This window comes from Rahnella sp. GSA61A (assembly GCF_019969905.1).
Classification (GTDB): Bacteria; Pseudomonadota; Gammaproteobacteria; order Enterobacterales; family Enterobacteriaceae; genus Rahnella; species Rahnella aceris.
This window is the reverse complement of the sequence record NZ_JAHXYO010000003.1, coordinates 287453-342669: the sequence shown is the minus strand read 5'-3', so window position 1 is coordinate 342669 and position 55217 is coordinate 287453. Positions and strand designations below refer to the sequence as shown.

The 55217-nt window shown below is 50.6% G+C and carries 68 protein-coding genes and 1 other annotated feature (2 of these 69 running past the window's edge); of the genes, 47 read left to right on the top strand and 21 right to left on the bottom strand.

Annotated elements, in window-relative coordinates; translation table 11 throughout:
* From LC431_RS05910 to gndA, 4 genes are all read left to right on the top strand, one after another.
* Window positions 1-4297: the 3' portion of a rhamnan synthesis F family protein gene (locus tag LC431_RS05910; RefSeq protein ID WP_153375906.1), read on the top strand. The gene continues 740 nt to the left of window position 1, outside the view; only the last 4297 of its 5037 coding nucleotides appear in the window; the start codon falls outside the window, past its left edge; its stop codon occupies window positions 4295-4297.
* A 76-nt stretch (window positions 4298-4373) separates the two neighbouring features.
* Entirely contained in the window at window positions 4374-5294 is a 921-nt protein-coding gene (locus LC431_RS05905; protein WP_134706176.1) for a glycosyltransferase family 2 protein, read from the top strand.
* 14 nt (window positions 5295-5308) lie between these two features.
* Entirely contained in the window at window positions 5309-6127 is an 819-nt protein-coding gene (locus tag LC431_RS05900) for a glycosyltransferase (protein ID WP_112151822.1), read from the top strand.
* A gap of 274 nt (window positions 6128-6401) precedes the next feature.
* Entirely contained in the window at window positions 6402-7811 is a 1410-nt protein-coding gene (gndA, locus tag LC431_RS05895) for an NADP-dependent phosphogluconate dehydrogenase (protein WP_013575079.1), read from the top strand.
* A 119-nt stretch (window positions 7812-7930) separates the two neighbouring features.
* Here the strand turns inward: gndA and hisIE are convergent, their stop codons facing one another.
* The 8 genes from hisIE to hisG are packed head-to-tail and all read right to left on the bottom strand — an operon-like array spanning window position 7931 to window position 15085.
* A complete protein-coding gene (hisIE, locus tag LC431_RS05890) occupies window positions 7931-8545 on the bottom strand; it encodes a bifunctional phosphoribosyl-AMP cyclohydrolase/phosphoribosyl-ATP diphosphatase HisIE (RefSeq protein WP_223509503.1) in 615 nt (204 codons plus the stop codon).
* Between the two features lie 23 nt (window positions 8546-8568).
* The gene (gene hisF, locus LC431_RS05885) at window positions 8569-9342 is read right to left on the bottom strand and encodes an imidazole glycerol phosphate synthase subunit HisF (protein ID WP_223509473.1); all 774 of its coding nucleotides are present in this window, start codon (window positions 9340-9342) and stop codon (window positions 8569-8571) included.
* Window positions 9324-10061 (bottom strand): 1-(5-phosphoribosyl)-5-[(5-phosphoribosylamino)methylideneamino]imidazole-4-carboxamide isomerase, encoded by a 738-nt coding sequence (gene hisA / locus LC431_RS05880; protein ID WP_223509471.1) that lies wholly within the window; start codon window positions 10059-10061, stop codon window positions 9324-9326. The genes hisF and hisA overlap by 19 nt, the downstream gene beginning before the upstream one ends.
* 5 nt (window positions 10062-10066) lie before the next feature.
* Complete coding sequence (hisH, locus tag LC431_RS05875; RefSeq protein WP_013575083.1) at window positions 10067-10657, bottom strand: imidazole glycerol phosphate synthase subunit HisH; 591 nt, start codon at window positions 10655-10657, stop codon at window positions 10067-10069.
* On the bottom strand, window positions 10657-11721 hold the full coding sequence (hisB, locus tag LC431_RS05870) for a bifunctional histidinol-phosphatase/imidazoleglycerol-phosphate dehydratase HisB (RefSeq protein ID WP_015689709.1): 1065 nt from the start codon (window positions 11719-11721) through the stop codon (window positions 10657-10659). Before hisB ends, hisH begins: the two co-directional genes overlap by 1 nt.
* A 14-nt stretch (window positions 11722-11735) precedes the next feature.
* Window positions 11736-12869, bottom strand: coding sequence for a histidinol-phosphate transaminase (gene hisC / locus LC431_RS05865; RefSeq protein WP_121019428.1), 1134 nt, complete (start codon window positions 12867-12869; stop codon window positions 11736-11738).
* The gene (gene hisD / locus LC431_RS05860) at window positions 12869-14182 is read right to left on the bottom strand and encodes a histidinol dehydrogenase (protein WP_013575086.1); all 1314 of its coding nucleotides are present in this window, start codon (window positions 14180-14182) and stop codon (window positions 12869-12871) included. The genes hisC and hisD overlap by 1 nt, the downstream gene beginning before the upstream one ends.
* 3 nt (window positions 14183-14185) lie before the next feature.
* Entirely contained in the window at window positions 14186-15085 is a 900-nt protein-coding gene (gene hisG / locus LC431_RS05855) for an ATP phosphoribosyltransferase (RefSeq protein WP_013575087.1), read from the bottom strand.
* A 74-nt stretch (window positions 15086-15159) separates the two neighbouring features.
* Window positions 15160-15281, bottom strand: a sequence feature (His leader region).
* A 329-nt stretch (window positions 15282-15610) separates the two neighbouring features.
* On the opposite strand from hisG, the gene LC431_RS05850 reads away from it, so the two are divergent.
* The 7 genes from LC431_RS05850 to cheW all read left to right on the top strand — a co-directional run bounded on the left by LC431_RS05850 (window position 15611) and on the right by cheW (window position 23473).
* On the top strand, window positions 15611-16435 hold the full coding sequence (locus LC431_RS05850) for an SDR family oxidoreductase (protein WP_112198259.1): 825 nt from the start codon (window positions 15611-15613) through the stop codon (window positions 16433-16435).
* Window positions 16436-17697: 1262 nt separating this feature from the next.
* A complete protein-coding gene (gene flhD, locus LC431_RS05845; RefSeq protein ID WP_013575090.1) occupies window positions 17698-18042 on the top strand; it encodes a flagellar transcriptional regulator FlhD in 345 nt (114 codons plus the stop codon).
* Between the two features lie 2 nt (window positions 18043-18044).
* Entirely contained in the window at window positions 18045-18653 is a 609-nt protein-coding gene (flhC, locus tag LC431_RS05840) for a flagellar transcriptional regulator FlhC (protein WP_013575091.1), read from the top strand.
* Between the two features lie 176 nt (window positions 18654-18829).
* Window positions 18830-19720 carry a flagellar motor stator protein MotA gene (motA, locus tag LC431_RS05835; RefSeq protein WP_013575092.1) on the top strand — a complete coding sequence of 297 codons (891 nt, stop codon included), beginning with the start codon at window positions 18830-18832 and terminating at the stop codon, window positions 19718-19720.
* A complete protein-coding gene (gene motB / locus LC431_RS05830; RefSeq protein ID WP_013575093.1) occupies window positions 19717-20820 on the top strand; it encodes a flagellar motor protein MotB in 1104 nt (367 codons plus the stop codon). Before motA ends, motB begins: the two co-directional genes overlap by 4 nt.
* A 36-nt stretch (window positions 20821-20856) precedes the next feature.
* Entirely contained in the window at window positions 20857-22893 is a 2037-nt protein-coding gene (gene cheA, locus LC431_RS05825; RefSeq protein WP_153375938.1) for a chemotaxis protein CheA, read from the top strand.
* A gap of 82 nt (window positions 22894-22975) precedes the next feature.
* Window positions 22976-23473: a chemotaxis protein CheW gene (gene cheW, locus LC431_RS05820; protein ID WP_013575095.1), complete on the top strand. Its 498-nt coding sequence runs from the start codon at window positions 22976-22978 to the stop codon at window positions 23471-23473.
* A gap of 598 nt (window positions 23474-24071) precedes the next feature.
* On the opposite strand, the gene LC431_RS05815 is transcribed toward cheW, so the two are convergent.
* The 11 genes from LC431_RS05815 to LC431_RS05765 form a co-directional block, all read right to left on the bottom strand.
* The gene (locus LC431_RS05815) at window positions 24072-25217 is read right to left on the bottom strand and encodes a phage integrase Arm DNA-binding domain-containing protein (protein ID WP_223509470.1); all 1146 of its coding nucleotides are present in this window, start codon (window positions 25215-25217) and stop codon (window positions 24072-24074) included.
* Window positions 25198-25455 (bottom strand): excisionase, encoded by a 258-nt coding sequence (locus tag LC431_RS05810; RefSeq protein WP_015689711.1) that lies wholly within the window; start codon window positions 25453-25455, stop codon window positions 25198-25200. The genes LC431_RS05815 and LC431_RS05810 overlap by 20 nt, the downstream gene beginning before the upstream one ends.
* A gap of 71 nt (window positions 25456-25526) precedes the next feature.
* Window positions 25527-25856, bottom strand: a complete 330-nt coding sequence (locus LC431_RS05805) for a hypothetical protein (RefSeq protein WP_223509469.1) — start codon at window positions 25854-25856, stop codon at window positions 25527-25529.
* Window positions 25856-26512 carry a hypothetical protein gene (locus LC431_RS05800; RefSeq protein ID WP_223509468.1) on the bottom strand — a complete coding sequence of 219 codons (657 nt, stop codon included), beginning with the start codon at window positions 26510-26512 and terminating at the stop codon, window positions 25856-25858. The genes LC431_RS05805 and LC431_RS05800 overlap by 1 nt, the downstream gene beginning before the upstream one ends.
* Complete coding sequence (locus LC431_RS05795; RefSeq protein WP_223509467.1) at window positions 26509-26784, bottom strand: antitoxin; 276 nt, start codon at window positions 26782-26784, stop codon at window positions 26509-26511. Before LC431_RS05795 ends, LC431_RS05800 begins: the two co-directional genes overlap by 4 nt.
* Window positions 26781-27269 carry a class I SAM-dependent methyltransferase gene (locus LC431_RS05790; RefSeq protein ID WP_223509466.1) on the bottom strand — a complete coding sequence of 163 codons (489 nt, stop codon included), beginning with the start codon at window positions 27267-27269 and terminating at the stop codon, window positions 26781-26783. The genes LC431_RS05795 and LC431_RS05790 overlap by 4 nt, the downstream gene beginning before the upstream one ends.
* Window positions 27266-27751: a hypothetical protein gene (locus LC431_RS05785; protein WP_223509465.1), complete on the bottom strand. Its 486-nt coding sequence runs from the start codon at window positions 27749-27751 to the stop codon at window positions 27266-27268. The genes LC431_RS05790 and LC431_RS05785 overlap by 4 nt, the downstream gene beginning before the upstream one ends.
* Window positions 27748-28329, bottom strand: coding sequence for a hypothetical protein (locus LC431_RS05780; protein ID WP_223509464.1), 582 nt, complete (start codon window positions 28327-28329; stop codon window positions 27748-27750). Before LC431_RS05780 ends, LC431_RS05785 begins: the two co-directional genes overlap by 4 nt.
* Window positions 28329-28784, bottom strand: a complete 456-nt coding sequence (locus LC431_RS05775) for a hypothetical protein (protein ID WP_223509463.1) — start codon at window positions 28782-28784, stop codon at window positions 28329-28331. The genes LC431_RS05780 and LC431_RS05775 overlap by 1 nt, the downstream gene beginning before the upstream one ends.
* A 14-nt stretch (window positions 28785-28798) precedes the next feature.
* Entirely contained in the window at window positions 28799-29317 is a 519-nt protein-coding gene (locus LC431_RS05770; RefSeq protein ID WP_223509461.1) for an HD family hydrolase, read from the bottom strand.
* Between the two features lie 107 nt (window positions 29318-29424).
* The gene (locus LC431_RS05765; protein ID WP_223509460.1) at window positions 29425-30342 is read right to left on the bottom strand and encodes a recombination-associated protein RdgC; all 918 of its coding nucleotides are present in this window, start codon (window positions 30340-30342) and stop codon (window positions 29425-29427) included.
* Between the two features lie 404 nt (window positions 30343-30746).
* Here LC431_RS05765 and LC431_RS05760 point away from each other — a divergent pair, with 404 nt between their 5' ends.
* A complete protein-coding gene (locus LC431_RS05760; protein WP_223509458.1) occupies window positions 30747-31202 on the top strand; it encodes a hypothetical protein in 456 nt (151 codons plus the stop codon).
* A gap of 317 nt (window positions 31203-31519) precedes the next feature.
* Here LC431_RS05760 and LC431_RS05755 read toward each other — a convergent pair whose 3' ends face one another.
* Window positions 31520-32215, bottom strand: coding sequence for a helix-turn-helix transcriptional regulator (locus tag LC431_RS05755; RefSeq protein ID WP_223509456.1), 696 nt, complete (start codon window positions 32213-32215; stop codon window positions 31520-31522).
* A 97-nt stretch (window positions 32216-32312) separates the two neighbouring features.
* On the opposite strand from LC431_RS05755, the gene LC431_RS05750 reads away from it, so the two are divergent.
* From LC431_RS05750 to LC431_RS05665, 18 genes are all read left to right on the top strand, one after another.
* A complete protein-coding gene (locus LC431_RS05750; protein WP_223509455.1) occupies window positions 32313-32564 on the top strand; it encodes a helix-turn-helix transcriptional regulator in 252 nt (83 codons plus the stop codon).
* A 19-nt stretch (window positions 32565-32583) separates the two neighbouring features.
* Entirely contained in the window at window positions 32584-33105 is a 522-nt protein-coding gene (locus tag LC431_RS05745) for a YmfL family putative regulatory protein (RefSeq protein ID WP_223509453.1), read from the top strand.
* 183 nt (window positions 33106-33288) lie between these two features.
* Window positions 33289-33465, top strand: a complete 177-nt coding sequence (locus LC431_RS05740) for a DUF4222 domain-containing protein (protein WP_120162338.1) — start codon at window positions 33289-33291, stop codon at window positions 33463-33465.
* The gene (locus tag LC431_RS05735) at window positions 33462-34472 is read left to right on the top strand and encodes a conserved phage C-terminal domain-containing protein (RefSeq protein WP_223509451.1); all 1011 of its coding nucleotides are present in this window, start codon (window positions 33462-33464) and stop codon (window positions 34470-34472) included. Before LC431_RS05740 ends, LC431_RS05735 begins: the two co-directional genes overlap by 4 nt.
* Window positions 34469-34813: a hypothetical protein gene (locus LC431_RS05730; RefSeq protein WP_223509450.1), complete on the top strand. Its 345-nt coding sequence runs from the start codon at window positions 34469-34471 to the stop codon at window positions 34811-34813. The genes LC431_RS05735 and LC431_RS05730 overlap by 4 nt, the downstream gene beginning before the upstream one ends.
* Window positions 34810-35154, top strand: coding sequence for a hypothetical protein (locus tag LC431_RS05725; protein WP_223509448.1), 345 nt, complete (start codon window positions 34810-34812; stop codon window positions 35152-35154). The genes LC431_RS05730 and LC431_RS05725 overlap by 4 nt, the downstream gene beginning before the upstream one ends.
* On the top strand, window positions 35151-35693 hold the full coding sequence (locus tag LC431_RS05720; RefSeq protein ID WP_223509447.1) for a phage N-6-adenine-methyltransferase: 543 nt from the start codon (window positions 35151-35153) through the stop codon (window positions 35691-35693). Before LC431_RS05725 ends, LC431_RS05720 begins: the two co-directional genes overlap by 4 nt.
* Window positions 35690-36022: a hypothetical protein gene (locus LC431_RS05715; RefSeq protein ID WP_223509445.1), complete on the top strand. Its 333-nt coding sequence runs from the start codon at window positions 35690-35692 to the stop codon at window positions 36020-36022. The genes LC431_RS05720 and LC431_RS05715 overlap by 4 nt, the downstream gene beginning before the upstream one ends.
* Entirely contained in the window at window positions 36015-36176 is a 162-nt protein-coding gene (locus tag LC431_RS05710) for a hypothetical protein (RefSeq protein ID WP_223509444.1), read from the top strand. The genes LC431_RS05715 and LC431_RS05710 overlap by 8 nt, the downstream gene beginning before the upstream one ends.
* Window positions 36169-36633, top strand: coding sequence for a hypothetical protein (locus LC431_RS05705; protein ID WP_223509443.1), 465 nt, complete (start codon window positions 36169-36171; stop codon window positions 36631-36633). The genes LC431_RS05710 and LC431_RS05705 overlap by 8 nt, the downstream gene beginning before the upstream one ends.
* Window positions 36630-36956, top strand: coding sequence for a RusA family crossover junction endodeoxyribonuclease (locus LC431_RS05700; RefSeq protein ID WP_223509442.1), 327 nt, complete (start codon window positions 36630-36632; stop codon window positions 36954-36956). The genes LC431_RS05705 and LC431_RS05700 overlap by 4 nt, the downstream gene beginning before the upstream one ends.
* Window positions 36957-37022: 66 nt before the next feature.
* A complete protein-coding gene (locus tag LC431_RS05695; protein WP_223509441.1) occupies window positions 37023-37718 on the top strand; it encodes a phage antirepressor KilAC domain-containing protein in 696 nt (231 codons plus the stop codon).
* The gene (locus tag LC431_RS05690) at window positions 37715-38728 is read left to right on the top strand and encodes a DUF968 domain-containing protein (protein ID WP_223509440.1); all 1014 of its coding nucleotides are present in this window, start codon (window positions 37715-37717) and stop codon (window positions 38726-38728) included. Before LC431_RS05695 ends, LC431_RS05690 begins: the two co-directional genes overlap by 4 nt.
* Before the next feature lie 13 nt (window positions 38729-38741).
* Entirely contained in the window at window positions 38742-39560 is an 819-nt protein-coding gene (locus LC431_RS05685) for an antitermination protein (RefSeq protein ID WP_223509439.1), read from the top strand.
* A gap of 181 nt (window positions 39561-39741) precedes the next feature.
* Window positions 39742-40122 carry a phage holin family protein gene (locus LC431_RS05680; RefSeq protein ID WP_223509438.1) on the top strand — a complete coding sequence of 127 codons (381 nt, stop codon included), beginning with the start codon at window positions 39742-39744 and terminating at the stop codon, window positions 40120-40122.
* Window positions 40109-40396, top strand: coding sequence for a phage holin family protein (locus LC431_RS05675; RefSeq protein ID WP_223509436.1), 288 nt, complete (start codon window positions 40109-40111; stop codon window positions 40394-40396). Before LC431_RS05680 ends, LC431_RS05675 begins: the two co-directional genes overlap by 14 nt.
* An 18-nt stretch (window positions 40397-40414) precedes the next feature.
* Window positions 40415-40849 (top strand): lysozyme, encoded by a 435-nt coding sequence (locus LC431_RS05670; RefSeq protein ID WP_223509434.1) that lies wholly within the window; start codon window positions 40415-40417, stop codon window positions 40847-40849.
* The gene (locus LC431_RS05665; protein WP_223509433.1) at window positions 40846-41415 is read left to right on the top strand and encodes a DUF2514 domain-containing protein; all 570 of its coding nucleotides are present in this window, start codon (window positions 40846-40848) and stop codon (window positions 41413-41415) included. The genes LC431_RS05670 and LC431_RS05665 overlap by 4 nt, the downstream gene beginning before the upstream one ends.
* A 36-nt stretch (window positions 41416-41451) precedes the next feature.
* Here the strand turns inward: LC431_RS05665 and LC431_RS05660 are convergent, their stop codons facing one another.
* A complete protein-coding gene (locus tag LC431_RS05660) occupies window positions 41452-41991 on the bottom strand; it encodes a YfbU family protein (RefSeq protein ID WP_223509432.1) in 540 nt (179 codons plus the stop codon).
* Window positions 41992-42093: 102 nt separating this feature from the next.
* On the opposite strand from LC431_RS05660, the gene LC431_RS05655 reads away from it, so the two are divergent.
* From LC431_RS05655 to LC431_RS05575, 17 genes are all read left to right on the top strand, one after another.
* Window positions 42094-43548 carry a glycosyltransferase family 2 protein gene (locus tag LC431_RS05655; RefSeq protein WP_223509431.1) on the top strand — a complete coding sequence of 485 codons (1455 nt, stop codon included), beginning with the start codon at window positions 42094-42096 and terminating at the stop codon, window positions 43546-43548.
* Window positions 43530-44141, top strand: coding sequence for a hypothetical protein (locus tag LC431_RS05650; RefSeq protein WP_223509430.1), 612 nt, complete (start codon window positions 43530-43532; stop codon window positions 44139-44141). The genes LC431_RS05655 and LC431_RS05650 overlap by 19 nt, the downstream gene beginning before the upstream one ends.
* A gap of 12 nt (window positions 44142-44153) precedes the next feature.
* Window positions 44154-44507, top strand: a complete 354-nt coding sequence (locus tag LC431_RS05645) for an HNH endonuclease (protein ID WP_223509429.1) — start codon at window positions 44154-44156, stop codon at window positions 44505-44507.
* Window positions 44508-44651: 144 nt separating this feature from the next.
* Window positions 44652-45125 carry a phage terminase small subunit P27 family gene (locus LC431_RS05640; protein WP_095921846.1) on the top strand — a complete coding sequence of 158 codons (474 nt, stop codon included), beginning with the start codon at window positions 44652-44654 and terminating at the stop codon, window positions 45123-45125.
* A 3-nt stretch (window positions 45126-45128) separates the two neighbouring features.
* Window positions 45129-46859, top strand: coding sequence for a terminase large subunit (locus tag LC431_RS05635; RefSeq protein ID WP_223509428.1), 1731 nt, complete (start codon window positions 45129-45131; stop codon window positions 46857-46859).
* Complete coding sequence (locus LC431_RS05630; RefSeq protein WP_223509427.1) at window positions 46859-48163, top strand: phage portal protein; 1305 nt, start codon at window positions 46859-46861, stop codon at window positions 48161-48163. Before LC431_RS05635 ends, LC431_RS05630 begins: the two co-directional genes overlap by 1 nt.
* Window positions 48164-48173: 10 nt before the next feature.
* Entirely contained in the window at window positions 48174-49022 is an 849-nt protein-coding gene (locus LC431_RS05625; RefSeq protein WP_223509426.1) for a head maturation protease, ClpP-related, read from the top strand.
* Between the two features lie 9 nt (window positions 49023-49031).
* Window positions 49032-50246 carry a phage major capsid protein gene (locus LC431_RS05620; protein WP_223509424.1) on the top strand — a complete coding sequence of 405 codons (1215 nt, stop codon included), beginning with the start codon at window positions 49032-49034 and terminating at the stop codon, window positions 50244-50246.
* A 57-nt stretch (window positions 50247-50303) separates the two neighbouring features.
* Window positions 50304-50648: a head-tail connector protein gene (locus LC431_RS05615; protein WP_223509423.1), complete on the top strand. Its 345-nt coding sequence runs from the start codon at window positions 50304-50306 to the stop codon at window positions 50646-50648.
* 62 nt (window positions 50649-50710) lie between these two features.
* Window positions 50711-50911 carry a hypothetical protein gene (locus LC431_RS05610; protein ID WP_223509422.1) on the top strand — a complete coding sequence of 67 codons (201 nt, stop codon included), beginning with the start codon at window positions 50711-50713 and terminating at the stop codon, window positions 50909-50911.
* A gap of 2 nt (window positions 50912-50913) precedes the next feature.
* Complete coding sequence (locus LC431_RS05605; RefSeq protein WP_223509421.1) at window positions 50914-51246, top strand: phage head closure protein; 333 nt, start codon at window positions 50914-50916, stop codon at window positions 51244-51246.
* Complete coding sequence (locus LC431_RS05600; protein WP_223509420.1) at window positions 51239-51724, top strand: HK97-gp10 family putative phage morphogenesis protein; 486 nt, start codon at window positions 51239-51241, stop codon at window positions 51722-51724. The genes LC431_RS05605 and LC431_RS05600 overlap by 8 nt, the downstream gene beginning before the upstream one ends.
* Window positions 51721-52086: a DUF3168 domain-containing protein gene (locus LC431_RS05595; protein WP_223509419.1), complete on the top strand. Its 366-nt coding sequence runs from the start codon at window positions 51721-51723 to the stop codon at window positions 52084-52086. Before LC431_RS05600 ends, LC431_RS05595 begins: the two co-directional genes overlap by 4 nt.
* Before the next feature lie 58 nt (window positions 52087-52144).
* Complete coding sequence (locus LC431_RS05590; protein ID WP_223509418.1) at window positions 52145-52639, top strand: phage tail tube protein; 495 nt, start codon at window positions 52145-52147, stop codon at window positions 52637-52639.
* Between the two features lie 71 nt (window positions 52640-52710).
* The gene (locus LC431_RS05585; RefSeq protein ID WP_121019983.1) at window positions 52711-53091 is read left to right on the top strand and encodes a phage tail assembly chaperone family protein, TAC; all 381 of its coding nucleotides are present in this window, start codon (window positions 52711-52713) and stop codon (window positions 53089-53091) included.
* Between the two features lie 110 nt (window positions 53092-53201).
* On the top strand, window positions 53202-53357 hold the full coding sequence (locus LC431_RS05580) for a hypothetical protein (RefSeq protein ID WP_223509417.1): 156 nt from the start codon (window positions 53202-53204) through the stop codon (window positions 53355-53357).
* A gap of 1 nt (window position 53358) precedes the next feature.
* Window positions 53359-55217, top strand: partial view of a phage tail tape measure protein gene (locus LC431_RS05575; RefSeq protein ID WP_223509416.1) — the 5' portion only. Its footprint extends 676 nt past the window's final position; the window shows 1859 of its 2535 coding nt (coding positions 1-1859); its start codon is at window positions 53359-53361; the stop codon falls past the right edge of the window.

Below are 55217 nucleotides of genomic sequence, written 5' to 3'. Positions count from 1 at the left end.
GCATAACGAAGAGTTTTTGCCACTTCCTGATTATAAATTACCCGTCAGCATTATTTGCCCGCGTGGATGGAAAAACTTTTCATCACAATTTTCGCAACTGGCAATCGAAAGTGCACATCAGGACCCGCAGAAAAATTCAGAAAATTATTTTTCTATTGAGGAAGGTCTTTATAATATTTGGAATAATGATCTTGCACCTGATTTGAGTAACTCTTTTTTAATGGTAAGTAGTCAGATAAAACCTGATGAGGAAATTATCGATCAAACGATCGCTGCTTATCATTTTTCAGATGGCAGAGCTAATGAATTCAAAAAAACAAGTCTATTCAAAACTAATTTAAATGATGAATTAGTTGTGCTCACCAGTGGCGGTGATGTTTCAATTCCATCATCAGTTAATGAACATTCAATTGTTGAAAGTGGTGTTTTCCATGACGGCGAGAGTTTATGGCTTTCTCTCGTTCATACTGTGAACAAACCCAACTGGACAATTCAAGATATCGTTTGCTGGTCCAGTATCTGGATCAATGAAATTCAAAAGCGAGCCAGTCTTTCCAAAGAATTCAATAGCCTGACGGTTTTGCCTTCTGAGTTTTTGGATGCAATGCCTTTCAATTTTATTACATTAGATAATGGTGATAAGAAACTTTTTGACCAAGAGTGGAATTCACCTGCTGAGATTACTCTGGGATATATAGTCTTCAGAGGGATTTTCCATTCTCTATTGCGATTGACGTCAATTTCATCAAGCCCATCTTATCGGGGAGAAAGTATTGCTGATTATTCATTATCTATTATGAATGCAATAGGCTTTAGCTGTGACGATGATTTAAAAAATACCTGGTTGAAAGCAGAAGCAGATTTTCTGGCATCTGTTCAGTCTAAAGATGCTGTTGCTATACTCTCTGTTCTTAAAGAGGTAAAATTAAATGTCAGAAGGGATTCTGCAAAGGCTATTGTCAACGACTTAAACACTGCAATTGAAGAACAGAAACATTTACAGGGGCATATTGCAGAATTGCTTACTGTAGCTGATGAACGCGCAAGCGTAATTCAGTCACTTGAATTAGATATTGCCGGCAAAGAGATGACTATTAAAACATTAGAAGATGCCAACAGAGAAAATGTTGATAAATTAAATAATTCTCATTTAGAACTACTGGATAAAATATCTTTACGTGATAAGCAACTCACTGAGCTTTATAACGATGCTGCTCTCAATGAGCAGCTTTTGGGACAGTGCCGCCATGAAAATCATTTATTGCAACAGCAACTAAATGGTATTTACGATTCTTCCAGTTGGAAATTTTCAGCTCCTATTCGCGTAATTTCAAGACGCACTCCCTCTTATTTACGCAATCCAGCGCGCGTGATTTTTAGAAAATTTTTCTATATTGGACAAAGTGTTAAGGTTAAATCTGGCCAAGTTGTGCGGAACGTTATACGCCCTGCTAAATTGCTCACCACACGAGTGAATCAGCGCAGTAGAACATATGCACAGCGTGTTTATCATGCTCTGCCAGATAGATATAAGCTTAGTGCTTTAAAAGTTGCGATGAAATTAAAACCAGAATGGTTCTATGACCATCCATCTTTTATCCGTACTAACGAGAGCATTGCAGGGATCAGGCAAGCTAAAACTGACTGGATGGTTGATATTAATACCTGCAGAGACAATTTTAAAGGAACACCAGGCAAGGTCGCTGTACACTGCCACATATTTTATCATGATTTAATAAATGAGTTTAGTGCCCATCTATCAGTTATCCCGTTCTCATTTGACGTTTATGTATCAGTTACTACTGAGGAAGGGAGAGACGTTTGTACTAATGCGCTGAAGAAAATAAAAAACATTTCTAATTTATATGTTGAAATTGTACCGAATCGCGGCAGAGACATTGCGCCGATGTTCTGTCAGTTTGGTGAACGGCTAAAAGAATACGATTATGTCTGTCATATACAGAGCAAAAAGTCTCTCTATAATGGTGGGACAACGTTGGGATGGCGTGAGTATTTGTTTAATACTCTTTTAGGTACTGAAAAAAATACAAATCGTATTTTTGGATTATTCCAAGATAATCCTACGGTAGGGATCATTTTCCCCCAAGCTTTTGTTCAGGTGCCGTATCCGGCATTTACATGGTTGGCTAATAAGCAAGATGGGGCAATGCTTTGTCAACGTATTGGTATACCGATGCCTGAAAGTTATTACCATTTCCCAGCGGGTTCCATGTTTTGGGCAAAAATGTCAGCAATGAAACCTCTTTTTGACCTAAATCTTCAATGGGAAGAATTCCCGGAAGAATTGGGCCAAACTGATGGTACATTAGCGCATGCGCTGGAAAGGATGCTCGGGATTGTACCTACATCTCAAGGCTATCAGTCCATTATTATAAAAGATCATAGCAGCCCTTCTTGGTCACCATTTCGCTTTGATCAGCAATATTTAAATCGTGCTGATGAAACTTACAGCCATTTGATCAGAGATTCCAAAACTAAAGTTATAGCATTCGATATTTTTGATACATTACTTGTTCGTCCATTACTCGTTGCCGATCATACTAAAGAAATCATTCGTCAGAGATTGAATGAGTCCGAGGGCAAGCTCTTTGCTAATTTCAGAGCAATGGCAGAGGTTAATGCACGCAATATTAAAGGGAAAGATATTTCCATCTCTGATATATATGAGCAGTTTGGCTTGCTAACTAAACTGTCTGCCGAGAAATGTGCTGAAATTCAACGCATTGAAGAAATTGTTGAATTAGCATCAGTATCACCTCGAAAAGATATGGTACACCTCCTCAATAAATCCAAGGAATGGGGCAAACGTGTTGTTCTCATCAGCGATATGTTTTTATCAATACAAACTATCGAAACGATGTTAGAGCTCAATGGGATTGATAATTATGATCGCCTATACCTTTCCTCAGATTTGGGCATAAGGAAAGATACCGGACAACTCTATTCATTCATGCTTGATGAAGAAGGCGTGAAGGGTGAGGAAGTTGTTATGTTTGGTGATAATGAGCGCTCCGATTTGCAACTGCCTTGTGATGAGTTCAAATTGCGTGCTTTACACATACTCCGTGCTGCAGATCTCGCCAAATCTTTGCCTGAATATGAGACTCTTATTCGACCAGAAGTTTATGAGAACAATCTCAATCGAGAATTGACCATTGGGATGTTAGTCAGAGAAAACCTGAATAAATGCTATAACTTTGATGCTAATGATATTGCTATATTTTCATCTGCCCCTCGTCAACTTGGCTTTAATCTCGTGGGGCCGACAATATCAGCATTTTGCGCATGGCTTGCTGAGAGAGCAAAAGCGCAAAATGTGACGGATCTATATTTCCTTGCTCGTGAGGGTAAGCTAATCAAGCAAGTTTATGATGCATGGTCCAAAACAGTTGATGATGCTCCAAATAGCCACTATCTACAGGTTTCCCGCAGAGCGGTTAATGTCCCAAATATTGCGTCATTTGAAGATATTTGTGCAATCGCGCTGTCTAATTATTATCCTAATAAAGTACAGAGCTTTTTCTACGAACGGTTTGGTTTAGAACTTTCAGATGATCGTTGGAATGAGATTTATGCCTCAGGTGTCTGGAAAAAAGGTACTTTACTCCAGGTAAAAGACGGGGATTTGTCTGCTATTAACGACTTATTGCATGTTCTTACACCTGATATTTTGGCTGAAGCTTCAGCTGAAAAGAACATCCTTTTACAGTATTTTGACTCTGTTGGGCTTACCAGCAGCGAAAATGTAGCGGTAGTGGATGTGGGATATTCTGGGACGATCCAAAAATCTATAAATAAATTATTGTCTGGTCCAATTCACGGATTCTATTTCGCGACCGCACATAACATTCGCGAGGGCATGCCAGAAAATGCATTTGCCGAAGGCTGTTATGTTGAATTGGGGCAGGCTAAAAATATTGGCTCCCGCATATTCAGTAACAGTTTCTGCTTGGAGCAATTATTAAGCGCTAATGACCCTCAGGTGACGAAGTATGTCTTTGATGAAGATAATTTATTTAAACCACGCTTTAAGGTTTTAAGTGAAGCAGAATTGTCCACTCAACCCACCCGAAACGCGTTGCAAGAAGGTGCGATGGACTTCGTGAATCAGTCCGTTGAGATTAGAAATAAATTTTACAATAGCTTTGTACCTTCGGTAGAGATTGCTGATGTACTGTATGCTGATTTCATTGAAGCAACGCTTGAGAATAAGAACAGTGTCCTGGAAAAAATGGTTCTTGATGATGACTATTGTGGACGAGGTTTGATCAACTGAGTTTTTGGTTTTCTTTTCTAAAGTCTGCCCCTGTGGGGCAGACTTTTTCTCAGTATCAGAATAAGGTTATCCCAATATGCAGGACCCTGAAATTGCAGTTATGATGTGCACGTACAATGGTGCACCATATTTGCTATCTCAACTAGAATCTATTGAAAATCAATCTGTCAATAATGTACATATTTACATCTCTGACGATGGTTCTTCCGATGAAACCTGCGCAATAGCCCGTTCATTTATTGATTGCTCCCACTTTGAAGGCACACTCTTAAAAGGTCCAAAACGCGGGTTTGTAGAAAACTTCATGCATATGGTTAACAATGAAGAAATATGCGCGAAATATTATGCCTTTTCTGATCAAGATGACGTCTGGAAATCTGACAAGCTGGAGCGGGCGATTAATTGGCTTTCTGAGATCCCTGAGGATGTCCCTGCGCTGTATTGTTCCAGGACAACATTGACGGATGCTGAAGGAAAAATCATCGGGGCCTCCCCTAACTATAAACGCCCCCCGGCTTTCGCAAATTCAATCCTTCAAAACATTGCCAGTGGCAATACGATGGTTTTCAATCATAAGGCCAGAGAGCTTCTTGCTCTGGCTTATGGCGCTCCTATGGTTGCGCATGACTGGTCTCTCTATCAGATTGTCAGCGGATGTGGTGGGAAAGTTTTTTTTGACACTATTCCTACTGTATTTTATCGACAACACCATAATAATGTTATTGGCAATAGTATGGGACTGGGTAAGCGAATACAAAATTTTTTGCAGGCTCACAGTGGGAGAGCGGCTATCTGGAATAATATGAATTTTGAAGTGCTGGGCAGGGTCAGTCGACACCTTACGCCGGAGTCTGCGGCGACTCTGCACGACTTTAAAAGCATCAGGAACAGTAGCCTTTCGATGAGGTTAAAACTGATGAAAAGTTCCGGTATCTATCATCAACAGGCCATCGGCTATTTCACCACACTGACTTATGTGCTGCTGAATAAAATATAAGACTGGTATAAATAGTGAAAATCATCGCTTCCTTAGTGCTCTATAAACACCAGTATGCGGATATCGAGCCAACGATTAACTCATTGATTAATGAGGAAACTATATCAAAAATTGTCATTGTTGATAATGGCGGGGAATGCCGCTGGTTAAAAGACTATAGCCACCCTAAAATCGAGATCCTAATTTTAAAGACCAATTGTGGTTTCGGGACAGGTCATAATGAAGTATTCAGGCGTTATGCAGAGCAGTATGAGTTTACGCTGATCTGTAATCCGGATATTGCTTTCAAATCCGGCGAAGTTGACAAACTCTATCATTACTGTGTCATTAATAAGATCGGATTGAGCATTCCTAAAGTCATTTACCCAGATGGTTCCTTGCAGCATTGCTGTCGACTATTGCCGACACCGTATCAGCTTTTTATAAGACGTTTTTTTACCCGCCTTTCCAGCGGTATTAACGAGACTTATGAACTACATCAGGCTGATCTCAATCAGGCATTTTTCGCCCCCTCTTTATCCGGATGCTTCATGCTCATGAGCAGGGATGCCCTGAAGGAAACAAAAGGATTTGATCCCCGTTTTTTCCTTTACCTGGAAGATGTTGATTTATCTCGAAGGGTGAGCCAATCAGAATTCGCTGTACGATATTGCCCTGACTCTGTTGTCGTCCATGAGGCTCAGCGTTCCTCATACCAGAATAAAAAATTTATGATTTATCACGTTGTTTCCGCAATTAAATATTTCAATAAATGGGGTTGGTTCTGCGACAAAGAGAGAGCACAGCTTAACCAGAAATGCCTTAGCCAGTTACCGACTAAGAATGGCCGTTGAGACATAAGTCGTTAAAGTGTGCCCGCGAAAGCTCTTTTTTACCTGCATTCCCCACATGTTACCGGTAAAGTAAAGCTGGCCTCTGAGAGGGGCGAAGCAGGGGATTGCTGGCATGTGCGATCAGAATATTGTTATGGCTGCAATAGGTTCACCCTTCGCCATTCTCATGTACAATGCTTGTGTTCATTTGTATGGCTCAGTGCAGTTAAACTCACTGTTTACAGGGGTTTAGACTAAAAACTGGGCGATCAACTATTTCAGACAGGAGTTGCTAATGTCCAAACAACAGATCGGCGTTGTCGGTATGGCGGTCATGGGCCGTAACCTCGCGCTTAACATTGAAAGCCGTGGTTATTCCGTTTCCATTTTTAACCGTTCAGGTGACAAGACTGATGAAGTCATCGCTGAAAATCCGGGTAAAAATCTGGTTCCGCACTACACCGTCGAAGAGTTTGTTGACTCGCTGGAAAAACCTCGTCGTATCTTGCTGATGGTGAAAGCCGGTGAAGCAACTGATAAAACCATCGCATCCCTGACTCCGCACCTGGATAAAGGCGACATCCTGATCGATGGCGGTAACACCTATTACAAAGACACCATTCGCCGTAACCGCGAACTGTCCGAGCAAGGTTTCAACTTCATCGGTACCGGCGTTTCCGGCGGCGAAGAGGGCGCACTGAAAGGCCCGTCTATCATGCCTGGCGGTCAGAAAGAAGCCTACGCGCTGGTAGCACCTATTCTTGAAAAAATCGCAGCCCGCGCTGAAGATGGCGACGCTTGTGTGGCTTACATCGGTGCAGATGGTGCCGGTCACTACGTCAAAATGGTGCACAACGGTATCGAATACGGCGACATGCAGCTGATCGCAGAAGCGTATTCTCTGCTGAAGCAGTCCCTGAACCTGAGCAACGAAGAGCTGGCGACCACCTTTGCTGACTGGAACAAAGGCGAGCTGAGCAGCTACCTGATCGACATCACCAAAGACATCTTCACTAAGAAGGACGAAGAAGGTAAATACCTGGTCGATGTGATCCTGGATGAAGCAGCGAACAAAGGCACCGGTAAATGGACCAGCCAGAGCTCACTGGATCTGGGCGAACCACTGACGCTGATCACCGAGTCTGTGTTTGCCCGTTACTTGTCTTCCCTGAAAGACCAGCGTGTTGCGGCTTCTAAAGTACTGTCCGGCCCGGCGGTGAAACCTTTCTCTGGCGACAAAGCGGAGTTCATCGAGAAAGTGCGTCGTGCTCTGTATCTGGGCAAACTCGTTTCTTACGCGCAAGGCTTCTCACAGCTGAAAGCCGCATCAGATGAGAACAACTGGGATCTGAACTACGGTGAAATCGCGAAGATTTTCCGTGCGGGTTGTATCATCCGTGCACAGTTCCTGCAGAAAATTACCGATGCGTATGCTGAAAATGCCTCTATCGCTAACCTGCTGCTGGCTCCGTACTTCAAAAACATTGCTGATGAATATCAGCAAGCGCTGCGTGATGTCGTGTCTTATGCCGTTCAGAACGGTATCCCGACGCCAACCTTCTCTGCTGCGATCAACTACTACGACAGCTACCGTTCTGCGGTTCTGCCCGCCAACCTGATCCAGGCACAGCGTGACTACTTCGGTGCGCATACTTACAAACGTACCGACAAAGATGGCGTATTCCATACCGAATGGTTGGATTAATTGCCTGACCGGCACGTGTTAAGCGTGCCGGTGTTGTCACGTCGAGACAAAAAAAGCCGCCAATGCATCAGCAAAGGCGGCTTTTTTACGTCTGAACTTTTACTTTTGAATTTTCGACGTTATTTCTTATGACGCTGACGCAGATTCTCAATGACCGCACTCAGGTTCAGATCCTGATCCTGCAGCAATACCAGCAGGTGATAAATGAGATCTGAGGCTTCGTTTTTCAGTTCAAAGCGGTCGTTGACGGTGGCGGCCAGCGCAGTTTCAACGCCTTCTTCACCGACTTTTTGTGCGATGCGTTTGGTACCGCTGGCGTAAAGTTTGGCGGTATACGAGCTTTCCGGATCGGCGGTTTTGCGCGAGGCGAGCAGTTCTTCGAGCTGATACAGAAACGCCCAGTCGGTTTCAGCAGGGTGGAAGCAGCTGTTATTGCCTTTATGGCAGGTCGGGCCAACCGGATTGACCAACACCAGCAGCGTGTCGTTATCGCAATCCGGGGTGATGCTGACGACGTTCAGATAGTTTTCTGACGTTTCGCCTTTGGTCCACAGACGCTCTTTGGTGCGTGAATAAAACGTTACCTTGCCGGAAGACTGCGTAACGCCCAGTGCTTCCTGATTCATATATCCGAGCATCAGCACTTCACCCGACACCGCGTGCTGGATGATGGCTGGCATCAGGTTATCCACTTTTTCCCAGTCGAGCTGGTTAATCTGTTCACTGGTCAGCAGACCGGTTTTTACATCCTGATTACTCACAAGCGGATCTCCACACCATTTTCGGCCAGGTAGCTTTTCAGCTCGCCAATATTAATAATTTGTTTGTGGAACACGGAGGCGGCCAGTGCGCCGTCGACCTGTGTTTCGCGGAAGGCGTCAAGGAAGTGTGACATGGTCCCCGCGCCGCCCGAAGCGATCAGCGGAACATGACACACTTCGCGGATCATCTTCAGTTGCTCAAGGTCATACCCGTTACGCACGCCGTCCTGATTCATCATATTCAGCACAATTTCACCTGCGCCGCGTTCCTGCACTTCCTTCACCCAGTCGATAGTCTGCCAGGTGGTGATCTTAGTACGCGCTTCATCACCGGTAAACTGATGAACCTGATAAGTTCCCGTCTCTGTATCGTGCCACGTATCGATACCCACGACGATACACTGTACACCATACCTGTCGGCAAGGCGGGTGATCAGTGTCGGATCCGCCAGGGCAGGGGAATTAATAGAAATCTTATCTGCACCAAACTGCAAAATCTGGCTGGCATCTTCAAGGCTTTTAATGCCGCCCGCCACGCAGAAGGGGATATCAATAACTTCAGCCACGCGCGATACCCAGCTTTTATCCACTACGCGGCCGTCGCTTGAGGCGGTGATGTCGTAGAATACCAGTTCGTCCGCGCCTTCCTGTGCATAGCGCTGCGCCAGCGGTACGATATCGCCGATGATTTCGTGATTGCGGAACTGTACGCCTTTGACGACCTGACCGTCTTTAACGTCGAGGCAGGGGATTATCCGTTTTGCCAGCATGAAATTGCCTCCGTCACATTAAATTTACCGTCGAGCAGTGCGCGCCCGACAATCACGCCTTCCACACCGCTGTCACGCAATGCTGCGATATCATCCAGTGAGCCGATACCGCCTGAAGCCTGAAACGCCACCTGCGGATAACGCGCTGTCACTTCACGATAAAGTTCGACGTTGGAACCGGCCAGCGTGCCGTCACGGGAAATATCGGTGCACAGCACATTTTTCAGGCCGAACGGCAGATATTGCTCGACGACCTGTTCCAGCGTGGCATTGGAGTTTTCCTGCCAGCCGCTGATGGCCACATTTTTGGTACCTTCGGCATCGATGCGTACATCCAGTGCCAGCACCAGCGCATCCGCGCCGAAACGGCTGAACCAGCCCTGCACGGTCGCCGGATCTTTCACTGCAGTCGAACCGACCACCACGCGGGTTGCGCCAGCGTTAAGCAGTGCTTCAACGTCCTGCTCATTACGGATGCCGCCACCGACCTGCACCGGCACGGAAACACCGGCCAGTAATTTCGTCAGCAAAGGGATCTGGCGCGCAGCCGGATCTTTCGCGCCGGTTAAATCGACAAGGTGCAGAACCTGCGCACCTTGCTGCTGATAATCCTGCAAACGCGGTAACGGATCATTGCCGTAGTCACGTTGCTGACCGTAATCACCCTGATGCAAACGCACCACGCTGCCTTCGATCAAATCCAAAGCGGGAATAATCATGCTGTTTACATCTCCAGAAAGTTTTTCAGCAACTGTGCGCCCGCGGCACCGGAACGTTCGGGATGAAACTGCACGCCGAAGAAGTTGTCTTTTTGTACGGCGGCGCTGAAGGGCTCGCCGTAAAGTGTCTGAGCGACCGTGTTTTCGCATACCGGCATGGCAAATCCGTGGACGAAATAGAAGTAGGCATTTTCATCAATGCCGCGGAATAAATGGCTGTCGGCGTTGGCGGTGACCTGATTCCAGCCCATATGTGGCAGCGGCAAACCGAGGTCTGGCATGCGCTGCACCGGCGTCTCAATAATACCCAGTGTATCGATACCGCCATTTTCTTCGCTCGATGAAGCCAGCAGTTGCATACCCAGACAAATGCCCAGCACCGGTTGGGTGCAGGCTTTGATCAGGTCAATAAGCTCACGCTGTTCGAGCTGTTCCATCGCCGCCTGCGCCGTGCCGACGCCCGGTAAAAACAATTTGTCAGCCTGCAACACAATCTCCGGTTCACGGCTCACCGTTGGCTCATAGCCCAGACGCTGAACTGCATATTTCACGGAAGAGAGGTTGGCACAGCCGGTATCAAGGATAACGACATTCATCACAGCACTCCTTTCGAGCTCGGCAGGGTGTTGCCATCCACACGAATTGCCTGGCGCAGTGTGCGGCCAAAGGCTTTGAACAGGCTCTCAACACGGTGGTGATCGTTCTTGCCTTTAGTACGCAAGTGCAGGGTACAGGCCATCGCATAAGACAGTGAACGGAAGAAGTGTTCGACCATTTCCGTGCTCAGGTCGCCGACGCGCTGATAGTTAAATTCAGCTTTGTATTCCAGGTGCGGACGCCCGGAGATATCCAGTGCACAGCGAGCCAGACATTCATCCATTGGCAGTACGAATCCGAAACGGCCAATGCCACGTTTATCGCCCAGCGCTTTGTTCAGCGCTTCGCCCAGCGCCAGTGCGGTATCTTCCACCGTGTGGTGATCGTCGATATATAAATCGCCTTTCACTTCGATGTTCATACGAAAACCGCCGTGCGTAGCGATCTGATCCAGCATATGGTCGAAGAAACCGACACCGGTACGGATTTTGCTTTCACCTTCGCGATCCAGCCAGACATCCACATCAATGGCCGTTTCCCGCGTTACGCGGTTAACTTTTGCATGGCGGTCACGTTGAGTCAGTTGCTCTGCAATCGTCGCCCAGTTCAGCGTATCGCGCTGATAACGCAGCCCGGCGATACCCATATTGGCCGCCAGCTGGATATCAGTGTCACGGTCGCCAATCACATAACTGTTTGCCGTGTCCAGCACGCCGCTTTCCAGATAACCCGCCACCAGTTTGGTTTTTGGTTTACGGCAATCGCAGTGATCGGCTGGCAGGTGCGGACAAATCAGCACCTCGTCGAAAACGATGCCCTGTGAGGTCAGGATCTGCATCATCAGGTTGTGCGGCGGGTCGAAGGTTTCCTGCGGGAAACTGGCGGTGCCCAGACCGTCCTGATTGGTGATCATCACCAGTTTAAAACCGGCATTTTGCAGCGCTAAGAGTGCCGGAATGACGCCCGGCTCGAGGGCCAGTTTGTCCAGACGGTCGACCTGAAAATCTTCAGGTGGCTCGGAAATCAGGGTACCGTCGCGGTCGATGAACAGTGTTTTTTGCAATAACGGACTCTGGCTCACATGTGCTCCTTGCGGGGGCTATTTTGATTATCATTAAGAGTGGATGCGGTAGCGCCAGGTAAAGGCTGCAGGGCGGTGATCACCCGTTGCAGTTCTTCCCGGGTACCGATTGTGATCCGCAGGCAGCCGGAAAGTCCCGGTTGCTTGTTCTGGTCACGCAGGATAATGCCCTGATCCCAGAGGTTTTTAAAGACGGCACTTGAAGCGTAGAAGCGGACGAGGACGTAGTTAGTGTCGCTGGCAAAAACCTCTTCAACACAGGCGCATTTTTCCAGTTCTTCCCGCAACCACGCGCGGTTTTCCGTCACTTCAGTCACCCGCTGACGCATTATCGCCAGCCCTTCCGGGCTCAGCGCCTGTGCAGCGATATCGGCTACAGGCGTAGATAAAGGATAAGGCGCGATCACTTTCATTAATAAACCAATCAGGTCGCTGTTGGCGAGCGTGAAGCCGCAGCGCAAACCGGCGAGGGCAAACGCTTTGGACAGCGTGCGCAAAATCGCCAGGTGCGGATATTCCTGCAACCAACCCGACACTGTCGCCTGCGGGCAAAATTCAATATAGGCCTCATCGACCGCTACAATGGCGCGTCCGCGGGTCATTTCCAGCACAGCACGTATCTCTTGCGGATCGATGATATTGCCGGTCGGATTATTCGGGCTGCACACATAAACCAGTTTCACGCCATCCAGCGCGGCTTCAATGGCCGGGAGATCCAAAGACCAGTCGGCTTTTGCGGCCACGGTGCGGCCTTCCACGCCAATTGTCTCGGCGCTGACGCTGTACATGCCGTAAGTCGGCGGGCAATAAAGAATAGCGTCTTTGCCCGGTTCACAGAATGCGCGGATCAACAGTTCAATGCCTTCGTCTGCGCCACGGCTGACCAGCACCTGTTCCGGGTCAACACCCGCATAAGCTGCGTAACGGTTGATGACCAGCGCAGGCTGACATTCCGGATAACGGTTAAAGGTCTGCTGCGTCAGTTCAAACTGTGGCGCGATGGCGTATTCGTTAGCGTTAAGCCACACATCACCGTTGCCGCCGAGACGACGTGCGGACTGATACGGGGTCAGTTCCTGCACATTCTTACGTGCCAGCGCCTGAACGCTGAGGGTGTTTTCATTGCTCATCAGCGTTGCTCCTTTAAAGCGTTAACGCGCAAAGTCACGGCATTTTTGTGTGCGGTCAGTTGTTCAGCCTGTGCCAGGGTTTCGATGGTATTTGCCAGACCGAGCAAACCTTCAGGCGTTAACTGCTGAACGGTCATGCGTTTCTGGAAATCTGCCAGACCGAGGCTGGAACAGGTGGCCGTGTAACCGTAAGTCGGCAAGACGTGGTTGGTGCCGGAAGCGTAATCGCCTGCGGATTCCGGTGACCAGTCACCGAGAAATACTGAACCGGCGCTGGTGATACTGTCGACCAGTTGCTCCGGCTCACGGGTTTGCAGGATCAGGTGCTCCGGACCGTACGCATTGCTGATTTCAATACACTGCGCGATGTCTTTCGCCACAATCAGACGGCTGCTTGCCAGTGCCTGACGGGCAATCTCGCTGCGGGATAATGTCTGCAACTGGCGTTCAACGGCTTCACCAACCGCCTGCGCCATTTTCAAATCCGGCGTCAGCAAAATCACCTGAGAATCGGGGCCGTGTTCTGCCTGAGAAAGCAAATCAGAGGCGACAAAGTCAGGTGTCGCGCCACTGTCGGCAATCACCAGCACTTCTGAAGGCCCGGCTGGCATATCGATTGCCGCGCCGTCCAGGCTCTGACTAACCTGACGCTTGGCTTCGGTGACGTAGGCATTGCCCGGCCCGAAGATTTTCGCCACACGCGGCACGGTTTCGGTGCCAAAGGCCAGCGCGGCAATTGCCTGCGCACCGCCAAGCTGATACACCTCTTCCACGCCACACAGTTGAGCGGCATACAGAATTTCATCGGCAATCGGCGGCGGAGAACACAGCACCACTTTCTGGCATCCGGCAATACGCGCCGGGGTCGCTAACATTAATACGGTGGACACCAGCGGCGCAGAACCACCTGGAATATACAGGCCCACGGACTGAATAGGGCGGGTAAGTTGCTGGCAACGTACGCCGGGCTGGGTTTCGATATCCACCACAGCCAGTTTTTGTGCCTGATGAAAGGTATCGATATTGCGCACGGCATGTGCCATCGCCTGTTTAACGTCCTCACCTAAACGCGCGGCCGCTGCCCCGATTTGCTGTGCAGTGACGCGCAATTCCCGGACTTCAGTTTTATCAAAGCGGGCGCAAAACTCGCGCAGCGCACTGTCACCTTCACTGCGCACGCGGCGCAGGATTTCACTGACAGATTCGGTAATACGGTCAGACGCCGAAATTGCCGGGCGTGTCAGCAGCTCGCGACGCTGTTGTTCGTCGCATTGCTGCCAGTCAATCGGGGTAGTGAACGCGTCAGGCTTCATGGCTTACTCCATCATTTTTTCGATTGGCAGAACCAGAATGGAGCTGGCGCCGAGCGCTTTCAGTTTCTCCATCGTTTCCCAGAACAGGGTTTCGCTGCTGACCATGTGCATGGCCACACGTTGCTGATCGCCTGCCAGCGGCAGAATGGTCGGACGCTCAGCGCCCGGCAGCAGGGCAACGATCTCATCAAGACGCTCACTTGGCGCGTGCAACATAATGTACTTGGATTCGCGTGCCTGAATAACGCCCTGAATACGGGTCATCATTTTGTCGATCAGCAGTTGTTTCTCTTGTGGCATTTCGCCGTCGCGCTGGATAAGACAGGCTTTGGAGCGATAAATCACTTCCACTTCACGCAGGCCGTTGGCTTCGAGCGTGGCGCCGGTAGAGACCAGGTCACAAATCGCATCCGACAAACCGGCGCGCGGGGCGACTTCCACAGAACCGTTCAGCAGGCAGGATTTGAAATCGACGCCTTTTTTATCGAGATATTGCTTGAGCAGGTGCGGATACGAGGTGGCGATGCGGGCGTTTTGCAGGCTTTGCGGACCGGTATACTCCGTGTCCAGTGGCGTCGCCAGTGACAGACGGCAACCGCCAAAATCCAGACGACGCAGGGTGAAATAACGCGGGTCTTCGCCCTGGGCGCGGCGGCTCAGCAACTCTTCTTCCAGCACGTTTTCACCGATGATACCCAGATCCACCACACCGTCCATCACCAGCCCCGGGATATCGTCATCACGCACGCGCAAAATGTCGATCGGCATGTTTTCTGCGAAGGCGATCAGACGCTGTTCCTGCAGGTTGATTTTGATCCCGCAGCGGGCCAGCAGTTCGCGTGATTCATCGCTCAGGCGACCTGACTTTTGCATTGCTATCCGTAAACGTGTTTTATCCAGCATGATGACCTCAGTTTCTTAATTATTTATCGTAAAAATCGTTTGTTTAAAGGCGTTAACTTCAATCCGTCAGGCCAAAAAAAAAGCCCCCGGAAGAAATCTTCCGGGGGCTATCTCTGCGTTCTGCGCCACTGGAAGATCTAAACAGTCTCCCAGCACCAATCGCCTGAAAGACTAGTCAGGGTGATGGTGATGACGGTGGTTAATCAGAACGTTTGTCATGTCAGTGTCTCAGTATGTTCATTTATATGCCGCGTGATTCAGATTTGAATCATTCGCCACACATATCAAATTCGCTGCCAATAAAACTAAACTATCGGGCGGTAACAGCGCAACCTTTTTTTCCGATGATGAGTTTTTCTTATCTGCAGCAGGGTTTTCATCGAATAAATGAATGATCTGTTAACAGAGGCAGAGAAAACCTTACGCAGGCTGAACCGGGAAAAGGTGACATTTGCTAGTATAAAGGAAGCAGTATCAGCAGTGGGTGATGTGATGCCACATGCCAATGAAACAACGGAGCGAAGTATGAAGAAGGTTTCGATTATCGGACTGGGCTGGCTGGGAATGCCACTGGCGATGGCGCTGGCTTCAAAAGGTTATCAGGTGGTCGGCAGTAAAACCACGCCGGATGGGGTAGATGCCGCCAGAGCCGTGGGGATCGAGTGTTTCCCGCTGGTGTTTACGCCGCAGATGGAATGTGTGGCGGAAGATCTCGATCAGTTGCTGAATGTCGATGCGCTGATTATTACCCTGCCTGCGCGCCGGACGGTGGACGGCAGCGAACTGTACTTCCAGGCGGTACAGCTGTTAACCGACAGCGCGCTGGCGCATAACGTCAAACGCATTATTTTCACCAGCTCGACATCTGTTTACGGTGAAGGAGAGGGTGTGGTGCGTGAGGGGTCGCCGCTTGAACCGGTCACGACCAGCGGAAAGGTGCTCAAAGAACTCGAAAACTGGCTCCATGGTTTACCCAATACGTCTGTCGATGTACTGCGTCTGGCCGGTCTGGTCGGCGGCGATCGCCATCCGGGACGTTTTATGGCCGGAAAGACGCAGGTGAAAGGCGGTCAGCATGGTGTCAACCTGGTGCATCAGGATGATGTGATTGCCGCGATTGCGTTGTTACTCAGTCTGCCGAAAGGCGGCCATACATATAACCTGTGCGCACCTGCTCATCCTGCCAAAGCGGAGTTTTATCCGGCGCTGGCCAGACAGATGGGGCTGGAGCCGCCGACTTTTGCTGAACAAGCTTCAGCACAGAAGGGCAAAATCGTCGATGGTGAGCGAATCTGCAAAGAACTTGGCTTTGAATATCAGCATCCTGATCCGCGAACCATGCCTTTTTAATCACCAAACGCGGTGTAGATAATTTCACGTTATGACCTGCCGGAAATTTCGGCAGGTTGTTAAGTGTCTGCTGCATTAACGTTCGGAAAACCCCTTTCTCATGTGCAGGAAACTATTCATTTATCCTGCAACGCCTATTTTATCCTTCCGTTTAATTAGCCGGTTTAATGGCGGTACATTTTTTAAGCTTGCTGTCTAATATTCTTCTGACAGCGTAGTTAAAAATGCGTTTTAATCGCCAATCTGCAGGTGAAACTGGCGACAGATGCTGGTTTGGTAATAAAATTCCTAGTCGCGCGTTTTTAATTTGCTATTGCGCGGTATAAATCACTTTTTTAAGCACAATGATTAAAGTTTTCCTGAACAGTTGCCGATAGGTTAAGTTCGGCACCACTATGCCATTCCATCACTTCTTCTTATCAATCCGGCCTTGTTGCTGGATGTTTCCGCGTGTCCGATCATAAATTATTACAATAATTGTCTTTTTATTTCTTAAACCGCGTGCTTGCTCACGGTTTAAGAACAATTCGCGCTTAATTTCCTCACAAACCATTAGGACAACTCCCCGAAAACCCTTGTGCTGACTGGGTTGGGTGTATTTAGCACAATGATCATGCTATTTGAAATTTCCAGCATAAATAGCTGCATGAGAAGTTATTAATTATTATCTGTGCTGTTCATTTGGCTTTGGCTGGCCTTTGTACAAATTGATCTAAAAAAGGCTAAAAAAGGCTGTCTGAAGAGAGCTTTTTAGACGCTTTTTTACTTTTGGCTTAAAAATGCGCAGATTTTTACGATAAATTGCACTTTCAGAAGCAAAATAAAGTTATAAAGTGTGATCTCTATCACACTTTATTCAAAATTCGTCAACGGTAAGATTGTATGTATAAAGGAAACGGGGTTAGAGTTGCAGCGTAGTAAGATTATTCCTAATAATGTATGTAAAAGCGTTTCACTGAATGAGGCGCCATCACAGCAACGGACTCTGCCAGTACACCAAAACTAAAGTGTTTTTCGATTACTTAGCAGTGCAATTGTCACAATTAATTTAGTTTACATCAGGAACAACTTTGTATTGGCGGTGAAGTAAATACCGCGTGATAAATCTAATAATCATCGTGAGATTTATTAATCAGCCAATGATCCAATTGTTTTGATAGTAAAAAATACTCCTGTCACGCCGGGTAAAACTCTTGCTGCATGGAATATGTCTATCAATCCGCCGTCTTAAAAAAACGGCATCGGTAATGGGGTAGAACAGAATGTCCGAATTGCTTAAGCACATATATGATATCAACCTGTCATATTTACTGTTGGCACAGCGTTTGATTAACGACGAAAAGGCCTCAGCGATGTTTCGCCTGGGGATCGATGACGTTATGGCAGATACCCTGAGACAGCTGACGCTGCCTCAGATGGTGAAGTTAGCTGAAACGAACCAGCTTTTGTGTCAGTTCCGCTTTGATGACAGCAAGACAATTGAACGCTTGACCCAGGAATCGCGGGTGGATGACTTACAACAAATCCATACCGGTATCTTGTTGTCCAGCCATCTGCTGAAAGGCCTGGCCGCGAAAGAAAGCGGCGCGATGAAGAAAAGGGCGTAGCTATGTCTGGTAAAGATGCGTCAACCAAGCCAGCAGAAAAAAGTATTGTTCAGGAAGCACGGGACATTCAGCTGGCTATGGAACTGATTACGCTGGGTGCCAGATTGCAGATGCTGGAAAGCGAAACGCAATTAAGTCGTGGCCGACTGATTAAATTGTACAAAGAGTTGCGAGGAAGTCCTCCCCCGAAAGGCATGTTGCCGTTCTCTACTGACTGGTTCATGACCTGGGAACAGAACATCCATTCCTCCATGTTTTACAACGCTTACTCTTTCCTGCTAAAGAGCGGCCACTGTAATGGCGTGGAGGCGGTGATCAAGGCTTATCGTTTATATCTGGAACAGTGTCCTGAGCAGCCGGGGGAAGCGCCGATCCTTGCGCTGACCCGTGCCTGGACGTTAGTACGTTTTGTCGACAGCGGCATGTTGCAGCTTTCAGCGTGTAACTGCTGTGATGGCTCATTTATTACCCATGCACACCAACCCCGCCACGGGTTTGTTTGCAGTCTTTGCCAGCCCCCGTCCCGAGCAGTAAAAAAACGTAAACTTTCCCCGCAGGTTGCCGATATAACATCTCAAGAGCTGGACGAACAGGTCAAGCACGCAGTTTGAGATAGTTGGGTAGCAGTAAGTCGTTCTGAGCGGTGGCTACCACCGCTCATCAATTCCCCCCTAACATCTCAGCCATTCTCTGACACTTTTTATGCACGTTTCTACGGCACAAATCGGTCAGGCACATGGCGCGCGCTTAACCTCGCCCTAAAACCACATCGAATTAAGGATTCATCGTGCTAGTGATAATAGGTTACATCGTGGTGTTGGGCTCTGTGTTCGGCGGTTTCATGCTCGTCGGCGGTGAGCTGGGCGCGTTATACCAACCCGCAGAATTGCTCATTATTGGCGGTGCCGGCATCGGTGCCTTCTTCGTCGGTAACAACGGCAAAGCGATCAAATCCACCATGCGCGCGCTGCCGCAGTTGTTCCGCGCATCAAAATACAATAAAGCGTTGTATATGGATCTGATGGCGCTGCTTTACCGGGTATTAGCCAAATCACGCCAACAGGGGATGCTGTCGCTGGAAAATGACATCGACAATCCGGCCGAAAGCGACATTTTTGCTAATTATCCGCGCATCCTTGCCGATAAACAGTTAGTCGAATATCTGACTGACTATCTGCGCCTCATGGTCAGCGGCAACATGAATGCCTTTGAAATTGAAGCGCTGATGGACGAGGAAATCGAAACTTACGAGCACGAGAGTGAAGTGCCGGCGAACAGCCTGGCGCTGGTGGGTGACTCACTCCCGGCATTCGGTATCGTCGCTGCGGTAATGGGGATCGTACATACCCTGGCCGCTGCTGACCGACCTGCCGCAGAACTCGGGGCACTGATTGCCCACGCGATGGTCGGGACCTTCCTCGGTATCCTGCTGGCGTACGGTTTTATTTCTCCCCTGGCCAGCGTGTTACGCCAGAAGAGTGCTGAAAACGCCAAAATGATGCAGTGCATCAAGGTGACATTGCTGTCGAGCATTAACGGTTATGCGCCACAAATTGCCGTCGAGTTTGGCCGTAAAACGTTGTACACCTCGGAGCGACCTTCGTTTATTGAACTGGAGGAACACGTTCGCCAGGTCAAGTCGCCGGGTCAGAAACAAACTGAAGAAGAAAAAGTATGAAGCATCAGAGCCATCCAATCGTTGTTGTACGCAAGAAAAAGAATAAGCACGGCGGAGGGCATCACGGCGGTTCGTGGAAAATTGCTTACGCTGACTTTATGACAGCGATGATGGCTTTCTTTCTGGTGATGTGGCTGATTTCGATCTCCAGCCCTAAAGAACTGGTGCAAATTGCCGAATACTTCCGTACCCCCCTTGCGGTGGCGATCACAGGCGGGCCGCGCAGCAGCGATGCTACCAGCCCGATCCCGGGCGGTGGCGAAGACCCGACCGTACAGGACGGGGAAGTCCATAAAATGGAGCAGTCGCAGGGGGCGAGTAAGCGTGAGTCGGACGATTTACAGCGGTTGCAGCAAAAGCTGGAAGACATGCTGGCGTCGGATCCGCGGCTGAAAGATTTACGTCCACACCTGATGATTAACCTGACCGAGCAGGGTTTGCGCATTCAGATTATCGATAGCAAAAACCGCCCGATGTTCCAGCTTGGCAGCGCGATTGTTGAGCCGTACATGCGCGATATCCTCAGGGCGATTGCCCCGGTACTGGATGGTTTTCCAAACAAGATCAGCCTGGCGGGGCATACCGATGACATGCCGTATGCCACAGGTGAACGTGGCTACAGCAACTGGGAACTGTCGACTGAGCGCGCGAATGCTTCACGTCGCGAGATGATGAGCGGCGGCCTCAGCGAAGGGAAAGTCCTGCGGGTGATGGGCATGGGGTCTTCCATGCAACTGAAAAACCATCCGGCAGGTGACGCCATCAACCGTCGTATCAGTATTTTGGTCCTGAACAAACACGCGGAAGAAGCGATTGAACGGGAAAACAGCGAGGGCGAGGCGATCACGATCAGTGACGCTGGCGAGCTGCAAAGACAAGTACAAGGCACACAAAAAGTGCCGGCATTAGCACCAAAAATGAGTTCGGCTCCGGCAGCTCCGGCGTTAGCGCCACAGGCAAACCCGGCACCGGCCACACCAGAGAAAGCACCATCAATACCCGGGATTGAGACGCAGACGCCAGTGACACCCTCGGCAGGCGCTCAACCTGCGACGGCAGCTCCGGCTGCCGCGGCGGGCACGGCACCTGCGACACATTAACAAGCCGCGATTCACAGCAGAGGTGATCACGTGAGCATGGATATTACTGATTTTTATCAGACATTTTTTGATGAAGCAGACGAGTTGCTGGCGGACATGGAACAACATCTGTTGTTACTTGATCCGCAGGCGCCTGACATTGAGCAACTGAATGCGATTTTCCGCGCAGCGCACTCAATCAAAGGCGGTGCAGCCACGTTTGGATTTACGGTTTTACAGGAAACGACTCACTTACTGGAAAACCTGCTCGACGGTGCTCGTCGCGCTGAAATGAGCCTGAGCACCGACATCATCAACCTGTTTCTGGAAACAAAAGACATTATGCAGGAGCAACTCGACGCCTATAAATCTTCCCGGGATCCTGACGCAGAAAGCTTTGAATATATCTGTGCGGCCCTGAGACAACTGGCCCTCGAAGCGCAACAGGCGCGTGAACCTGTGCCTGATCTTCACGTGGTTGAAGACCAGACAGCGGCACAATCTGTCGCGACAGCGCCGGTTGCACCCGCTGCCGGTAAGGGCGATTTGCGCGTTCGTCTCTCCGGCCTGAAAACACAGGAAATTCCTGTGATGCTGGAGGAACTCGGCAATCTCGGCGAGATAAAAGATCCGGTTCAGACTGATGACAGCGTGGAAGCCACCCTGGTCACCACCGTTAGCGAAGACGACATTATTGCCGTGCTGTGTTTTGTGCTGGAGCCGGAACAAATCAGCTTCACTCACGCCCCGGCAGCGGTTGCTTCTGAGGCCGTTGCGGTTGCCGCATCCGCGCCTGTTGTGGCGGAAGTGGCCGCAGCACCGGCGGTCGTCGCCCGTCAGGCTCCGGTACTGACGGCAGTGCCGAACAGCGAACCGGCGAAAGCCCGTGCACCTAAAGCCCCTGAATCCACCAGCATCCGTGTTGCTGTTGAAAAGGTTGACCAGTTGATCAACCTCGTGGGCGAACTGGTGATCACCCAGTCCATGCTGGCGCAGCGTTCCGATCTGCTGGATCCGGTTGTCCACAGTGACCTGCTCAACAGCATGGGCCAGCTCGAACGTAATGCCCGTGATTTGCAGGAATCGGTGATGTCGATTCGTATGATGCCGATGGAATTCGTGTTCAGCCGCTTCCCGCGTCTGGTGCGAGATCTGGCCAGCAAACTGAATAAGCAAATCGAACTGACACTACTCGGCAGCTCGACCGAACTGGATAAGAGCCTGATCGAACGTATCATCGATCCGTTAACGCACCTGGTGCGTAACAGTCTGGATCACGGTGTGGAAACGCCGGATGTGCGTATTGCCAATGGTAAAGAACCCACCGGTAACCTGACGCTTTCTGCAGAACATCAGGGCGGCAATATCTGCATCGAAGTGATCGACGATGGTGCCGGTCTGAACCGCGAACGTATTCTGGCGAAAGCCGCATCGCAGGGCATGAACGTCCATGACAACATGAGCGATGAAGAAGTCGGCATGCTGATCTTTGCCGCAGGCTTCTCGACTGCAGAAAAAGTCACTGACGTTTCAGGCCGTGGTGTCGGCATGGACGTGGTGAAACGAAACATTCAGGAAATGGGTGGGCACGTTGAAATCCATTCCCAGCAGGGCAAAGGCACCACCATCCGTATCCTGCTGCCACTGACGCTGGCGATCCTCGACGGGATGTCAGTGAAAGTCGGTAAAGAAGTCTTCATTCTGCCACTGAACGCGGTGATGGAATCTCTGCAACCGCTGTCAGAGGATTTGCATCCGATGGCCGGTGGCGAACGTGTTCTGCAGGTGCGCGGTGAATACCTGCCGCTGGTTGAGTTGTACAACGTCTTTGATGTTGAAGACGCCAAAACCGAAGCCACGCAGGGCATTGTGGTGATTTTGCAGAGTGCAGGGCGTCGCTACGCGTTGCTGGTTGATCAGTTGATTGGTCAGCATCAGGTTGTGGTGAAAAACCTGGAAAGCAACTATCGCAAAGTACCGGGCATTTCCGCCGCCACTATTTTGGGCGACGGCAGTGTGGCGCTGATCGTGGACGTGTCTGCATTGCAGTCACTGAACCGCGATAAATTAGCAACAGGCTCCACCGCCGCATAACAAGCAAAGCTGCCGGTGACCGCAAGGTTGCCGGGTGTGAAAAACTCAGGCCGATTTAAAGATAAAAGCAAAGGTGAACAACATGGCAGGACTTGCAACCGTGGCGAAAATTGCGGGCGAAACAGTAGGTCAGGAATTTCTGATCTTTACTTTAGGCGATGAAGAATACGGCATCGATATCCTCAAAGTGCAGGAAATCCGTGGATACGATCAGGTAACCCGTATTGCTAACACCCCGGCCTTTATTAAAGGTGTCACCAACCTGCGCGGCGTCATCGTGCCGATCCTCGACCTGAGGGTGAAATTCGCTCAGGAAGATGTGATTTACAACGAAAACACGGTGGTGATTGTACTTAACTTCGAAAACCGCGTTGTCGGGATCGTGGTTGACGGCGTATCAGACGTGCTGTCGCTGAGCCAGGATCAGATCCGCCCGGCACCGGAATTCGCCGTGACCATGTCGACGGAGTATCTGACGGGGTTGGGTTCGCTGGGTGACCGTATGTTGATCCTGGTGGATATTGAGAAGCTGCTGAGCAGTGAAGAAATGGCACTCGTTGATAGTGTGACGAAAATTTGATTTTCGTTTTTAAGGTCAAGGTCGTGGGCTCGCCGCCCACACTGGCCCAGAGACCCGCAATCGCGCGGGCCTCTGGACTCCACGCTCTTTTCACTGCGCGCTGTCGCAGGCACGACGGACATGTTCTGTCACCGCAGCGTGTGGCGCAAAATCTTGTCGCTCCGCGATGCCTTCTCCCGGTCCTGAAGCCCCCGCTCTTCAGGCCGCTCCGTTCAGCAAGATTTTTGATCACGCCAGTCTCGATCGAATAAAACCCTCGTTCTGATTCTTCCTGTTAAAAATAAGGGCAGAAGTTTTTTCTTGCTCGTTCCCCGGCGAAGGGGAAGGCCGGGAAAGGGTATTAATGGCATCTCTGAACTGACCCTCTTTTTTGCACTGCTCCTAACTCATTGATTTAATAAGTGCACGTGAACACACAAAAAAGAGGGTATTTCTGCTAAAACAGGGATAATCTCTTGCCGTTCAAAGCGTAAACCTGAAAACCCAACAGTTCACTGCCGCACAGGCAGCACACGAATGCAATAACTCACTGTTTTTTATTTAAATAAATTCCATCTCCAAAAACCCTCCAAAACTCTTCCCCAAAACCGATTGATAATTAAACAGCGATGACGACCCACTTTTCTTTGCGCTCGTCATGATAGAGCTCAGTCATCTTCGCTGAACTGTGTCCCAGCAATTCCTGAGTGTTGATCCCCTGTGCTTTATACAAGCGCTCGGAAAGGGAACGTTGTTCGTGAAATGTCGGCGGGGTTTTACCCTTTTCAATTTTAATTTTTGCGCAATCCCGGGCTTCCGCGAATCGTTGAGTTAATGACCCTTCAGCCACTGGTGAACCCAGCGCCGAACCGCCGATGACAGTTGAGTTATGGACAAGATGTTTACTCAGCACACGGTCGCGACATTTGTTGATCACATCACGAACACTCATGTTGATGGCGTCACATCGCAACGAGAGGGGGATCGCTATCCGGATTTTTCCTTTACCTTTTCCCTGGACTACATGAAGCATGTCATCCCAGATATCAGAGAATTTCATTTTTACTATGTCGCCACGCCGCTGGCCGGTAACAACAGCGAGCAGCATTGCATTGCAGATGTACGGTGACCTACGTTCTGCTTCGTGATAGATCGCCCACCAGTTCTCGAGCGTGAGTCGCTGTCTGGAGACTTCATCCAGTGGTTTACGTGTGGCCAGTGCCGGATTAAAGCCAGGCGGAACCTCACCAGCAAACTGTGCTTCCTTAAACATATCGATCCATGCAGCTCGCATGACCTGTGCCATTCTTGTTTTATTTGCATCGACATATTCGTTTATCAATGCAGCCATCTCACGTGCGCCGAACTCTTTGAGCAATATGTTTTGAGAACGAGCTGAGAGAAGTTCAGCACATGCTTTGCGCCCCCTGGCAGTAGATGCTGCCAGCTCTTTTCGCTGCACACGCCGGTCAAGGATGGCTTTATATTCTTTCACCCATTGCTTTAAGCGCATGTTCTGAGCATTTGGTTCGGCTTTTTGTTTTGCAATATCTATCAGGGCGAAAGATTGAGAAGTTAATTGCTCAGCAGTAATGCGATTCATTTCAAGTGCCGCTGCATGCGCGGCATCTGAATCCGTACCAAAACCAATAAACTCCCCCGTAATGGGGTGACGATATTGCCAGTACGTTTTGTTGTTTCGCTTATCCAATTTGCAATACAAGTTCGGTGTTGAAATGTTGTATTTACGGGGTCTTGCTGCCATTAAGTGCTTTCTCCACTAAAGTGCGGGCGCTGGCTGGGAGATGGTTCGATATTTCGACCCGTTCAACCATACCAACAAACCTGGCTTCCTCATCAACAACCCATCGGCGACCTTGCTTAACGGCTGGGGGATATGTTTGCCGAGTTTTCGCAATACGGTGAAGGGTGGCTTTACAGGGAGGTTCTTTGAAGCCATTTGGTCCTGCTGCCCATTCCGCTAAAGAAACTAATTGGCCCATACTATTACTCCACACGTTTAGTTATAGCCGGCTGCACACCGGCTTACAGATTTGAAAGTTTTTCGATTGCCTTATCGATGGCGGAGGCTAAAACCCAATGCATAGCGTGCATCAATGGGGTCTTTACCTTCCTCTGTTTCGAGGTAATCACCATTGATGCTATCGACCATCGCTTTGCAGCAGGTATTACAACAGCGATATGTCATCAGCTCACCGTCGAACTTTGACACCATGCTGCGATGAATTTCGCCAGGCTGTATATCTCCATAGCAGACAAAACAGGTGTATTTTTTGCGTCCTGTGACGATTTTGTTTGATAGTTCCACATCATCCTGATCGCCGAAATCGCCCTGAAACAGGTCAAAATCTAACGCATCGTCAATTTCATCTTTGCTATACATCACTCACCGCCTTTAACCGTAGAAGAGAAACCAGCAACGTGAATCGCATGTTCAACATCGAAACGGGAAAGCCAGTCACCGTGTTTATTTGGGATCATGACGTTTCGCTCACCTTCGTGGAATGGATGCCCGGCCCGGGCTGAGTAACCGGCTGGCAGCACCACGGGATTAGCCAGCTTGGCTTTCAGCGCTGCGATTTCTTCCTGCGCCGCCAGTAATTTGCGATCCGCTGCTTTCTCGCGATGCAATGCCTTGTGCAGCTCTTCCTCTGAACCGGCAGCACGCTGGGCATCAAGTTCTTTACGAGCAATAATACCTTCAAGCACGCCAACGCTGGCCTCAGCTTTCTCTGCGCGTTCACGTTGTGCATGCAGCGCCGTGCAAGCTTGGTCATATGCCCATTGGGTAGGTGCTCGGTGCTCCCACTGGAATTCAAGTTTTCTGATTTTCTGTGCATTTGCATCAGCCAGCTGGCGCTGTTCTTCGAATGCATTTAGTACCAGCAAAATATTTTGAGCCTTGAACGTGGTATCTGATTGGTCATATAAGTGAATGATTTCTTCACCATCAGAGTTTTCACCCTGGCATTCGACAATCCGATCGGCCAGGTCGCGCATATCACGCATCAGCGCCGCGATATCTGTTGTATCAGTCATACAGCCTCCTCAAGCCCAATCTGCTCTGCTATCTCTGCCAGAGTCTCTTCGCTTTCATTGATGGATTTAGCCATCCAATCGAGCGAAACCAGCTTGCCGTTAGTGACTACTCCGATATTGAAATCATCGCTTCCCTGAACTTTGAAGCCGTGCTTGATGGCCTTCTCGCGCTTATCAAACCCTTCCAAATCAGATGAGCAATTCAAGCCGTGCCCAGTTTCATTGCACCAGGCACTACGCAGGATGACGATGTATTTGGTTGCCTCAGTCATACAGCCACCTTCAAAAACAGGATCCAATGAGTTTTATCGCCTTTGCCGGTCCGCTGCCAGATTGTTGGCTTCTGGTCGGTCAGCGCGATAACCTGGGCAACGGGTATCTGCGTTTCGTTCCATTTGAAAACGAGCGTGCCGTGTGGCCGCAACACTCTGAACGCTTCGCGAAAACCTGCGGCGATGTCTTCACGCCATGTTGTTTTGTCCAGCGCGCCGTACTTCTTCCGCATCCAGCCTTTTTCTCCGGCGCGCTCGAGGTGCGGCGGGTCGAAGACAACCTGCGCGAAACTGTTATCGGCGAATGGCAACTGGCGGAAGTCGGCGATGACATCCGGGCTGATCACCAGATGGCGCCCATCGCATAGCGTGTGATTTTCGCTGCGCACGTCGCTGAATACGGTGCGGTCATCCTGTTTATCGAGCCAGAACATCCGGGAGCCGCAGCACATATCCAGAATTGGTTTGCTGGTCGCTGCTGTCATACAGCCTCCCGAAGTTCTTTGCTGGCGCTCAGTGCCCGTTTGTAACTGGCCTTGGCTGCTTTGTGGGTATCACACCATTCCCCGGCTGCGCGGTGGGAAACCATGCGGAATTTGCCGTCGTTCGGATACCACGAACCATATTCAATTTTCGGCACATCAATACCCAGCCACTCAGCAAACGAGTAGCCATAATCAGCAGCCAGATATTCTTGGTACCGGGTGCGTTTCTTTGGCTCTGGCAGCGCCGCAATTGCGATCTCTTGACCAGCATCCGTAACGTGATAAACGACATCATTTTCTGCGCAGAAAGACGGCGCGGCGCGGGATGTCATCAGGCCAGCAGACACCAGAGATTCCAGGTCGGCATTGTCGCTGTGACCGCTGCTGGCGAGAAAGTAATTGCGGTATGGCTCCCTGTGTCTTTCGTTGATGCCCAGTGCATGCTGCATCAGGCCGATCTGGTGTTGGGTTGCCTTCGTCATACAACCTCCTTCAGTACCAGGCGGCCATCGAGAATGGCGTCACGAATTTCATTCAATTCCCAACCCCAATAAGACGATTCAACGAAAATGCGTAATTCGCCATAATCGTGCTGCTTGCGTTTAATGAATGCCTCAGCAGCGGCTTGGGTGAGATGTCCGTTTATATATTTCCACTGCCAGGTGTAATAACCGACATCCAGCGTCGGAAGGTCTTCAAGAACATCCCACTTCTGGTCAACATTCAGTGCGATGAATGTGCAATTAGGATCATCCATAAAGTTGCGGGCGTGTCTGTCCAGCTCATCCCGTTCCTCATCGTCTAAATCATCCCAATATTCCTGAGGACTGAACCAGTGCATGAAGTCACCAGTGTTGTCATACACCAACTTTTCGCCATACTCTGCATCGAGACCGGTAACCATCCGCTTTTCTTGAACGGTGAATACCGCATTGGCTGTGCCATGGTCACGAACACCCTCGCCACGGCAGTCATAATGAAGACGCTGCCTGAACTCTTCGAAAGTTTCATGGGTCAGCTTCGCTCCGTTGGCGATACTTAGTTTGCTTGTCTCAGTCATTACCATTCTCCCCAACTAAACGACGCTGCAACAGGGCCAAGTTCTTCCGATGCTACAAAAGTGCGATCTTCTGGAGGGGTAACTGTCTCAGGCCGCCAGCCTTGCGAAATATGACCGCCTTTCCGTAAACCTTCCAGGCACATACTGACTGTTTCCATCGTCAGCCCAATGCGTTCTAACTGGAACATTTTCCGGTAGACGAAAGAGCGCAGAGCCTCTTCCTTGGTCAGGTGATAGCTTGAGCGAGCAGAGCCTTTCAGGCAGCGTTTAATTCCATTTTTTGACCGAGATTCCATCTGTTTCAACTGCTCGGTAGTCATGTGCGGATAGTCATAGCAATGCCAAAAAGTTTTGGCGGTTTCGCGGATAATGACGCGCTCACGTAGCATTACGATTGGTCGTCCGCTGCTATCGTTTCCGTCAACGTAGCGGTAGCAATATTTTTTATCTTTCATGGCTGCTCCCCCGTTCAGAACATCAGCTCTTCCCAGCGGCGCATAAACAAAGCCCTGGCCTGTACTGGGTTGAGAGGTGTGATAAGAATGTCGGTCGGTTGAATACCTTCCAGAATCGGCCAGTAGTTATCTGCATCGACTTCCAGATCCCGGCGTTCGGTGGCCAACATGATCAGATCAGCGGTTTTGACGATTGCACTCATCTCACGCGGCAGTTCGTACTTCTCGCGGATCAGGCTATCAATCTGGCGCTCGATGCGGGAATAGTCCGGCAGCATGCGTTTCAGTGGGGCAGGGATGTCCTTCATGTACGCTTCAGTGGCGTCATGCAATAGGGCTTCACGCTGGTATTGCGGTTCAACAATCATGCTGCACAGAACAGAGTGCTGAGCCACGCTGTAGAAGTCGGAAATCTGCCCGGCAAAGCGGCATTCATGTGAGAGGCCCTGCGCAATGTCGCCGATATTGAAGGCGAGCAGATTAGGATTTGAGAAATCCAGATGCTGGCCGGAGAAAGTGGTTAACCAGGTCATAAAATTACTCCACACGTATATTTAGGTTGAGCGAATCCCTTGCCAGTGATGGCAATTAAATTTCATTACTCAGATTTAAATAACGCCCGGTGCTCTGGGCGGCTGTATTACTGAGGGTTAATTTCTTTTTCCTGCGGCTTGTAGCTCAGCAGTACACACAGGGTATTAATGACGCTGGTCAGCAACAGTGTTGTCACCGATACTTCATGACGCCAACGGTACGGCAGATCGTCTTCGTCGTTATCAGCCAGTTCGCGCAGGTCGATACGTTTGAAGTGGAAATTTTCAGTCAGCAGGAAACTCACATCGCCGTAACGTAGGTTGATGGAATCGACGATATAACTGTTGTCCAAATTCTCTCGCAGTTCTTCCCGGATGCTGTCAATGTCAGCTGCATATTTGATAGTTTCTTTCTGTTCAACTTTGCGTGACAGTTGGGTGAAATCGCCAACGTGGAAGCCGTCGAACGCACGTTCATCGCCATTCAGGTATGTTTTAAGCTTGGTGGTCAGGCCGTGTTTGATATCGCTTATATGGATGGTTTCAGTTTTCACGGATCCAACGGCTTTGACCAGGTAACTTACCAGCACGCCAGCATAATGTTTGCTGCCGGTGGCAACGATCAGCAGGTGGTGCTCAGTGTTGTAAAACGCGTTCAGCACGGTGGTTTTCACGAATGCCTGTTTGCAGAAGTCCGCCAGCACCATGTCTTTGATATTCAGCTTTTCAGCGCGCTTTAATTTCTTGCCGACTTCAAGCTCGATAGTGGCCACGCGATCCTGAACCTCTTTCCTCACCGCGGCGCCGGGAATGATTTTCTCATCGATGCGCAGTGAAAGAGATAGCCCACCCTGGAATGGAGTTACCAGTTCGGCGGTGATCAGGTTCGGGATAAAGCCAACGCGCGCCATTTCCAGTTCACCAATTTCGGAGAACGGAAATTCTTTAAGGTGTCCGGCCAGCAGGTCAGCATCGGGCAGGTGGGCCTTATAGACGATTGCATTTTTGATTGTCGCTAATTTCATTGTTTGCTCCACACGTTTTGAGATGGTCATTCTTCTGCACAAAAATGATGAATGTTGTGAAAAAATTGGCGGTGGTCATGATCAGAACATTATCTTCGCTCCCCCTGATGTTGGATGGTTGAAGAGTCATGCCACCGCCGAAATACAGCTACACACAGCAATTATCGAGGTTCCACGTCGATCTGATTGAGCGGCGGGAGTCGAACCCGCAATCGGGTAGGGAACCCGACCATCACCAGGATGCTTTGCACAACGGGAAGAACACTGGGACTGTGGTCAGATTGGGTTGATGGTAAGTGAGTCCCTCAACCCCCAGTGTTCTTGCCGTTGTGTGCCTGGTCACTTCTCCACCTCAGGCGGCGGTGGTATCTTGGGAGTTCTCACACAACCAAGAAGGGAAAAACATGATCAACGGATTTGCTCACCTCTTTGTTCAAATCAAAGAAAACATTGCTAAAACTCGCGGTGTTAAAACAAATGGTTTTATCGATAGCAACGAGGTTGCTTGTGTTAATAATCGCGCTGCACAAATCTGCGCGCTTGACCTCCTTCTCGCCGAGCACCGAAAAAAATATGGCACCCGATTTAATGGCTTGAACGGAAAGCAAGCCCTGCACCATAAACTGTTAATAAAATACCAATGGCCTTTGTCACTGATCAGAGAGCTGAAACTCGAAGACGCTCTTCTTGCACTGCATGATGAATTAGCTTTCGAATCGTTTGGTGAGGACGCTTGTAAATACCTTCAGCGGGTCACCCTGTCACAACACCCTGTCAACTTTCCTGACTACCTTGAAACTGAATGGGATCTAATGTTGTCGGAAAAATTTCTATTTGACTCTCAAGACCAACCTTACTGATCTGCATGTCCAACTCTGCAAGCCTTTCCCCAAGAGAGGCTTTTTCATCTTCCAAAGCCCGTAAAACAGTGAGGCGCTCAGCCTTGTAAGTGAGCCATGCAAACAACTCATCGTTATTCAGGCCGCCAGAGATGATTTTCGGTTCCTGCTTGTCCATCCTGATACCTCATTAAGCTGCGGTGTTCTTCCCGTTGTGCTGCCGATGAGGAAAAGATAAAACACAATTGCGAATCACGCAAGTATTAAATTGCATATTACGCAATAAAAAGGGCGAAAAAAAACCGCCATGAAAGGCGGTCAGTTTTTTCAGAGAGGGGTTAGCCGTGACGCTTATATGCCTGAGACTGGCTTATCATAACCTTGCCAAATACATAGAAACGATGTTGATTCGATTCATCTACGGCCCATTCTCTATATTTATTGTTATCAGAGATCACCAAGATTTTATCAGGAATCATCTGCAATCTTTTGACGTAAATTTTATCATCAAATCCAAATACATAAATCCCGTCACCATCAAAGTCTGTCACGGAAACATCGACAAATATCAGGTCCCCCGGCTCAATGGTGTCAGCCATGCTATCACCGCGTACATTGATTACTTTCACTGTCTCGGGAGGCCTGCTACCGAACATGGCAATAGCACGCTCGTTGTTATACTCAATGGACCTGATCACATCGATCACATCACTTCCCTGAATAAATCCACCGCCCGCACTAGCGCTTATATCAAGTATGTCGACTCTGAACACGGCTGTTTCCTTCTGAACCACAGGATTATTTTTACTGTATTCATATACAGTAGTCCTGTTTTCAGCCGCAGTAAAGAGTTCGGCGACTCCAACGCCTAAAGCTTCAGCAAATTTACTAAGTGATTGTTCAGTAAATGACTTTTGCTTTCCGGTTTCTAGGCGTGAAATATTCGCGCCATCAATTCCTACAGCGTCAGCCAGGTCTGAAATTTTCATTCCCTTCGCCAGGCGAAGTTCTCTTATGCGTTTTCCTATGTTCATGCGTCCATTACAAGTTGTTTTTGCGTCATATGCAAAGCGACTTGCGCAATTCGTAACTACCCTTTAATATGCGAATTGCGCAATTATAGGAGGTTTTATGCAATCACCATTACGAAGCTTGCGTATCTCGCAAGGTCACACGCTTTCACATGTAGCGAAGCTGATTGAAATCGACCCAGCCAATTTAAGCCGCATTGAAAGAGGGCAGCAGATGGCGTCTCTCGAAGTGGCCGAACGGTTGGTCAAATTTTATGAAGGCCAGATTAACGAGCTGCAAATTTTATACCCCCATCGCTACCCAGACTTTATTTCATCTGGAAAGACTAACACCGCTGGCGCTCAGCCATAACTACCGAAGGAAAAGCAAAATGGTAGACCTGAAATCAGTAGTTAAAGCGATGTGCAAAGCCTACCCAGGCGGACGGTCTGCAATGGCTGGCGCTCTGGGCATGTCGGAAGCAGGGTTCAACAACAACCTGTATGAAAAGAACGGCTGCCGGTTCTTCGAAATTGCCGAGCTGGAAGCGATGGAAGACATCAGCGGAACCAGCTATCTGGCTGAGTATTTTTCCCAGCGCCGCGGTGGCCTGTTCGTGGATATCCCACAGTTGGATGAATTGGATCAGGTCGAGCTGTTCAGCAAAAGCATGCGGACGGCGGCGCACCGTGGTCACGTCGACATGATCATTCAGGCGGCGCTGGAAGACGGTGTGATTGATGCTGCTGAAGCCGCAGAAATTATGAAGTATCACCATCGCCATTTATCGGCGCGTGATGCAGAGGTTCGGGCTGTGCTGGCGCTGTTCGGCAAGAAATGTAAAGCCGGAAAAGGTGACGCCCAAGGAGTGCAGTCCCCGGGCGTCGGCGCATTAACAAACCGTGTGGAGTAATTAACGCATGAACAGTTTACTCGTAAAAGCTGGCGTTCCGCAAATGCGCGGTAAAACGACTGGCGGTACCGCTGGCTCTTTCTCGTATGAAGTGATTATCGATGGCGAGTGGGTGCCGTGCAACTACCAGTTCGCGGCGTGGTGGGTAGGTTACATCCGCCAGAGTAGCCAGAAGGTGACGGCATGTCTGAAGAAATCCAAAAGCTGGACAGGCGTTACAAGGATTGGCGGGGCGTTGTGGTACACGTCGTGGGCTTCGACAGAGCAGGGGATCGCGTCATCTTCATGCGTGCCGGTTACCCGCATGAATGCGCCCAGCCTACTGAACAATTCCGGCGAAAATTTAAGAGGGTCTTATGAGCGTTAAGTTATCCGCATACGTTTGGGATGGTTGCGCTGCTGCCGGTTTAAAAATATCGGCGGTGGCCATTATGGCGCGCCTCGCTGACTTCAGTTCTGACGAAGGCCTTTGCTGGCCGTCGATCACCACGATTGCCCGCCAGCTTGGTGCAGGTGAAAGCACTGTGCGCACTACGCTGGGCAAACTTGAGGCTGACGGCTGGATCACCAGTACCCAGCGCCGCAAGGGAAACCGCAATACGTCGAACATGTACCAGCTGAATATTGCGAAGCTTCGTGATGCTGCTCAACCGTCAGATTCTGACACATCAAAATCTGACGCCTCAAATTCTGACCGGTCAAAATCCGACGCATCAAAATCGAACACGAATACCGGTTTTCACCCGCCAGAATCTGGGGGGGATCCGTTAGTAAATTCAAAACAAGATCCATCAGATAATAAAACCTCTTGTCAGCCTGCTGCGCAGACCGACGCCGAAGTTGAAATTACTGATCAAGCCAAACAGGCACTGAAACACCTGAACCTAATCACCGGTTCCCGTTACCAGCCCGCGAATAGCTCACTGGAAAACATGCGTGCCCGTCTCCGTGAAGGCCACACCCTGGAAGAACTGCAGCTGGTTATCGAATATAAGCAGGTTCACTGGGGCGACTCTCCAAAAATGGCTGAATATCTGCGCCCGGCAACTCTGTTCCAGCCAGCCAAGTTTGAAGGCTACCTGCTCAGCGCGACCAAATGGGCAAAGAGCGGTCGTCCGGCCTGTGTGAACGGAAAGTGGACTTCTGGCAGTGACGTTGCAGTTGATACCGCGGAGCGAGACGCAGCCTACCGCAGGTTCATCAGTGGCGTAGCGGCAACCAAGGCACCGAGTGCACTGGAAAAAATGGTGTGCACAGAGGCCAGCAAAGCCAGCGTCCGCAGCATGCGCGCTGATTTCGCCATTTCGCAGTGGGCCAAGATTTGGAAAGAGTGCGCCCAGCGCCAGCAGGGAGTGAAAGCAGCATGAAAAAAAACTATCAGCAGTTAGTTATCGCCGAGTTATTGCGTGACCAGGCACCTCGCACCTGTAGCGAGATTGAGGCGGAAGTGATCGAGAGAAATGGCGTTGTACCTCCGCGTCATGCCACGTCAACGGCAATCAATGCGATCGGCAAAAAAGCTGCCTTTGAAATCAAAGTGAACCGCGCTGGCCATAAATTCACTTACTCGTTAATCAGTTGGCCTGAAGGCGGCGTTCCGATAAAACCGGCTAAACCATCAAAACCGACGCTTATGACTCTGGCAGAGATCAGCCAGATGTTCGATCAGCTGCTTTGGGCAGTACGTCAGGGAAGGGGACAGGCATGAAATTACGAAGTGAGATAAATGCCGAACTTCAGGCAATTCAGGCTAAAGAAGCGCATGAATTTATCATGCTTCGTGCTGACAGTTTCTGCTACGCGTACTGCGAGATTAAGTCAGCTCTCAGTACAGCCTTGATTGACCACAAATTTTTCCTCGGGCCTGCAATCATTTTTGCGGATAGAGACCAAGCCCTAAATGCAATCTATAGCCTGAAGAGCTTTAAGCAAACTGGCTGGGTCACCTACACCCATTTCACCGGCATGCTTCAGGCATTCTTCTCCACTAGCGAGCCAGCAATGCTTGTTCTGCTGAATCAGGCCTCTCGCAAGCAGGGGGCACTATGACATCTGAATTTTCCAGTACCACACCGATCGAGCACAAAGACCGCTGGCAGACGCCGGTTGAAGTCTTTACGGCGCTGGATCTGGAGTTTGGCTTCTATCTGGATGCCGCTGCCGACTACCAGAACGCGCTGTGTGCCCGGTACCTTACTGAAGCCAATGATGCGTTGGCCACTGAGTGGGAAAGTTACGGCGCTATCTGGTGTAACCCGCCATACAGCGCGATCACCCCGTGGGTGGAGAAGGCCGCCGAACAATGCCGCGCCCAGCACCAGCCGGTGGTGATGCTTTTGCCCGCCGACACCTCAACCGGCTGGTTCTCGCTGGCGCTGTCTACCGCGGATGAAATCCGCTTCATCACCGATGGCCGTCTGTCCTTCATCAATGCCGGTACCGGCAAGCCAGGCAAGAACGGCAACAGTAAGGGCAGCATGCTGGTTATCTGGCGGCCATTTATCAAACCGCGCGGACAGTTCACGACCGTTTCAAGAGACGTGCTGATCACAGCTGGCGCTGATTATCTTCAGGAGGTTGCGGCATGACTAAGAACCAAAAAATCAGACTCCAGTTCATCGATGCAATGTTCGCAGTGCATGGACGCGTCGGCAGGGCTCAAATTATTGATGTGTTTGGCGTTGCAATGGCATGTGCATCAAAAGACCTCACTGCTTATACCAAATTTAATTCTCAAGTTTATTTCAGCCATCAACATCTCAGTTATCTCTGCCGGGAATATTTTATGCCGGTTGAAGGGCTTTTGGATTTGCCCGCCGTTAAATTTCTGGAAAGCCTCAGCATTGTTTTTGCTGTGCCTAATCTGGCGCTTGAAGAAAATGTCATGCCAATTCCACGGGCGGTCAACCATGAATGAACTTCAGAGAATCTGGCTTGATGCCTATCGCGGTTACCTCAAAGCTGCAGATGCTTACGGCGAACTTTGCCCGTCAGATTATACGGCCGCCGGTGAGCATGCTGACGCTGTGCTGATCAGTCTGATCAAAGCAGGGGAGGTGAATTGTGATTGATGAACCGAAAGACGACAGCGAAAACGTGCTGGCCTTCACCAAACGCTTTGAATCAAACGCTGATATCAAAGAAATGCTCAACCTTGTCAAAGCCGATAAGCCAGAGCATGCGCCATATCGTTGTGGCCATGTGAATGTTTTGGTTGATGAACACCTTCGACAGCTTACATGTCGGCGCTGTGGTGCGGTTGTTGATGCGTTCGACTGGATCAACGCGCGCGCAGAGGGAGAGCAGAAGATTGACTGGGAACTCAAATCCCTGCGTCGGGAAGTTGTTGAACATCGGGAGGGCCTCGAAAAGCTGAAACGGGAAGAGCTGAACACGCGAAACCGCATTAAAAACGCCGAAGGCAAGCTGGCGAAAATAAGTATGGAAATCGCCAACAAGAGCATAGCCGCCGGTATTCCAGTCGCCGCCGTCACCCGTGACACCTATACCGACGCGGAGAATTCATGATGCAACTGACCCTGCCATTCCCGCCGAGCGTGAACGGTTACTGGCGCTCTACTAAAAAGGGCGTGCTGATCAGCGAGCGCGGGCGGATCTTCCGTTCAAACGCGCTGGCGTCGATTTATCAGCAGTTGCGCAGCCGCCCGACGGCACTACTCACCGAACTGGATGTGCATCTGGTTCTCTACCCACCGAACAGGGCGAAACGCGATTTAGATAATTTCCAGAAGGCGCTGTTTGATGGCCTGACCCACGCCGGGATCTGGAAAGACGACAGCCAGGTTAAACGGATGCTGGTCGAGTGGGGGACGGTCATAAAGGGGGGGTAAGGCTCAAATAACGATTACAGATTTCAAACCCGCCGGTGTGCAGCCGGTTTAACGTGTGGAGTGATTATGTCGAACAGTTTGCTGTCAGGAAAAGTGGTAACGATGTCGAGCCGTGAGATTGCAGGGCTGGTGAAGAGTAAGCACAGCGACGTGAAGCGCTCGGCTGACCGGCTCGCGGCTGGTGGAATTTTAAGCGCGCCGTTGGCGCACACCCCCTATATCCATGAGCAGAACGGTCAGGAATATGAGGAGTACTGGTTCAATAAGCGCGATTCTCTGGTGCTGGTCGCACAATTATCTCCTGAGTTCACTGCCGCTGTTATCGACCGGTGGCAGAAATTAGAAGAAAGCAGTCTGGTGCCGCAGTCATTGCCGGAAGCGTTGCGACTGGCTGCTGATCTGGCCGAAGAAAAGCAGGCGTTGGAATCACAGCTGGCGCTGGCCGCGCCGAAAGTTGATTTCGTTGATCAGTACGTCATTGCAAAAGGGTCTATGGGATTCCGGTCAGTCTGCAAGCTGTTGAAGGCGAAAGAACCTGAATTCCGGTTATTCCTCATCGATGAAAAAATAATTTACCGGCAGGACGGGCAGTTCACGCCATACAGCACGCACACCGCCGCTGGCCGGTTTGAAATGAAGACAGGTACCAATCCGAATAATCAGCATGCATTCCGCCAGGCACGGTTTACCCCGAAAGGTATTCAGTGGGTTGCTGGGCTATGGGCTGACCATCTTCGTAAGAAACAGGAGGCCCACGCGTGAGAGCATTGTTAAAACCGTATCCTCAGAGGGAGCTGGGGATCGTACAGTTCGCGTTGCCTGCGGACATGGTGAAGTTCTTCAGCAGCAAACGCCTGCTGATCACCAATGAACCCGCTGACCTGCATACCGCGCTGGATGGCCTGGTGCCAGCAGAAGCACAATCACTATCACGGGATCCGCGCCTGTCTGGTTTTCTGTCTTCCCCGGCGGTCATTGCCAAGGTCGGCGGCATGGCGGCGCTGACACTGTGGGTTAAACGCCATCGCGCCTGTGAATGCCCGGACTACAACGGAGAATACCATCACCATGAGCTGGTGCAGATTCCGCGCGGCCGTGGCGTGGTCTGTCTGTGCTGGGCGCATGACAACGAGTTTCGGGAAAAAGAATCGCCAAAACTGGATGCGACCGCGCTGGCGAACGCCGCCGAATTTGTGACTGAGGCAATCCGGTACCGGTATGGTCTGCCGGACGGGCGTCACCTCACGTTGCCGGAGCTGTGCTGGTGGGCGGTTTCGAAAGGGGTGGTTCACCTGCTGCCGGAAGAAGTGGTCTGCGCCGCGCTGGGAATGAAATACAACCCGCCCGGCGGCCAGCGTAAAGAGGCTGACGTCAACCCGTGGGAGAAGCAACCCCGTGAAGAACTGGCGAACAACATAAAACCGGTGCTGGCGCTGGCAATCGATCCGGAGACACCGGAATCATACTTCCGTATTCCGAAGCCCCGTCGGTACGAAAACACGAAATACACCCAATGGGTAAAGCGCCAGCCATGCTGCGGCTGTGGTAACGGGTCCGATGATCCGCACCACATCACCGGCAATGGATTTGGTGGGATGGCAACAAAAGCGCATGACCTGTTCGTGATCCCGCTGTGCAGACGGTGTCACGACTCACTTCATGCGAATACCCCGGCTTGGGAAGAAGAGCACGGTGCACAGGAATTTCTGGTGCTGAAGACATTAGACCGCGCGCTAGCGATGGGTGTTATCGCTACAGGCAAACAAAAATAAGTGTGGAGACAGCATGAACCTTGAAACGATTTTGAAGCATTTTTCCCCGAAAGGCTTATCCATCAGCGACAGTTCCCGCGCGACGGCCAGCGATGCACTGAACATCACGGATATTATGGCTGCGCTGGGAATGACACAAAGCGGGGCTGAATTCGGCCTTCGCCTGTTCCTGGCAAAAGCCGGGATCAGCCAGCAGGATAAAACGATAGCGGTCGGTATGCTGACGCAGTACGCAAAACAGCACGCACCGAAGCACATCGGCAAAGTCGCAGGGCGGCGCATGGCTGAATGCCTGCGCATTATGGCGAAAATGGCATTTGAAGATTACGCACGCTCGGCGGCTGCCACGTCTGATTGTCCGTGCTGTTCCGGTACCGGTTTTTTGAAAGAGAAGAGAACATTCATAAATCAGCTGGCAATTGACCGCCGTGAATATCTTGATGCGCTGCCGGGCAATTTAGGCCTGCTTTACCGGGATGAAATGAAGTCCAAAACTGAAGGCGAAGAGATAGTTGATGTCATTTGCCAGCCGTGCAAAGGCAAGGGCGTTATCTCAAGCCGATGCCGATGTAACGGGACGGGCAAAGTAGTCGATCGGGAAAAATCCATTCTGATGGGCCTACCAGTAGAAAAGGTATGCCCACGTTGTCATGGCGTTGGTTATTCCCGACTGCCAGCGGCAGTGGCACACCGCGCCGTGAAAGCATTACTGCCAGACCTGCCGGAAAGAACGTGGAACAATAGCTGGAAACCGTTCTACGAGAAGCTGATAACCAAATGCTTTATAGAGGAGTCAGCAGCAGAGTCGGAATTTAAAAAGGTTACCCAGTGATTTAGGCGTTGCAAAAGTTGCCGAATCTGGCTAGATTTATCCCAATGATGGGAAATTATACCTGATATCAAGCCTCGGCAAACGCCGGGGCTTCGTCGTTTCTAGGGCTGCCAATTTGGTGGCCTTTTTTTATGCCCTCAATTCGGTTGTGAGGACACCTACAGCGATAAGGGGTTTATCAATGTCTGAGCCGGTTTCAGCTTCAGCGGCTTCAACGGCGCTTGCCACGGTCGGCCTGTTTGGCTGGTTCACCGGTCTGGATTACGGCGTGGTTTTCGGTGCCTTTGCTGGCGCTGTTTTCTACGTCACGTCAGCCGTTGACCTGTCAGCGTGGCGCCGCATTTCATATTTTGGCGTTTCATTCATGTGTGGCCTGCTCGGTGCCGGTGTTGCTGGCGCTAAGTTGGCGGCTTGGCTCAGTTACCCTGATAAACCATTGGATGCCTTGGGCGCGGTGATCATCTCCGCACTGGCGGTGCAGTTGCTTACATTCGCCAGCAACCGGGCAAAGAACCCAACATCACTGATTGATCGGTGGAGGGGGCAAAGTGGTAATAAATGACCCGCTGGTAATTCTGAACGTGATTGTGTGTACGCTGGTGGTTATCCGGCTGAGTTTCTTTCGTAAGAAAGGTGCAACACACCGCCGCTGGGCCTCATGGTTGGCCTATCTGCTCATCCTGATTTACGGCCATGTCCCGCTGCGTTTCCTGTTTGATCATTACGACGGCACTCGCTTAGCCATCTTCTTACTGAACCTCGTTATCTGCATCGCCCTATTCGTGGTGCGCGGCAACGTGGCAAAAATCATTAAAGTCCTGCGAATTCCACAGTAACTCCTCAGAGAGAACCTCATGCAAACCAGTGATAAAGGCTTTGCGCTGATTAAGCGCTTCGAAAGCTGCGTGCTGACTGCGTACCCTGATCCGGGAACCGGTGGCGTGCCGTGGACAATTGGCATCGGGCACACGCACAACGTTAAACGCGGTGACGTGATCACACAGCCCCAGGCTGAACAGTTTCTGCGTGATGATGTGAAAGTGCCGGAACTGTCGATCGGGACAAACGTGAAAGTCCCACTGACGCAGAATCAGTTTGATGCGCTGGTATCGTTTATTTTCAATGTCGGTTCGAAGAACTTCACCAGTTCGACCCTGATCAAGAAATTAAACGCGGGTGACTATGCTGGCGCAGCCAATGAGTTCCCGAAATGGAATAAGGCTGCCGGTCGTGTGCTGAACGGACTTACGAAGCGCCGCGCCGCTGAACGCGAACTGTTTTTATCATGACAGCCGTTATAGCCCTGATTAAAAAATTCTGGAAGCCACTGGTGTTAATCGCTCTGGTGGCTTCTTCGTTATGGGCTTTTAGTCACTGGCGTTATACCGCTGGATATGATGCCGCAGATCAGGCCTGGCAGTTGAAATGGTCACAGCGTGACGCCGCCGATACAGCCGCAACCTTGAAGCGTGAAGGGCAGGAAAGAGCGGAAGAACAGCGCCGACAATTGGCCGCCGATGAGGAACGAAAACATGTTGAAGAAGAACTGGCTAAAGTTCGGTCTGATGCCGCTGATGCTGATCGTGCTGGCGCCGGGCTGCGCAAACAACTCGACACCCTCCAGCGGCAACTCGCAGGAAGTGAAACCGGCCGCCTTTCCGCCACTGTCGCGGCAAGCTCGGCAAGAACCGAGGCCAGCATTCTGCTTGCCCAGTTGCTCAGCGAATCTGACGAAATGGCGGGAAAGTACGCAACTGAGGCTGACCGCAGTTATGTCTCCGGCCAGTCCTGTGAGCGCACCTACGACAAAGTGACTAATCAGGCGCAGATGAATAAACACAAAAATAAGTTTTAATGATGGGGAAGCGGGCACGAACGCCCGCAACAATATTCAGAAGCTCTGTGGTGCATTTGAAAGAATAGATGAGATCTCTTCTTTTGATAAATCCCAACTACGCATTACGGCGTCAATTTCTTTAAATTCAGCAAGCATCACATTGTATAAATGTTCGGATGCTGAATGTGTATTTGCAATTGGTTGCTGTTGTTCAGTGAAGCGGTCGATCCCTTGGAATGCTTCGATAATGCTGTAATAAACGGCCTCGTTATTACCATCAAATCCTGGAATTTGAATATCACCATCATGAATTTTCAACTGATGTTTTTCAGTTAACTCTTTCTGCTCTTCAGGGCTTAATTTGCGAAATGCGTTAGATAGTCCACGATACATATTGAGGACAGAAACTACAAAATCTCTGTCTTCTTTAGTCGGCTCCTCTGCGCCAAGAGATGAATATTGAGCGCTCAGCATCCATTCATTTCCAGTAGAAACAGCATATTTAACGAGTTTTGGGTCAATTTCCGAAGATAGCCCGAGGTGAATAGCGATATCACATAAAAGAATGGTATTGATTTTGTCTTTAATATCCATGAAATAATCCTATTAAGTTAAAGGCTTATGTCTACACCTCCTTATTGGTGAAGTCTATAGATCTAGGTCAAATCAGTAGTTTTTATAACATTGGAGCATCCTATGCAGGTCACTATTGATGGTGTCCCGTATGCACCTGTGTGTAATTCGGGCTCGCTGATTGGAATCGCCATCACGACACACAACCGGCCTGCTGTTCTGGTAAAGACGATTGAACAGCATCTGAAGCACTTCCCGGATGGCGCGAAGTTGATCGTGATTGATGATGGTTCAGCGCCAGCGGCCACAACGCCAGGTATCGAAATAATCAGGCATGAGAAATCACTCGGGATCGTGGCTTCGAAGAACCGGAGCCTTGAGGCGCTGATTGATGCTGGCTGTGATCACTTGTTCTTGTGGGACGATGATGCCTATCCGATCAGCGATAACTGGCATGTTCCTTACATCGAATCCCCTGAGCCTCATCTGGCTTACCAGTTCCTTGATCTGGCTGGCGCAAAGAAGCTGAACGACATGGCTGTGCTGTATCGCGATGACCGGCATGTTGCCTACACCGGCCAGCGCGGCGTGATGCTTTATTACCACCGCAGCGCGATTGAAAAAGTCGGCGGCTTTGACCCTGTTTATGGCCGTGGCATGTACGAACATCCCGATCTGGCCCTGCGTATTCATAACGCTGGCCTGACGACCTGGGCAAATGCCGATGTTGCCGGTTCTGAAACCCTCATCTATTCGCTTGATGAACATGAAGCGGTTAATCGCACTGTCGCTCAGCCTGACCGTGAAGCGTTGGTACGGAAGAATGTGACCATTTTCAATGCCCGTCGTGATTCTGGGTATGCCGGTTACGCGGAATTCCGGCGCCAGCGTGATGTTGTGATCACATCTTTCCTGACGGGGCAGACGGATCCTCAGCGCGGGACGGCAATCAAACCTGATGCTTCTCTGCTTAATGCCTGGTCAGTTTCAATCAGTGGCGCTGACGCCATCGTGTTGGCTGACCAACTCAGCGAAGCACCGCTGGGTGCGAATATCGTTTCAGTTCCAGCATTGCAGATGAGTCCTTACTTCGCGCGCTGGCTGCACATCTACCAGTATCTGAGAGCTCACCCTGAATACCGATTCGTGTGGTGTACCGACGGCACTGACGTTGAGATGTTGCACGAACCGTGGGCAGAGATGGAGCCCGGCAAGATATATGTTGGCTCTGAACCCAAGACATATTCAGATCAGTGGATGCATCATAACCATCACGGGAAAGGTTACGCTGACTTCCTTAGCGAACACCGTAACAGCCCGTTGCTTAATGCTGGTCTGCTCGGTGGCTGTCGTGCTGACGTGATGGATTTTGCACACAAGATAGTCAGTCTGCATTACCTCAGCGAAAGCCACAGGTTCTGGGATAAGGGCAAGACGCCAGCGACTCCGTTTGATATGGGCGCGTTTGGCATGGTGGCGAAATCATTCGGTGACCGTATCGTGACTGGCCCCAAAGTACATACCATTTTTAAATCTGACGGCATCGGTAAGGAGTTCGCATGGTACCGGCACAAGTGACCTTCTGCGTTGTAGGGCACCACCAGCGCCGAGACATGGCGACTCGCCTCGCTGACATGTTGTCCGCGCACCTGTTGATCGATGAAGAAGATCACGGCGCGAACTGGAATCACAGACGCGCTATCGAGTGGGCCAGTCAGCAGGACTGTCGCGTGGTAATACTTGAGGATGACGCTCTGCCGTTACCGGACTTCTCTCGGGGTGTGAATGAGTGGCTGACCAAGTTTCCCGATAATCTCATCAGTTTCTATCTGGGTACCGGGCGTCCGCCGCAGTACCAGCAGCAGATAGCAGCCAGCCTGATTGATGCAGATAAACGCCGAGCTGCCCACATCACGATGGACCGGCTGATTCATGGCGTGTGCTACAGCCCGCCAGTTAGCGGACTAAGCCGCATCATGCAGAACTGGAACCGCGCCAAGGCGGCTGACTATGCCGTCGGTGATGCGCTGGGTGGGAAGGTCATCTATCCATGTTACTCACTGGTGGATCATGCTGACGGGCTCACAGTTGAGCGACACCCAGACAATCAGCCAAGGGTAGAACGTCGGCGCGCGTGGCGCCTTGCCTTATTCCCTGCATGGACCAAATGATAGGTAAATAATATGCCAGCAGCAATTCCCCGCGCATGCCGCAAGCACGGATGTGGGCGAACCACGACAGACCGTTCTGGTTATTGTGAGACGCACCGCAATGAAGGATGGCAGCAGCACCAGCGGGGCCAGTCAAGGCATGAACGCGGCTACGGAACCAGTTGGGACAAACTCCGGCCGGTCATCCTCGGGCGTGACAAGCACCTTTGCCAGGAGTGCGCGCGACAGGGCAGGATCACACCAGCTACGACCGTCGACCACATCATTGCCAAAGCCAATGGGGGTACCGATGACCCAGACAACCTCGAAAGCCTGTGCTGGCCCTGCCATCGGGCGAAAACAGGCCGCGAGCGTCTCAAACGATAATCTTTATCATTGGGTGGGGAGGGCGGGTTGAGAGTTCAGGCCTTTCGCGCTTAAGGACCGCCGCCTAAGTTTTTATCACACGCCCGCAGGTTACAAATCTTTTTTAGGGGTCCCCTGAGGATCGATTAATAGGAGTTTTCAATCATGTCCGGACCGCCGAGAACCCCGACAGCTCTGCGTTTGGTCAAGGGTAACCCATCGAAAAGGGCCTTGAACAAGGCAGAGCCAAAACCCCCTTCTGGGGTACCCCAAATTCCGAAGCATTTTAACAAGCAGGAAAAGTACTGGTTCAAACGGATCGGGGAAGAGTTGGATTGCTCCAATGTGATCACCAAGCTTGATGGCATGGCGCTGGAACTTCTCATCGGCGCGTATGTTGAATGGCGAAAACACCGTGATGTGATTGACCAGGTTGGCGAGACCTACAACGTAACGAACATGCAGGGTGAGACGTTAGTAAAAGCCCATCCACAGGTTGCGATGATGTCAGATGCCTGGAAACGTTTGCGGGCAATGATGTCTGAATTCGGCATGACCCCAGCCGCTCGCAGCAAAGTCAGCAGCGAAGGGAAAGGGGAAGCTGACCCACTCGAAGAATTTTTGAAAAAGCGCAAATGATGAATGGCAACGGTTTCGGATGGTATCCAGTACGCCGAGCGCGTGCTATCCGGCGAGATTGTTGCTGGCGAACTGGTGCGGCTTTCGTGCCAACGATTCCTTAACGATTTAGAGCATGGGCCGGAACGCGGCGTCTACTTCAGTGAGGATCGCGCCCAGCACATCCTCGATTTCTATAACTTCGTCCCCCACGTAAAAGGCGCACTGGCTGGCAAGCCGATAGAGCTGATGGCGTGGGACATCTTCATTCTGATAAATCTTTTTGGCTTCGTTATCCCCCTGATCGATGAAATGACTGGGGAACAGGTGTTCGATGACGACGGCGACGCAATTATGGTTCGCCGCTTCCGTACTGCCTATAACGAGGTAGCGCGTAAAAACGCTAAGTCGACTCTCTCCTCGGGTATTGGCCTGTACATGACCGGCGCGGATGGAGAGGGTGGCGCCGAGGTTTACTCAGCTGCCACCACCCGTGACCAGGCCCGGATCGTGTTCGATGATGCAAAGAACATGATCAAGAAAGCCCCACGGACACTGGGCAGACTGTTTGGTCACGTCAAACTGAACATCCATCAGGAGAGAACAGCCTCAAAGTTTGAACCGCTTTCCAGCGACGCAAATAACCTCGACGGGCTGAATATCCATTGCGGGATCGTTGATGAGCTTCACGCTCACCGCACCCGTGACGTTTGGGACGTATTGGAAACAGCCACCGGCGCGCGTCTTCAATCATTGCTGTTTGCCATTACGACAGCAGGTTCTAACAAAGAGGGTATCTGTTTCGAACAGCGCGACTACGCGATAAAAGTGCTGCGCGGCGTGGTGGATGATGACACTTATTTTGCTGTCATTTATACGCTGGATGAAGACGACGACCCGTTCGATGAAAAGAACTGGCCGAAGGCGAATCCGGGGCTTGGCATCTGTAAGCGCTGGGACGATATGCGCCGTCTGGCAAAAAAGGCGAAAGAGCAAATCGCCGCTCGTCCGAACTTCTTTACGAAGCATCTAAATATCTGGGTGACGGCTGAAAGTGCCTGGATGGATATGGACCGCTGGGCGAAGTGTGCAGATATTGCGCCCGATGATGAGCTGCGTAACTGGCCGCTTTGGGTAGGTATCGACCTTGCGAACAAAATAGATATTTGCGCCGCGGTGAAAACGTGGCGTTCTCCATCCGGACACACTCACACGAAATCGAAATTCTGGATCCCAGAGGGAAGACTGGAGACCGCGCCGAAGCATATATCCGAACTGTACCGGAAGTGGGCAGATGCGGGTTATCTGGACTTAACCGATGGTGACGTTATCGATCACGCCTACATCAAAGCCGAAGTGGAAGCGTGGGTAAAAGGCGAAAGCCTGAAGGAAATCGCGTTCGACCCGTGGAGTGCAACACAGTTTAGTTTGGCACTGGCTGAAGAGGGATTGCCGCTGGTTGAGGTTGCACAGACAGTTAAAAACCTGTCGGAGGCGATGAAGTCAGTACAGGCCGATGTGTACGGAAGCAAAATCCACCACGACAGTAACCCGGTGATGACCTGGATGATGTCAAACGTCACGGTTAAACCTGACAAAAACGATAATATCTTCCCCAATAAATCGACCCCAGAAAACAAAATCGACGGACCGGTTGCACTGTTTACGGCGAAGAGCCGGTTACTGGTCAACGGCGGCGATGATAAACAGGACTTAACCGACTTCTTCGAAGATCCGATAATGATAGGTGTCTGATGAAATCCAAAAAACAACCGGGGCGCGTAAAAAGTGCCCTTTTAAATTGGCTCGGTGTACCTATCAGTTTGACCACCGGCACGTTTTGGCAGGAGTGGATGGGAACCAGCAGTAGCGGTAAAACGGTGACCGTCGATAAGGCGATCATGTTGTCCGCCGTCTGGGCCTGCGCACGGCTGCTGAGTGAATCGGTATCAACGCTGCCGCTGAAAGTCTATAAGCGGGAAAAGGACGGTTCTCGGGAGCTGGCCACCGACCACCCGGCATATAAAGTGCTCTGTAAGCAGCCCAACGGGGAAATGACCCCGTCCAGATTTATGCTGATGCTCGTTGCCAGCATTTGTATGCGGGGTAATGCCTTCATAGAAAAGCTGATGATCGGTCAAAAGCTGGTTGGGCTTAACCCGCTATTACCGCAAAACATGGTCGTTAAGCGACTTGATAACGGGCAATTGCAATACACCTACACCGATAAAAACGGTCAGCGCGTTATTCCTGTGAAAAACATGATGCATATTCGCGGGTTCGGGCTGGATGGTGTATGCGGCATGATGCCGATGATGGCCGGTCGTGATGTCATTGGCTCGGCAATGGCGGTTGAGGAATCTGCCGCGAAAATCTTTGAGAACGGCATACAGAATTCAGGCTTTATTAGTGCAAAAACAGACATTAATAAAGAGCAGAGAGAACGGTTAAAGCAGAACCTGAGTTCTTTTGTAGGCTCGAAAAATGCCGGTAAGGTCATGGTGCTTGAAGGTGACATGACCTATCAGGGGGTAACGATGAACCCTGAGGCAGCGCAAATGCTGGAGAGCCGTTCTTTCAGTATTGAAGAAATCTGCCGTTGGTTCCGGATCCCGCCGTTTATGGTCGGGCACATGACCAAACAAAGCAGCTGGGCATCCAGTGTCGAAGGCATGAACCTTTTATTCCTGACGAACACGCTGCGCCCTCTGCTGGTCAATATCGAGCAGGAGATAGCGCGCTGCCTGCTGGGTAATGATGAAGATTATTTTGCGGAATTCTCGGTGGAAGGTTTACTCCGCGCTGACAGCGCCGGGCGTGCGGCTTATTACACTACCGCCTTGCAGAATGGCTGGATGAGCCGCAACGATGTCCGCCGGCTGGAAAATCTACCTCCGATCCCGGGCGGCGACATTTATACCGTGCAGCTGAACCTCACCGCGCTTGAAGATTTACGCCAAAATAACCAGGCAGCGAGAGCCAACGCATTGCTCGAGCTCCATAACCAACTGTTCCCCGATATTTCTTTCGAACATTCCCCGCTGAAAAAGGCGGCTTAGGAGCCATCCCATGTCATTAAAAAATCTTCCGGCAGCGCCGGAGGGGCGCCCGTGCGCGAAAGTCACCAGTGAGCTATCACCGGCCGCTTTGGATCGCTGGGACGGTGGCATTAAGGCTGCCAACAGCAACGACAATACGATTTCAATTTTTGACGTGATTGGTGCTGATTACTGGGGGGAGGGGGTCACTGCAAATAGAATTGCTGGCGCTCTTCGTTCGATGAACGGCGAGGACGTCACTGTCAGCATTAACTCTCCGGGCGGCGATATGTTCGAAGGGTTGGCAATCTATAACCAACTGCGCGAATACAGCGGAAAAGTTACCGTCAAGGTGCTGGGGATCGCTGCCTCTGCCGCGTCGATTATCGCGATGGCCGGTGATGAGGTGCAAATTGGCCGCGGCGCGTTCCTGATGATCCATAACTGCTGGGTGTATGCGGTGGGTAACCGGCATGACCTTGCACGGGCAGCCCAGGACATGGAGCCTTTCGATCGCGCCATGCAGGATATTTACTCTGCCCGAAGTGGCCTTGATGCTTCGGACGTTTCAGGAATGATGGACAACGAAACATATATCGGCGGCAACGATGCGGTCGAGAAAGGTTTTGCTGACCGGCTTCTGTCCGCGGATGAAATTTCCGATGGGGACGAAAGCCCAGCAGCGGCGCTGCGCAAGCTGGACGCACTGTTAGCCAAAGCCAACACTCCGCGCTCTGAGCGCAGAAAACTTCTCAAATCTTTATCCGCCAGTAAGCCGGGCGCTACTGACGACCACCAAGGTAAGCCGAGCGCTACCGATGCACCAAACCCTGAAGACCTCAAACAACTTGAAAACGCGCTGGCCGCGTTCGGCAAATAAGGAAACACCATGTCTGAAGTAAATGAAATCCTGAAAAAAGTAACGGCGAGCATTGAAGAAGCGAATGGCAAATTCAGCGCTAAAGCAGAAGAAGCTTTGACTGAGGCTCGTAAGTCGGGATCTTTGTCCGAAGAAACCAAGGCCGCTGTCGATAAGATGGCCTCGGAATTCAACGCACTGCGTGAAGCTGAAAAAACATTGAAAGCCGCACTGGGCGATCTGGAGCAGCACGTCGCACAAATGCCTCTGAACAATGCAGCCAAAGTTGCCGAGACCGTCGGTAAAGTGGTGATCAGCTCAGAAGCGTTGAAGAAATTTGCGGCGAGCGTTGAAGGCGGCAAGCGTGTCAATATTCCTGTGAATGCGGCGTTGCTGTCCACGGATGTTGCCGACGGCGTTGTCGAGCCTCAGCGTTTGCCAGGCATTGATACCGCGCCGAAACAGCGTTTGTTCATCCGCGATCTTATTGCTCCGGGCCGCACCGGCGCACCGGCGATTTTCTGGGTGCAGCAGACCGGTTTCACCAACGCAGCGAAGGTTGTTGCTGAAGGGACGACCAAACCTTACAGCGACATTGAGTTCGCCACCAAAATCACCCCAGTCACCACCATTGCTCACATGTTCAAAGCATCGAAACAAATCCTCGATGACTTTGCTCAGCTGCAATCAACGGTGGACGCAGAAATGCGCTACGGCCTGAAATATGTTGAAGAGCAGGAAATTCTCTTCGGCGACGGTACCGGCGTACACCTTCACGGCATCGTGCCTCAAGCCTCTGCGTTCGACCCTGCATTCTCGGTAGATCAGCAGAACGGCATCGATGATCTGCGTCTGGCAATGTTACAGGCACAACTGGCGCGTTTCCCGGCATCAGGCCATGTCCTGCACTTCATCGACTGGGCGAAGATTGAACTGACGAAAGACACGCTGGGCCGCTACATTCTGGCGAATCCTTCAGCTCTTACGGGTCCTACACTGTGGGGCTTGCCGGTCGTGGCCACAGAAACTGCCGCCTTCCAGGGTAAATTCCTGACAGGTGCCTTTAATGCCGCCGCTCAGTTGTTCGATCGTGAAGACGCCAACGTAGTGATCAGTACTGAGAACGCCGACGACTTCGAAAAGAACATGATTTCGATTCGTTGCGAAGAACGCCTGGCACTGGCGGTTAAACGTCCGGAAGCCTTCATCTACGGTTCATTCACCGCGCCTGGCTCCGGCAGTTAATTCTGCACCCTAAGGCGGCCTTCGGGCCGCTTTTCATTTTAAAAGGTTGGGCGACAAATGGCTGATCCCGCCGATGTTATTGACCTCGACGTCATAAAAAATCATTGCCGGGTTGAACCTGATTTCACCCTAGATGATTCGTTATTTCAAATTTATACCGGTGCAGCGAAGCGCTACGTTGAAACGTGGACACGGCGGACGCTTTACTTACTGAACACGGATCAGGGCTTTGAAACAGACGAAAACAGGCTGTTGCTTGATGACGATATCCGGGCAGCGATGCTTTTGCTAATAGGTCACTGGTATTCAAATCGTGAATCAGTGGTGGTTGGACAAACCGTGTCTTCTTTGCCATTGGCGGTGGAATCTCTTTTGCAACCTTACCGAATCTATGGGGTTTGAAATGGCTTGTGCAGGTTGTGAACGTCGTAAGGCTTGGCTCAAAAAGTGGGTGAAAATTGCATATGAACGAGCAACAGCAAAACCATCAGCAACTGATTCAGGAAATGCGAAACCTGACGGCGGCGATAAGTCGGCAAACTGAGACGAATCAGTCTCTGTGCGATCTTCTGGTCAAAGTTCTGATTGAAGGTAGTGCTGACCCGGAAGATATGGATATTACCAATCCAGCCCCTGTATATCTCAGTGGTAAGGTCGGAGGTTAATTATGCAGGCTGGAAGATTACGGCACCGCGTGAAAATTCAGGAGCCGGTAAATATTCAAGATCCGGTCACAGGTGGGGTCACCCCTTCGTGGCAAGATACGGTATCTGTCTGGGCAGAGGTTTACCCACTGTCAGCCCGTGAATTTGTTGCTGCTCAGGCTGGACAGGCTGAAATATCTGCCCGGATCACCATCCGCTACCGACCGGATTTAACGGCAAAGCATCGCATTATTTTCCGAGGCAAGGTCTACAACATTGAGGGCGTTCTTCCTGATCCTGTTAGCGGTCTGGAATATTTCACGCTGCCATGCTCACAAGGGGTTAACGATGGCTGACGGTGTCGATTTTACGCTGACCGGTCTGGAATCGCTTCTGGGTAAAATCGATGCGATAAGCACTGACCTGAAAAAGAAGGGTGGGCGCGCGGCACTTCGCAAAGCTGCGAATGTCATCGCTGATAGAGCAAAGGCCAACGCCAGGCGGGTTGATGATATAGCCACTGGCCGGAGTATTGCAGACAACATCGCTGTTAGATGGGACCCGAAATACTTCAAAAAGACAGGCAATTTAAAATTCAGGATCGGCGTTTTGCACGGAGCCGTTCTTAAAAACCATCCGGATAAGGCCAAGAACGCGCCGACACCGCACTGGCGGCTATTGGAATTTGGCACTGAAAATATGCGCGCTCAGCCAATCATGCGCCCGGCAGCAGAAAACAGTGTTGCAGATGTGATTAATACCTTCACCAGCGAATATGAAAAGGCAATTGACCGGGGCATAGCTCGCGCGAAGAAAAAAGGACTGCCTCCATGATTGCACCAATATTTCCGGTGTGCGCCGCCAGCGCTGCGGTGACTGCACTCATCGGAACATCTCCTGTCAGGCTCTATCCATTCGGCGAGCATGATGACAGCGTTGTTTATCCGTATGCAGTTTGGCAGAACATCGATGGCGAACCACCGATGTATCTGGATACGTTGCCCGATTTTGATTCCTATAAATTGCAGGTAGATGTTTACGGAAACACTGCTGCTGAAGCGTCAGCAGTGGCCGAGGCGCTCCGCAATGCGATTCAACCCAAGGCTTATATTACGCGGTGGGGCCCACAAGGCCGGGACACCGAAACGAAACGATACCGCTATTCATTCGATGTTGACTGGATCGTTAAGCGATAACCAAACGACTCTTTAACCCGCCGGCTTATGCCGGTTTTTTTATGTCCGGAGAAAGCCCATGTCTGTAGTGACACAAGGTACACAGTTTTTTGTACTCGCCAACGGTGTCGTAAGCGAAGTTGAATGTATTACTGCGTTTACGCCCGGCGGCAACCCGGCGGATCAAATTGAGGACACCTGCTTGAGTGAGCGTAATACCCGAACCTATAAAAAAGGTTTGCGTACTCCGGCTCAGGCTACGGTGACGCTCAATGCCGATCCGGCAAACACCAGCCATTTGATGCTGCATAACCTGTCCGAATCCGATGATCAGACTGACCTCACATTCGCGGTTGGCTGGTCTGATGGCACCTCTCTTCCAACCGTGGCAACACCGTCAGATCCCGATGCAGTAGACGGTTTCCTTCTTCCAGAAGACCGCACCTGGTTTGTATTTCAGGGGTATGTTGCCGATTTCCCATTCGACTTTCAGGCTAACACCGTTGTAACCACCTCGGCCACGATCCAGCGCTCTGGCGCGTCAGTCTGGGTTCCGAAGGTTTCTGGTTCATAAGTTAAAAAAACACCGCGGCGCGCGGCAGGCTGCCGCCGCTCATTTCTTTATTCAACGCTGAGATGCAGAACATGAAATTGACCCTTGAGTCGTTAAAAGGCGCTGGCGCATTTACCGGCCGCCCAATCGAGAAGGAAATAACCTGGAAACAGGGCGATCAAGAACTGACTGCGACCGTATATGTCCGCCCGCTGGGTTATTACACCGCAACGTCTGACATTCTGGCTTCCGTCGGGAAGCAGGAGGGGGTAGCAGGCCGCATCGCAGCCTCGATCTGCGATGAAGATGGCAAGCCCGTATTCACACCGGCAGATATTACCGGTGAAGCAGATCCTGAACGCGGTGCGCTGGACGGTGCGCTGACAATTGCTCTTCTGGTTGCCATCTCAGAGGTGAACAATCTGGGAAAGACGACGAGCTCAGCGCAGAAAACGAGCTCTGGTGCGAATTAGTCATTAATGGGATCGGTGGTTGCACCATTGCCGAGGCACAGGAAAGGCTGAGCCTCAATGAGTTTCAGGTCTGGGTGAAGTACCGGAATAAGTTCGGGAACCTCAACCCGATGATGCGGACGGAGTGGGCAGCCGCACTGGTCGCCAGCACGCTGGCGAACATCAATCGCAAGAAAGACAGCCCGGCGTTTTCCATCACAGACTTTGCGCCGCATATCAGCGAGGCCCCGGTCAGCCTGGATGATGCAATGAAAAACTGGAGCTAAAATGGCAAGTAAATCCCTCGGCACGCTAACGATAGACCTGATCGCAAAAGTCGGCGGGTTCGTTGGCGGCCTTAATGATGCAGAACGTGCTTCTGAAGAGTGGCGTAAAAAGGTTGAGGGTTCAGTTAAAGCGGCGGGGGTTGCTGTCGCAGCACTGGGAACAATTGCCGCCAGCGCGGCATTAGCCATTGGTTCAGCCGGGATCTCATTTTTAAAAAATACAGCTGAGCAGGTCACTGAAGTTGACCGTGTCGCCAAATCATTAAAGATTTCAACTCAAGAGTTGTTGGCCTGGCAGTTCGCCGCTGATAAAGCGGGGTTGGCCGGCGACAACCTGAATGACGTTTTCAAAGATATCAGCGACAAAATCGGTGACGCCGTAATTAACAAGTCAGGCGAAGGTGTTGATGCACTCAACGCACTTGGCCTTTCTGCGGAAAAATTGGCTAAGGCATCTCCCGATCAGCAGCTTCTCGCGATTGGTGAGGCAGTAGGAAAAATAAGCACGAACGCTGGCAAGGTGACAATTCTTGAAAGCCTCGGCAATGACCTTTCCAAAATGCTTCCCCTTTTCGATAACAATAACGCAAAGCTTAAAGAGTTAATTCAACAGGCTAAGGATTACGGCGTCGCTCCGGATCAGTCATCGATAGATGACCTGGTCAAAGTGAATAGCATTTTTCAGGATATGGAAACTCAGGTATCTGGACTGAAAATGGAGATAGCCACGGGTCTGGCTAAAGTCGACATTTCTGGTCTTCAAGATTCTTTTGGGAAACTGAAAGATGTCCTCACTGACCCTAAAATTCTACAGGGCCTTACCTCTCTGGTAAGTGGTGTGGTTGAACTGGCGGGCGGGCTGGCAAAAGTGGCCGCCTCAGCTGGTGACCTGATCGATAACTTCAAGGGAAGTTACGATATCGGGAACTCGCAGAATGAGTCCGTTATTCAGAACCGCTTAAAGTGGTTGCAGGAAGCGCGCAAAACATCTGACAGCATTGAGACGATCGTTGAAAGAACCATCGGAACAATGCCGGAATCAGCGGATATTGATAAAGAGATATCAGAACTCACCAAAAGGTTAGATTCCATCAGAAAGGCTGGCGCTGCATTGCCAACCGGCAAAGCAATAGTTGCCCCAATCAGTTCTCAGTTCGTTCTTCCTAAAGGTGCGACAAACGGCAAGGCTACCCCGGATGCTGGTGCTAAAAAACTGGAAAGCGCCTTCAAGTCCACAGAGCTAAGCTATCTCCGCCAAATTGCTCTGATCGACACAACAGGTAAAAAAACAACAGAAGTCACTGAAGCTCAAAAGCTGCAGTTCGATCTCGCCAGCGGGAAACTGGTGGGCATTAATGCTGAACAGCAAAAACGCCTTGAGAGTTTGGCCGCTGAGGTGGACCAACTCGGAAAGCTTAAAAAAGCCAACGAGGAAAATGCGAAGGCAGCCGCCTATGCTGCCGGACTCACCGCTGAAAACCGTAATGCCCAGGCAGCCAATGATATCGACGTTCAGGGCGCTGGTATGGGGGAAATGGAGCGCGACCGGCTGAAAGAGCTTTTGAGCCTTCAGCGAGATTATCTCGAAAAGCAGGCTGATCTGCAGAAGCAGTATCAGGGTGGTGATATTTCCAAAGACCTTTACGATCAGGAAACTTCAGCTCTGGAAAGTGCACTGCAGGAGCGCCTGGAACTTCAAGAAAAGCATTATGAAGATCTGGACGCGCTGCGCGGTGATTGGGTGGCCGGTATTAGTGACGCCTGGCAGAACTTCGCTGATGAAGCCACAAACTACAGTCAAATAGCGGCAGACAATGTTTCTTCTCTGCTGGGTAGTGCAACCAGCTCACTTTCTGATGG

Excerpts from the sequence above, each read along its gene's own strand:
- LC431_RS05905 (WP_134706176.1), top strand. The coding sequence starts at position 4,374 with ATGCAGGACCCTGAAATTGCAGTTATGATGTGCACGTACAATGGTGCA.
- gndA (WP_013575079.1), top strand. The coding sequence starts at position 6,402 with ATGTCCAAACAACAGATCGGCGTTGTCGGTATGGCGGTCATGGGCCGT.
- hisF (WP_223509473.1), bottom strand. The coding sequence starts at position 9,342 with ATGCTGGCAAAACGGATAATCCCCTGCCTCGACGTTAAAGACGGTCAG.
- hisA (WP_223509471.1), bottom strand. The coding sequence starts at position 10,061 with ATGATTATTCCCGCTTTGGATTTGATCGAAGGCAGCGTGGTGCGTTTG.
- hisH (WP_013575083.1), bottom strand. The coding sequence starts at position 10,657 with ATGAATGTCGTTATCCTTGATACCGGCTGTGCCAACCTCTCTTCCGTG.
- hisC (WP_121019428.1), bottom strand. The coding sequence starts at position 12,869 with ATGAGCAATGAAAACACCCTCAGCGTTCAGGCGCTGGCACGTAAGAAT.
- hisD (WP_013575086.1), bottom strand. The coding sequence starts at position 14,182 with ATGAAGCCTGACGCGTTCACTACCCCGATTGACTGGCAGCAATGCGAC.
- hisG (WP_013575087.1), bottom strand. The coding sequence starts at position 15,085 with ATGCTGGATAAAACACGTTTACGGATAGCAATGCAAAAGTCAGGTCGC.
- LC431_RS05850 (WP_112198259.1), top strand. The coding sequence starts at position 15,611 with ATGAAGAAGGTTTCGATTATCGGACTGGGCTGGCTGGGAATGCCACTG.
- flhD (WP_013575090.1), top strand. The coding sequence starts at position 17,698 with ATGTCCGAATTGCTTAAGCACATATATGATATCAACCTGTCATATTTA.
- flhC (WP_013575091.1), top strand. The coding sequence starts at position 18,045 with ATGTCTGGTAAAGATGCGTCAACCAAGCCAGCAGAAAAAAGTATTGTT.
- motB (WP_013575093.1), top strand. The coding sequence starts at position 19,717 with ATGAAGCATCAGAGCCATCCAATCGTTGTTGTACGCAAGAAAAAGAAT.
- cheA (WP_153375938.1), top strand. The coding sequence starts at position 20,857 with ATGGATATTACTGATTTTTATCAGACATTTTTTGATGAAGCAGACGAG.
- cheW (WP_013575095.1), top strand. The coding sequence starts at position 22,976 with ATGGCAGGACTTGCAACCGTGGCGAAAATTGCGGGCGAAACAGTAGGT.
- LC431_RS05815 (WP_223509470.1), bottom strand. The coding sequence starts at position 25,217 with ATGGCAGCAAGACCCCGTAAATACAACATTTCAACACCGAACTTGTAT.
- LC431_RS05810 (WP_015689711.1), bottom strand. The coding sequence starts at position 25,455 with ATGGGCCAATTAGTTTCTTTAGCGGAATGGGCAGCAGGACCAAATGGC.
- LC431_RS05805 (WP_223509469.1), bottom strand. The coding sequence starts at position 25,856 with ATGTATAGCAAAGATGAAATTGACGATGCGTTAGATTTTGACCTGTTT.
- LC431_RS05800 (WP_223509468.1), bottom strand. The coding sequence starts at position 26,512 with ATGACTGATACAACAGATATCGCGGCGCTGATGCGTGATATGCGCGAC.
- LC431_RS05795 (WP_223509467.1), bottom strand. The coding sequence starts at position 26,784 with ATGACTGAGGCAACCAAATACATCGTCATCCTGCGTAGTGCCTGGTGC.
- LC431_RS05790 (WP_223509466.1), bottom strand. The coding sequence starts at position 27,269 with ATGACAGCAGCGACCAGCAAACCAATTCTGGATATGTGCTGCGGCTCC.
- LC431_RS05785 (WP_223509465.1), bottom strand. The coding sequence starts at position 27,751 with ATGACGAAGGCAACCCAACACCAGATCGGCCTGATGCAGCATGCACTG.
- LC431_RS05780 (WP_223509464.1), bottom strand. The coding sequence starts at position 28,329 with ATGACTGAGACAAGCAAACTAAGTATCGCCAACGGAGCGAAGCTGACC.
- LC431_RS05775 (WP_223509463.1), bottom strand. The coding sequence starts at position 28,784 with ATGAAAGATAAAAAATATTGCTACCGCTACGTTGACGGAAACGATAGC.
- LC431_RS05770 (WP_223509461.1), bottom strand. The coding sequence starts at position 29,317 with ATGACCTGGTTAACCACTTTCTCCGGCCAGCATCTGGATTTCTCAAAT.
- LC431_RS05765 (WP_223509460.1), bottom strand. The coding sequence starts at position 30,342 with ATGAAATTAGCGACAATCAAAAATGCAATCGTCTATAAGGCCCACCTG.
- LC431_RS05760 (WP_223509458.1), top strand. The coding sequence starts at position 30,747 with ATGATCAACGGATTTGCTCACCTCTTTGTTCAAATCAAAGAAAACATT.
- LC431_RS05755 (WP_223509456.1), bottom strand. The coding sequence starts at position 32,215 with ATGAACATAGGAAAACGCATAAGAGAACTTCGCCTGGCGAAGGGAATG.
- LC431_RS05750 (WP_223509455.1), top strand. The coding sequence starts at position 32,313 with ATGCAATCACCATTACGAAGCTTGCGTATCTCGCAAGGTCACACGCTT.
- LC431_RS05745 (WP_223509453.1), top strand. The coding sequence starts at position 32,584 with ATGGTAGACCTGAAATCAGTAGTTAAAGCGATGTGCAAAGCCTACCCA.
- LC431_RS05740 (WP_120162338.1), top strand. The coding sequence starts at position 33,289 with ATGTCTGAAGAAATCCAAAAGCTGGACAGGCGTTACAAGGATTGGCGG.
- LC431_RS05735 (WP_223509451.1), top strand. The coding sequence starts at position 33,462 with ATGAGCGTTAAGTTATCCGCATACGTTTGGGATGGTTGCGCTGCTGCC.
- LC431_RS05730 (WP_223509450.1), top strand. The coding sequence starts at position 34,469 with ATGAAAAAAAACTATCAGCAGTTAGTTATCGCCGAGTTATTGCGTGAC.
- LC431_RS05725 (WP_223509448.1), top strand. The coding sequence starts at position 34,810 with ATGAAATTACGAAGTGAGATAAATGCCGAACTTCAGGCAATTCAGGCT.
- LC431_RS05720 (WP_223509447.1), top strand. The coding sequence starts at position 35,151 with ATGACATCTGAATTTTCCAGTACCACACCGATCGAGCACAAAGACCGC.
- LC431_RS05715 (WP_223509445.1), top strand. The coding sequence starts at position 35,690 with ATGACTAAGAACCAAAAAATCAGACTCCAGTTCATCGATGCAATGTTC.
- LC431_RS05710 (WP_223509444.1), top strand. The coding sequence starts at position 36,015 with ATGAATGAACTTCAGAGAATCTGGCTTGATGCCTATCGCGGTTACCTC.
- LC431_RS05700 (WP_223509442.1), top strand. The coding sequence starts at position 36,630 with ATGATGCAACTGACCCTGCCATTCCCGCCGAGCGTGAACGGTTACTGG.
- LC431_RS05695 (WP_223509441.1), top strand. The coding sequence starts at position 37,023 with ATGTCGAACAGTTTGCTGTCAGGAAAAGTGGTAACGATGTCGAGCCGT.
- LC431_RS05685 (WP_223509439.1), top strand. The coding sequence starts at position 38,742 with ATGAACCTTGAAACGATTTTGAAGCATTTTTCCCCGAAAGGCTTATCC.
- LC431_RS05680 (WP_223509438.1), top strand. The coding sequence starts at position 39,742 with ATGTCTGAGCCGGTTTCAGCTTCAGCGGCTTCAACGGCGCTTGCCACG.
- LC431_RS05670 (WP_223509434.1), top strand. The coding sequence starts at position 40,415 with ATGCAAACCAGTGATAAAGGCTTTGCGCTGATTAAGCGCTTCGAAAGC.
- LC431_RS05665 (WP_223509433.1), top strand. The coding sequence starts at position 40,846 with ATGACAGCCGTTATAGCCCTGATTAAAAAATTCTGGAAGCCACTGGTG.
- LC431_RS05660 (WP_223509432.1), bottom strand. The coding sequence starts at position 41,991 with ATGGATATTAAAGACAAAATCAATACCATTCTTTTATGTGATATCGCT.
- LC431_RS05655 (WP_223509431.1), top strand. The coding sequence starts at position 42,094 with ATGCAGGTCACTATTGATGGTGTCCCGTATGCACCTGTGTGTAATTCG.
- LC431_RS05650 (WP_223509430.1), top strand. The coding sequence starts at position 43,530 with ATGGTACCGGCACAAGTGACCTTCTGCGTTGTAGGGCACCACCAGCGC.
- LC431_RS05645 (WP_223509429.1), top strand. The coding sequence starts at position 44,154 with ATGCCAGCAGCAATTCCCCGCGCATGCCGCAAGCACGGATGTGGGCGA.
- LC431_RS05640 (WP_095921846.1), top strand. The coding sequence starts at position 44,652 with ATGTCCGGACCGCCGAGAACCCCGACAGCTCTGCGTTTGGTCAAGGGT.
- LC431_RS05635 (WP_223509428.1), top strand. The coding sequence starts at position 45,129 with ATGGCAACGGTTTCGGATGGTATCCAGTACGCCGAGCGCGTGCTATCC.
- LC431_RS05630 (WP_223509427.1), top strand. The coding sequence starts at position 46,859 with ATGAAATCCAAAAAACAACCGGGGCGCGTAAAAAGTGCCCTTTTAAAT.
- LC431_RS05625 (WP_223509426.1), top strand. The coding sequence starts at position 48,174 with ATGTCATTAAAAAATCTTCCGGCAGCGCCGGAGGGGCGCCCGTGCGCG.
- LC431_RS05620 (WP_223509424.1), top strand. The coding sequence starts at position 49,032 with ATGTCTGAAGTAAATGAAATCCTGAAAAAAGTAACGGCGAGCATTGAA.
- LC431_RS05615 (WP_223509423.1), top strand. The coding sequence starts at position 50,304 with ATGGCTGATCCCGCCGATGTTATTGACCTCGACGTCATAAAAAATCAT.
- LC431_RS05610 (WP_223509422.1), top strand. The coding sequence starts at position 50,711 with ATGAACGAGCAACAGCAAAACCATCAGCAACTGATTCAGGAAATGCGA.
- LC431_RS05605 (WP_223509421.1), top strand. The coding sequence starts at position 50,914 with ATGCAGGCTGGAAGATTACGGCACCGCGTGAAAATTCAGGAGCCGGTA.
- LC431_RS05600 (WP_223509420.1), top strand. The coding sequence starts at position 51,239 with ATGGCTGACGGTGTCGATTTTACGCTGACCGGTCTGGAATCGCTTCTG.
- LC431_RS05595 (WP_223509419.1), top strand. The coding sequence starts at position 51,721 with ATGATTGCACCAATATTTCCGGTGTGCGCCGCCAGCGCTGCGGTGACT.
- LC431_RS05590 (WP_223509418.1), top strand. The coding sequence starts at position 52,145 with ATGTCTGTAGTGACACAAGGTACACAGTTTTTTGTACTCGCCAACGGT.
- LC431_RS05585 (WP_121019983.1), top strand. The coding sequence starts at position 52,711 with ATGAAATTGACCCTTGAGTCGTTAAAAGGCGCTGGCGCATTTACCGGC.
- LC431_RS05580 (WP_223509417.1), top strand. The coding sequence starts at position 53,202 with ATGATGCGGACGGAGTGGGCAGCCGCACTGGTCGCCAGCACGCTGGCG.